We start from the raw sequence: 57,671 nt of genomic DNA, 5'->3' as shown, positions 1-57,671 counted from the left end.
TTAAGAAGACTGGTAAGGTCGTTTTGGTTAATGATGCCCACAAAACTAGCGGTTTCATTGGTGAAATTTCGGCGATTATTTCTGAGTCTGAAGCATTTGACTATCTAGATGCTCCAATCCGCCGTTGTGCAGGTGAAGATGTGCCAATGCCTTATGCGCAAAACTTGGAAAACGCGATGATTCCGACCGTTGAAAGCATCAAAGACGCTATTCGGAAGACATATCATAAAGAATAAGGTATAATAAAGAAAAGGCTTTCTTATGAATTAGATTACATAAATTATTTTATGTAATCTAATCTTGTGTAGAGGGTCAAAGTAGCTAAAATTTTACAAATTACAGACAATCGTTATTCGGACCGATTTGATCCGATGAGCGAATTATTAAGTCTACTAGGTTGGTCGCAGATAGCAACAACCGTAGTAACTTGAGATACGTTTCGTATCCAAGTTACTTGTAGAGTTGAACATGGGCTAAAAGTTCGGAAAAAAGATGAATCTTCTTGGCTTCATCGAAGCCTGCATTGATTTCCTATTTTTCAATCGCTTTTCACGCCCTTAGTATCATAATTAGAATTGGAGAGGTCATGGCTGATGACAAGCTAAGAGCGACTCCTGCGGCTAGAAAGTTAGCGGATGATTTGGGAATCAACCTCTATGATGTTTCTGGCTCAGGCGCAAACGGTCGTGTCCACAAAGAAGACGTGGAAACTTATAAAGATACAAATGTGGTGCGCATTTCACCACTGGCAAAACGAATTGCCCAAGAACATAATATTGCTTGGCAAGAGATTCAAGGAACTGGCCATCGTGGCAAGATTATGAAGAAGGATGTTCTTGCTTTCTTGCCTGAGAATGTTGAGAGCGATACAATCAAATCTCCTGCTCAAATTGAAAAAGTGGAAGAAGTGCCTGATAATGTCACTCCTTACGGTGAAATTGAGCATATCCCGATGACGCCGATGCGAAAGGTTATCGCTCAGCGGATGGTAGAATCTTACCTGACGGCGCCAACATTTACCCTCAACTATGATGTTGATATGACAGAAATGCTGGCCTTGCGTAAAAAAGTGCTGGATCCAATCATGGAAGCAACTGGCAAGAAAGTAACTGTCACAGACCTGCTTTCGCTGGCTGTTGTGAAGACACTGATGAAGCATCCGTATCTCAACTCAACTTTGACAGAGGATGGCAAGACCATTATCACACACAACTATGTCAACCTTTCAATGGCAGTCGGTATGGATAATGGCCTGATGACGCCAGTTGTCTACAATGCAGAAAAAATGAGTCTATCAGAGCTTGTAGTAGCCTTTAAAGATGTAATCGGACGTACCTTGGAAGGCAAGTTGGCTCCAAGCGAGCTGCAAAATTCAACCTTCACAATCAGTAACTTAGGTATGTTTGGCGTTCAGTCTTTTGGGCCAATCATCAACCAGCCAAACTCTGCTATCTTGGGTGTGAGCTCAACGGTAGAGAAACCTGTCGTTGTTAATGGCGAAATTGTTATCCGTCCAATTATGAGTCTGGGCTTGACCATTGACCATCGTGTAGTTGATGGAATGGCTGGAGCTAAGTTTATGAAGGATTTGAAGGCTTTGATTGAAGATCCAATTTCAATGTTGGTATAAGATTTTATTTTCTTTGCTATTCTAAAAAGCGAAGAAGCAATCAGCAAATGAAAAATTAAATTAGAAAAGGAAAGAAAAATGGCTTTAGAAGTAATTATGCCAAAAGCCGGCGTGGATATGACCGAAGGGCAAATTGTCCAATGGAATAAGAAAGTCGGCGAATTTGTCAAAGAAGGGGAAATCCTTCTGGAAATCATGACTGACAAGGTCAGCATGGAATTGGAAGCTGAAGAAGATGGCTACCTGATTGCCATTCTCAAAGGTGACGGTGAAACTGTTCCAGTTACGGAAGTCATCGGTTACTTGGGAGAAGAAGGAGAAAACATTCCAACTGCTGGTGGAACTGCACCTGCGGAAACTCCAGCTCCTGCTGCAGCGGCAAATACAGATGATGATAAGAGTGATGATGCTTACGATATCGTAGTTATCGGTGGCGGACCTGCTGGTTATGTAGCGGCTATCAAAGCAGCCCAGCTGGGTGGTAAGATTGCCTTAGTTGAGAAGTCTGAGCTAGGCGGAACCTGCTTGAACCGTGGCTGTATCCCTACTAAGACATACTTGCACAATGCTGAAATCATTGAAAACCTTGGTCACGCTGCTAACCGCGGTATCATCATTGAAAATCCAAACTTTACAGTTGATATGGACAAGGTCCTTGAAACTAAAAACAAGGTTGTTAATACGCTTGTTGGCGGTGTTGCTGGCCTTCTTCGCAGCTATGGCGTAGATGTTCATAAGGGAATTGGTACCATTACTAAAGACAAGAATGTTCTTGTAAACGGCAGCAATCTGCTAGAGACGAAGAAGATTATCTTGGCTGGTGGTTCAAAAGTCAGCAAGATCAATGTCCCAGGTATGGAATCATCTCTTGTTATGACTAGTGATGATATTCTGGAAATGAACGAAGTGCCTGAAAATCTTGTAATTATCGGCGGTGGTGTTGTCGGTATTGAGCTTGGACAAGCCTTCATGACATTTGGCTCAAAAGTTACCGTTATCGAAATGATGGACCGCATTGTACCAGCTATGGATGCGGAAGTTTCTAAAAACCTTCGCCTCATCTTGGAGCGTAAGGGTATGACAATTCTAACTGAAACTAAGTTGGAAGAAATCATCGAAGAAAATGGTAAACTACATATCAAGGTTGAAGGAAAAGAAGATATCCTCGCAGATAAGGCCCTGCTTTCTATCGGACGTGTGCCAGATCTAGAAGGAATCGGTGAGGTTGAATTCGAACTGGATCGTGGTCGTATCAAGGTCAATGAGTATATGGAAACTTCTGTTCCAGGTATTTACGCACCAGGTGATATCAATGGTACTAAGATGCTGGCCCATGCAGCCTTCCGTATGGGTGAAGTTGCTGCTGAAAATGCTCTGAAAGGTAACCACCATGTTGCTAAACTCAATCTGACACCTGCAGCTATCTACACCCTGCCAGAAGTAGCAGCAGTTGGTTTGACAGAAGAGCAAGCTCGTAAGAAATACGATGTAGCAATTGGTAAGTTTAACTTCGCTGCTAATGGCCGTGCTATTGCTTCAGACGCAGCTCAAGGATTCGTTAAAGTCATCGCTGACAAGAAGTATGGTGAAGTGCTTGGTGTCCATATCATCGGTCCTGCAGCTGCAGAATTGATCAACGAAGCATCAACCATCATCGAAATGGAAATCACCGTAGAAGAAATGCTTAAGACCATTCACGGTCACCCAACTTTCTCAGAAGTTATGTACGAAGCATTTGCGGACGTACTTGGATTGGCAGTTCACTCACCTAAGAAAAAATAATTTAAAAGATAGATTAGACTGGGCATAAAACATTGTTCCAGTCTCTATCGTATAAAGATAAAGAGGTAGCTTATGAAATACATTGTTAACTACTCAAATGATACAGCTTTTAATATTGCTCTGGAAGAATATGCTTTCAAACACCTCTTAGATGAGGATGAAATTTTCCTGCTCTGGATTAACAAACCTTCTATCATCGTAGGGCGTCACCAAAACACTATCGAAGAGATCAACCGTGATTATGTTCGTGAGCATGGCATTGAAGTCGTGCGTCGTATCAGCGGCGGTGGAGCTGTTTATCACGATTTAAACAACCTCAACTACACCATTATCTCCAAGGAAAGCGAAGATCGTGCCTTTGACTTCAAGAGTTTTTCTACGCCGGTTATCAACACCTTGGCAGAACTTGGGGTAAAGGCTGAATTCACCGGCCGTAATGACCTAGAGATTGATGGCAAGAAGTTCTGTGGCAATGCGCAGGCCTATATCAATGGCCGTATCATGCACCATGGCTGCCTACTCTTTGATGTTGATCTGTCTGTCTTGGCCAATGCACTTAAGGTTTCTAAAGACAAGTTCGAATCAAAAGGGGTTAAATCTGTCCGTGCACGCGTGACAAATATTGTCAATGAATTGCCGGAAAAGATTACTGTCGAAGAATTCCGCGATCTTCTTCTAGATTACATGAAGAAAGAATATCCAGAAATGACAGAATATGTCTTTTCCGAGAAAGAACTGGAAGAAATCAAGCAAATCAGAGATAGCAAGTTTGGAACTTGGGACTGGAACTACGGTAAATCGCCTGAATACAATGTGCGCCGTGGTACCAAGTTTACCAGCGGTAAGGTAGAAATCTTTGCCAATGTTGTTGAATCCAAGATTCAGGATATTAAAATCTATGGGGACTTCTTTGGTATTGAGGACGTAGCAGCAGTAGAAGATGTGCTGCGCGGCGTTAAATACGAGCGCGAAGATGTCCTTAAAGCTCTTGAAACGATTGATATTAGCCGCTACTTTGCTGGAATCAGCAGAGAAGAGATTGCCGAAGCTATCGTCGGTTAAAATATGACATAAAGAAAACCAAGCTCTCGAAGAGTTTGGTTTTTTATGTAAACAGTATATTTCAAATCAACAACATTCTTACGTTTCCTTAACCAGCTAGTTTTCTCTAGGTTTTATCTACCAGATATGATAAAATGATAGGGAACCAGAGAAAGGGGTGCCTTGATGCAAAAAGTCCCAGTAGAAAGCCTTGATCTGTTTGAGCAGTTGGATCGCACAGTTGTAGCTTTTCTGAAGAAAAAACCATCTCCTAATCCAGACAACTTTTATGTTAGCATATCTCCAGAAGATTATGAGAAAAAGAAAGAAGAATTTGAAAAATCAGGCTATCAAGCCGTGAAATTACCGCTTGGCATGGCGTTAGATAATGTTATTCAGCAACCTTCTTTCCAAAACCTAGTCATTGGCGGGCTCTACATGGTAGATGTCTTCGTTCCCAAGGAAGATCTGATGCCCTTGAAGGACCTTGTCGACAGCTTTTGCATCATGTTTGCAGCAGCTAATAACCGGATAGAGAATATCAAGGCTTACGATTTGATGAAGAGTAAGACAGTTTACTTTATAGGAAAACTCTTTACGGATAATCCTCAGCCGGGTGATGAAATTAGCTTTGAAGGGCTGAATAGAGAGACAGCAGAAGGCTCCTACGAAGCGGTCAAATGCTTCCTAACTAGAGAAAGCGCTGAAAAGTACAACTCTAAAAATCGACCTGTCACAGCAGCAAATCTAGAACATCTCAAGCACTTCTGGGGCAAACCGCTGATTGTTGAACCTCATCGTAATTATTGGATTGAGTTTTTATAAGAAAAAGAGCGAAGCATCTAAACTAGATTTTCGCTCTTTTGTTATTATTGTTTTATTTACATATTTTAAATTATGTAATTTATAGTTTGTCCAAAGCGTTCTTTTGTTCATCATTGACAATGTGGGTGTAGAGGTCCGTTACCTGAGTGCTAGCATGCCCTAGCTGATGACTGACGAGAACTTGAGATTTGGTTGCATCGTATAAACGTGTAGCAAGTGTGTGGCGGAGTTTGTGAGGCGTCACTCGCACCTTGAAGCTCTCAGAATACTTGGCCACCATTTTTTCAACACTGGAAGCATCGATTCGATTCGGAGTGCCTCGGTATTCAGTCAAAAAGAAGGCTGTATCCGTCTTTTCGGCCTTGTATCGTTTGCTTCGAATACTCAGGTACTCCTCTAAATAGGACTTGGCAAAAGCAGCAACATTGACAGAGTCCCTTTTTCCGCCTTTTCTTGTCACTTCAATGACCATCATTTTGAGATTAATGTCTTTCAGATCCAGATTAACAGCTTCAGACAGACGAACGCCAGAGGCTAGTAGCAAGGCAATAATGGCTAGATCACGTTCCTTGTTCTTGTTGAAGGAGGACAGAGCTCGATTAGAGAGTTTCTTGGGGTACTCCGTATCAATATACTGGAGAAATTCTTCTGTCTCATCCCCTAAAAAGAGCTTCTGCTTAATATTCTCTGCACGGGCTGCCAGAGTTTCCTTTTTCTTCTTAGTAGCAACTTTTTTCATCACATTTCGATAGAAGTAAGGCTCGCCCTGTTCGTTTTCGACTTCCTCAGTCAAATATTTGTAGAGGCTAGATAAAGCCGAAAGAGTCCGGTTAATGGTTGTCTGGGAAACACCATTTTGAGTTGTATTGGCATTGAGAAGCGGCCGCTCGCGCAGATAAAGAATGAAGGCTTCCATGTCTTTTTTGGTCATATTTTCCAAGATTGAGAGAGGAATCTCAGCAATATGCGAAGCATCCGTGATACCAGATTCTAGCATCCAGTTAAAAAAGCGATCATATTCTTTGAGATATTCGTATAAAGTTGTAAAACTATAAGGCACCGCCAGCTTAGACTGGTAATATTCCAGAATGTACCAGGGCATAGTGGCTTTGAGTCTATCAATTCTTTCTAATAACAGTTCACGTCTCATCACATTTCTCCGTTTTTTCTATAATGGTAGTATAGCATATCTAGATATATTTTTCAAGAAAATTATAGTTTTTCGGAAAGATAATAGAGGGAGATAAGCAATCAAACTTTACTACAAAACAGATAACAAATAATAAAAGCAAGACAGAATTGAGAAACTAAACTCTGTCTTGTTTTACCTGAAACTTATTCTTCTAATTCAATTTTTTGAAAATAATCCAGTTGCCATTTTTGTGTTGCCTGAGCTGTTTTATTTAAATTTGTGCACCAGGACGGATAAAACCGCATAGCCATCTTTCCTTTACAATCCTTTGTAGAAAGAATTTTTTTACTGATAGCCTCCTCTTTGGGAATGATAAATATACCGCAATGACGGTCGTCGATAACGACAATTACCAGTTCATCACCTAAGTCTTTATCAGTATATGGAATGTTCTTATTGTCTTGGTCTTTTTTCCAAAAGACTGTAAAGTAGCCTTCTTTTTTAGGTGTCTTCTTTGCCAAACGGCATCTTTTATATTCTTGATCATCCTTTGGCTTAATCAAAATGCTTTCATAGTCTTCATTCCATTTTTCATTTATCAGATCAAAGTCACCATAATACCTATGAAGAATGTCTGTCATTTTCATTGTTTTATCGCCTTTCTAATTTTTTACCAAATTAAATTATGTAAAATAATTACTAGAATAAAAATCCTTTAATCAAATCAACTACCTGTTCATTTTGCGGCAAGGAAGAATGGTGAGCATCCTTGCCTACGACGACTACTTCTCTGTGTGAAGCAATCTTTCCTTTGTAAATCAAGCTCCCAGCCTCTACACTGCTTTTATGAACAATTCCGTCACCATCTCGGAAAAAGATTCCCAAAATCGACAAATGCTGAAGCTTCTTAGGAAGTTTTTCTTGGTTGGCTACAAAGTCATCTAACATATCAACTCGATGATTGAGATTCTTCTTGTTCAGATTATAAGGACTGCCAATAGTCAGGAGTTTTTCCATCTCAAGTCCGGAATGATTTGCTAGGTATTGCTGCAGAAATACTGTATAAACTAGACCACCATTAGAATGTCCCAGCGCCTTAAAACTGTTAAAAGAGTACTTGTTTCGCAAAACAGTCAAGGCAGCGTCAAACATTGCCGCCTGCTGCTTGATGTTTTCATATCCATCACGATTATTCTGAAAACCAACCACAAAAATGGGGTTTCTGTCCTTACGCTTCAAATGCCCCCGATAAGTCATGTGTCCGTCATTCCAGATTTTAATACGGACTAGGTTATGATGTGGATGCTGATTGCGGTTTAGCATTTTAACCATTCGATTAAAGCGATTTTCCGTGGCAGAACTACCAGGAATCATGATAATAGGACTCATTTTGACCTTGCTGGCAGGTAGATGAGAAATAGGGTGGGAAGGCAGCTTATTCAATAATTTTTGAAAGGTTTTAGCAAGTCGATGAATCAATTGAGTCAAAAAAGGCCTCATTCTAGTCTCCGTATCTGAATCTGATGTTTCCAAAAACAAGCCACATAACGGATTTATGTAGCTTGTTGATTATCATTTATATTCTTTATCTACAACCTTGATATCTCTATACCAAATTTCAATTCTTTTTGTATATCTTTTTGCAATTTTTTCATCGTAAATCGATTTCAACCAATCTACAAAATTTTTATCAAATTTTTCTCTATTAATAATTTGATTTGGTGTTCCTTTATTATTAGAATTACTAGATGTTTGATCATCAAGTTGAGAAGATAGTGAGGGAATTTCTATTTTAATTTTTTTATAAGGCTTACTTTCAAAATAATTTGTTTCTTCAGTAGATATTTCTACACCTTTTACATTAATAAAAATACCATCTAGATTTAAGTCTTGCTTCAACAATTGTCTTTCTGAATATTTATTATAACCCAGAAAAATTGAAATAAATAAAGCAGTAACAATCAGAGGAAAGCAAAATTTCTTAACTAATATCATTTTACTTCCTCCACTTTCAAACTTTTATCTACTAAAACAGGTGTATCATCGTCTTTCAAATCATACTCAACATATAATTTATATTTTTTCTTACCAACGCCAAAGAACCAACCACCTTCATCCAGAAATTTTCCTATAATCTTAACTCGGTTGGAAGAAGGTTTGAAATCAAAATCAACATTATCTTGATCCCCAATTTTTTCCCATTCATTAAATTTTACGTTTGATTTATTCCAAATTTTCTTTTGTAAATCGGCTAGTATCTCTTTCTTTTGAACCTTGGATAAATCTTTGAAACTGCTAATCTTTTCCCCATCTTTCCAGCCAACAACTAATTCTCCGTCATAGAATATTTTATAAGTGCCAGCAGATTGGAAACTTGTATCTTTGTTAAACGATGATTCAAAAGCAGTTTTTAACTGACTTCTATTTGAATCATCATCAAACAGAGGAGAATAATTAATTAGCTTTGGTATCGAAATATCAATTTCTTTCGCTTCTTTGCTACTAAACCAACTAATAAAACCATTTTGAGAGATAACACCTACGTTACTCCCTATAATTGAAGAATAGGCATCTCTCACATTATTTTTTGCACTTATTTCTTGTTTTTGTTGATTCCAAGGAGATAATGAATTAAATAAACTTCCCAAAGATGGAATCCCTATATAAATAACAGCAAAAATTAAAACTATAACAAATATAAATAGAGAAATAAAATTTGTAATTGCAGTTTTAATTTGGTTTATTCCTAATTCAGCGAATTGAGATATAGTCTTTGCAATGACATTTTTTGAATTAGTTTGATTCCTATTTTTTCTTTCCATAATAATTCCTTTAGACTTTCCCTAATATTTTACTAAGAATAAAGCTGTTTAATGAAGTTCTCCTCCTACTTCCGCTTCTTCTTGTTTTTCTTCATTTGCTTGGCCATCTTGTTCATACTGCGGCGCATTAGAAATTCTCCAGCCTTCCCTTTGAGGCCGCCACCAAACATTTGGCTCATATCCGGCATGCCGGCTCCTCCTAAGCCTGACATATCTGGTATACCGCCTTGGCCCATCATGCCTTCAAGAGCTGACATGTCGGGCATTCCTCCGCCACCAGGCATGTTCTTAGGCATATTGTTTGGATTAAGACCCATTTGCTTCATCATCTTGCTCATATCGCCTGACAGAACACCCTGCATCATCTGCTTAGCTTGATTGAAGTCTTTGATAAATTTATTAACATCGACGAAACTGTTACCTGAACCATTGGCAATCCGACGGCGACGGCTAGGACTCAGCAAGTCAGGATTTTCCCGCTCAGCCGGTGTCATAGAGGATACAATGGCACGCTTGCGAGCAATTTCTTTCTCATCAACTTTGATATTCTTGAGGGCAGGATTATTGGCCATGCCTGGAATCAGCTTGAGCAAATCCTCCATAGGTCCCATGCCTTGGACTTGATCCAGCTGATCGATAAAATCATTGAAATCAAAGGTGTTTTCCCGCATCTTTTCAGCCATTTCAAGCGATTTTTTCTCATCGTATTCCTGAGAGGCTTTTTCGATCAGAGTCAGCATGTCCCCCATGCCCAAAATCCGGCTGGACATACGGTCTGGGTGGAAGGTTTCGATATCAGTGATTTTTTCACCAGTACCAGTAAATTTAATAGGCTTGCCAGTAATCTGACGGACAGACAAGGCTGCACCGCCACGGGTATCACCATCAATCTTAGTCAGGATAACCCCGGTCACTTCCAGTTGACTGTTAAATTCTCGAGCGACATTAGCCGCTTCCTGACCAATCATGGCATCGACAACCAAGAGGATTTCATTCGGATTAGCCAGCGCTTTGACATCTGACAGCTCCTGCATTAGCTTTTCATCAATCTGAAGGCGCCCAGCCGTATCAATCAGGACATAGTCATTGTGGTTGGCTTTTGCTTGCTCCAAACCTTGACGGACAATCTCAACAGCTGGAACTTCAGTGCCTAAAGCAAAGACAGGTACATCAATTTGCTGTCCAAGTGTTTTTAGCTGATCAATAGCCGCCGGACGGTAAATATCCGCCGCAATCATGAGCGGACGAGCATTGTCTTCTTTCTTGAGCTTATTAGCAAGCTTACCAGCAAAGGTGGTCTTACCAGCCCCTTGCAGACCGACCATCATGATAATAGTCGGAATCTTTGGTGACTTGATAATCTCAGCAGTATCAGAGCCCAGGATAGTTGTCAGTTCTTCGTCAACAATTTTGATAATCTGTTGCGCTGGATTGAGGGTGTCAATAACCTCATGTCCAACAGCGCGCTCACGGACTTTCTTGATAAAGTCTTTGACAACTGGCAAGGCAACGTCGGCTTCTAAGAGAGCCAGACGAATCTCTTTGGTTGCTTCCTGAACATCACTCTCTGAGATTTTTCCTTTTCTGCGCAGATTTTTAAAGACGTTCTGCAAACGTTCCGTTAAACTTTCAAATGCCATTTTTTATTTCTCCTAGTTTCTATTGTTTCTATTTCAATCAATTCAGTGGAAATTTCCCAAAACGAGTTAAACAAGCGTATTCCTCAGCAGAGACTTCTTTCATAATCTCATTTGGGTAGCCCCAGCAGCTGAAGCCTTCTTGCATTGCCTTAGAAAGATCGTCAGGGGAGATGAGTTGTACCCTGGCAGGAAAAGATTCTTCCGACTCCAACAACCAGCAAGACATTCCCTTGTAGATAACTTTTTTAGCCATAGTCACTCTCGATTGTCAATACCAGATAGAATCCCGATCTGCTCCTGCAGATAGCTGTCGTCAGGGTATTTCTCTGTAATCTGGTCAAATATCTGACTTCTGACAATGTAGTCCGAGTACATGTGCAGCTTTTTCTCATAGTCTTCCAGAATCTTCTCCGTCCGCTTAATATTATCATAAACAGCCTGACGGCTAACACCAAACTCCTCAGCTATCTCAGCCAGGCTGTAGTCATCCGCATAATAGAGCTCGATATAGTTCATCTGCTTGTCAGTCAAAAGCGCCGCATAAAACTCAAAGAGAGCATTCATTCGGTTTGTTTTTTCAATTTCCATAAGAAACATTATACCAGAAAAGCATGATAAACTCTAGTCTGACAAGGGAAATAAACACTCGAAATATGAGATTGCAAAACGTCAATCAGCTTTTTCTGCCGAGTAAAAGACAAGTTAAAAACTCTTAGTCATAACCAAGAGTTTTGCAATAATTAATTGTTTTCCAAATAAAATTCAAAACGATCGCCGACATACTGACTTTTTACGTATTCAAAAGCTGTGCCGTCATCAAAGTAAGAAATCTGAGTCAGTCCTAAGATGGCATGACCGCGGGGAATATCAAGGTAATTGGCGATTTTCTCTTTAGCCAGCCGAGCATAGATAGTCTGCTGGGACTTGCCGATCTTATAGCCATGTTCCTGCAAGGTCTGGAAGAAATGACTGGTCACCTCTTCTTTTTTAAAATTCTTAATGAACTTCTCTGGAATTGAAGCCACCTCGTAGACCACCGGCAAATCGTCAGCGTAGCGAACTCGCTCCATCCGAATGACATTTTCTGTCTTATGGATGCCTAGCTTTTCCACTTCCTGCTCACTCGGCAGAGTGCGTCGATAAGAAATGAGCTGACTGGACGGCGTTTTGCCTTGTGCTTTCATGATTTCCGTGAAGCTGGTGGTGCCGCGCATTTTCTCCTGAACGCGTGTGCTGGCTACGAAGGTTCCGCTACCGACTCGACGCTCCAGCACTCCCTCCTCAACCAAGAGTGTAATAGCCTGACGCAGGGTCATACGACTAACTTTAAAAGTTTCGGCTAGATCTCGCTCACTGGGCAGGCGCTCTCCAATCTCCCAAATAGCATCGTCAATATCTTTCTTAATCTGATCATGAATTTTGATATATGCGGGCAACATGTTGACTCTTCTTTCTTATTTGGTACCTTCCTTTATTTTAGTACCAAATACTTCAAATGTCAAACTAAATATTGAAGAATAGCTCCTTTTCTCACGAATTCAGTTGTTTTTTCAAAAAAGATCAACATTTTAAGAGCTTGTTTATTTGATTTTAGTCAGAGATAGCACTGGCGTCCATGGCAAGTCGGTCTAAACAAACGATAATAGCAAACTAAAGTCTCATATTCGTTTTTTCATCACACTTACTCCTTATTACCTTGGAAAAATTCCTTTTTTGTGATAAAATGAGGGGAAAAGATTACTTCTTTTAAGAAAGGGAACAGATGACAACTAGAACTGAATTGCAAGATGTCGAAAAGATCATCGTGCTTGATTACGGAAGCCAGTACAACCAGCTGATTTCACGCCGCATTCGTGAAATCGGTGTTTTTTCTGAGCTCAAGAGCCACAAGATTACTGCTGACGAAGTCCGTGCTATCCAGCCTGTCGGGATTATCCTTTCCGGCGGTCCAAATTCTGTATATGAAGACGGCTCCTTTGATATTGACCCAGAAATTTTCGAGTTGGGCATCCCGATTTTGGGGATCTGCTATGGTATGCAGCTTTTAACTCACAAGCTGGGCGGCAAGGTTGTCCCTGCTGATCATGCTGGAAATCGAGAATATGGGCAGTCAACTCTGTCACATACTGCTAACTCCAGTCTTTTTAACGGAACACCTGAAAGCCAGCTAGTTCTTATGAGCCATGGAGATGCAGTAACAGAAATTCCTGCAGACTTTGTTCGTACTGGTACTTCTGCTGACTGTCCTTTTGCAGCTATTGAAAATCCAGCTAAGAAAATCTACGGCATTCAGTTCCACCCTGAGGTTCGTCATTCAGAGTTTGGTTATGATATCCTGCGCAACTTTGCTCTTGATATTTGTGGAGCTAAAGGCGACTGGTCTATGGATAACTTCATTGACATGGAAATTCAAAAAATCCGCCAAACCGTTGGTGACAAGAAGGTGCTGTTGGGACTTTCTGGTGGTGTAGACTCTTCTGTCGTCGGTGTTCTCTTGCAGAAAGCAATCGGAGATCAACTAATCTGTATCTTTGTGGATCATGGCCTTTTGCGTAAAGGCGAAGCAGATCAGGTCATGGATATGCTGGGCGGTAAATTTGGTTTGAATATCGTCAAGGCTGACGCGGCTAAACGTTTCCTTGATAAACTAGCCGGCGTCTCAGATCCAGAGCAAAAACGTAAAATCATCGGAAACGAGTTTGTCTATGTCTTTGACGACGAAGCCAGCAAACTGAAAGATGTGAAATTCTTGGCTCAAGGGACTCTCTATACAGACGTTATCGAGTCCGGAACTGACACCGCTCAGACTATCAAGTCTCACCATAACGTTGGTGGTCTGCCGGAAGACATGCAGTTTGAGCTGATTGAGCCGTTGAACACACTTTATAAGGACGAAGTTCGTGCTTTGGGTACAGAGCTTGGTATGCCTGATGAAATTGTCTGGCGCCAGCCATTCCCAGGCCCAGGGCTTGCTATTCGCGTTATGGGAGAAATCACTGAGGAAAAATTGGAAACTGTCCGCGAATCTGATGCTATTCTCCGCGAAGAAATTGCAAAAGCTGGTCTTGACCGCGACATCTGGCAATACTTTACTGTTAATACTGGCGTCCGATCTGTTGGGGTCATGGGAGACGGCCGGACTTACGACTACACAATTGCGATTCGCGCTATCACTTCTATCGATGGTATGACAGCTGATTTTGCCAAGATTCCTTGGGATGTCCTGCAAAAAATCTCTGTTCGTATCGTCAACGAAGTAGACCATGTCAACCGCATTGTCTACGATATCACCAGCAAACCACCTGCAACTGTAGAGTGGGAGTAACAAACAAATCTTATTTTAAATGATAACTGTAGAAACAAACAAGGCTAGAACTAAAATGTTCTAGCCTTGTTTTAATACAGTCTTGGAATTAACCGCCAAACAATCCTTTAAAGAAGTTGACAATGGCATTCCAGATATTAGAAAAGAAATTACCACCTTCTTGAAGGAGGCCGTTTGCATCAAAGTTGAGGTTAATATTGTTAAAGGTATCCCCTGCCTTTGAAACAATGCTGTCTTTCAAGTCACTAAGTGTCTTTGTAAAGTCAGAATCTGTAATGACTCCACTGTTTGAAAGATTAACAGCGAAATTCACGATGAGGTTGATTTGGTCACTGGTCACTGACTGAGTCAGACCATAGTTTTTCAAGGTTTCTTCAACAATCTTACGGACATCATCTGCTGTCAGATTGCTGTTGTTCTTCTTAGCATTGGCGATAGCCGCTTTGATATCAGCCAGAGCCACGTTGAGCTTGTCTGCGTCATAGCCTTCCTTACCTGTGTTTTCAGCATTGATACCAGAAAGGGCAGCTAGTTCTTCTTGAGCTAGGTTTTTATTCTCTTGAGGAATGGTCGCGCCATTATCTTCCAGAGAGTAGTAAATCCCTGCCAAGGCACTCTCACCTGTTACCGGAATTGGTGCCGCAACGGTAATCTGCGCGTGCTGAACACCTAGAGTAACAGCCGCGTTGCGATACATATCTTCAGTAACCTTGGTGATGTTTTGCGGAGTGACAATTTTGACCTCTAATGGCTTATTGCCGCCTAACTTCTGGATTTTTACAGAAGAATAAAGCTGCAGGCTAGGGTCGTTAGCAACATCCATGATTTTAGAGTAGACTTCTGGTGTCATGGTCTTAAGTGGCTTGCTGTCGCTGGATGAATTGTAGCCCAACATCTGCAAGGTCTGCTGTTTTTGGCTCTCATCTAAGGAGTAACCTAGAACATACTCAGGCTGCACGTAAGTCTCATCAATGACTTTCTGAACATTTGAATCGGCAGCTGCGGTCGATACAGTAAATAGAGTAGCCAGCAAGGCTCCTGCTGTCATTAAAGTTTTTTTGAATTTCATTTTTTTTCCTCTTTTCCTCCCGCCATAGTTTCCCAAATTCTATAGCTTAGCTGTTTTATACAGTAAACTTTCTATCTGACTGCCTCTAATTTCTGTTTCTTGAGCTTGTGATTTTCGCTCCTTTTGATGTTTAGAGTGCTTCAGTTAAGTTGCTGCAATGATGGAGTTATTATTATCTCATCCATTGAGGGCTTGAGATAATAGATACATTTTACAACATTTCTCAAAGAAGTTCAAAGAAAAAACAGTCACTGGATTTGCTTGCCAGTAACTGCTCTTTCCTACTTTTTCCAAAGGAAGTCAATCAGTAATTCGTCTACTTCTGGATTCTCATGCAATTGGCTGTGCTGAGCCAACTGACCTGTGATTTTCTTTTCCTGGTAAGATTTGGCATTTTCAACCATGAGATATTTGAGGCTGCGAGAAGAAATATTGAGGACAGAACCGTCGGATTCATTTTTAAAATCACCGTAAATGTTCAGAACATCTACTTGCTCTTGCGGATAGATTTCTCGTAATCCCAGTAGTTTTTGATAAGTCTGGCTCATAGCACTAGGCTGGCCAGTTTGGTCGTCTAGAATTGTCAAATCTTCAGGCAAGTCCCTTCCTTGCAGACCATTAACATGGTTGGCAATATTGACCTGCTTTTGCAGCTCGGGCAGCTTTTCATCCTGACCGTTCTCCAACATATAAAAGAGGATGGACATATTCCCCATCGAATGGCCTACTAGATTCATCTTATCAAAGCCATAAGTTTCTTTTAGCTTGCGAATCACGGCTGTTGCATATTTGCCATCTTGAGCGTAGTCGGCATTGCGGTTATCTTCATAGTTTACCTTAATAATGGGATTGATAGCATCTTTCGGTATCTCTCCTAATAAGCTTACTTGACCGTTTTTACTGACATTTGCTGTGATAATTGTCTGAGTGACTCCAGCTTTTTTGGCTGCCTCTGTCATATGATTTTCAGCATTAGAGCTGGATCCAAAACCGTGAAAAAATAAGGTCGGCGTTGTTGACTGTACATATTGTTTTGTATTGAGGCTAGTGGCTTCTTTATGGTTGTAAAAAGCTGTTAGACCGGCAATTGTCACCAAAACCAGAATGAGGAGCTTAAAACCAAGTTTCTTGTTCATTTTTCATTCCTTTTTATGATAGATGTACAAAATTATATCATGTATCCATGGTGGTTACAAATATCTGGATTATTACTTCACCATCAAAAAAAGAAAGAAGCTTGAAAACTTCTTTCTAAAACCATTTTAAGAGGCGCATGATGTGCATGTTCATCTTGACCTGACGGGAATAATAATAATTACCGCCGTTGATATAGAGTTCTGGACCGTGGAAAATTGAAATCAGGTTATAGTAGCCGTAGGTCTTGCCAGTTACATTTCCTAAGCTTGGCGCTACCACATCTTTGGAATATTTCTTGGCTAGCTCCAGCGTATTTTCGCCACCGTTTTTAGCGACGTAGTCGATATAGGCCTGACCGAAATTATAGGCTTGTACTGCTGTCCAAACATCGACCTTTTTCTCGCTGGCTAACTCTAGGTTATCAGATAAGGCCTGAACTCCTTGGCGAATACTTTCTTTGTTGTCCGTGATGGCATTAGTCTGACCAGTCGCGCTTTCACTGGACTGCATGACATCGGTGTCTTTTCCCTTGGTCTCTGTATAAATCATGGCCAGTACCAATTCTTCATTGGCCGCTGTATCCTGCTCGTCCAGCACTTCTCTGACCAAAGTCTGATACTTCATGACCTGCTTGACATCATGATGAACCTGATAAATCTTATAGCCGGCAAAGAGCACGAAAAGGACTAGAATCAGTCTTCTTAGAAATTTAAACATTATTTATTTTGGATATCCTCGATGTTCTTAATCAAAATAGAATAGGTCCCGTTGTCGTTCTGGATAAATTCTACCGACTCTGCGTCCTGATATATATTATTGGGAACGATGAGCTCAATTCCATTTGAAAGGGAGAGTTTCTGATTTTCGAACTTTTTCTTCTGGCGGCTGCTGTCAATCTCATCAAACTTGACTGGCTCAGGAATAGCTTCCTTGACTTGGTCAATAAAGGTAAGTCGGGCAGTCAGATTGTTGTCAAAAAGATCATCAGCCAGTTTTTCAGGCGACAGTTCATCATTTTCTTCCAAATTTTTGAAAATACTTGATTTGACCTTGGACTGGAACTGGAAATCGTCTTTATTAAAGCTTTCGGCAACTTTTTGAGCAGTCTTCTCAAGCGCTTTGATTGATTTCTTGGCTGAGATTGTCGGATTGACCTGCAAGAGATTGTCTGACATATAATTGAGAAAGGCGCCGTTATACTTGATGCGTTTTTCAATCAGATGGTACTTGCGAGACTTGAGATTGATGACCAAAGCCTCGTCTGCACCCGTACCAAAGCCAGGCAGATTGTTCTGCGTCAGCTTGATGGGATTGTCAACCTCACCACCTAAGTGAGTAAGTGTTTCCCGCAGAGCAATCCGCAGAAAAGCAAAGTGCTCCACACCTTCTTTGTCAAACTGGACAAAAATCAGATCGTTGGTTTTCTGGTTTTCACTGACAGAAAACTCCTCCTGCCAGAGCTTGGCAACTGTCACTGATGTTTCCAATAGGTCGTCTGAAAGCTGGGCTAAAAAGACGTTTTCAGGATCGAAAACACCTGTCTTAGCATCGTCAGAATAGACTCGCTCGATTTTCTTGCGCAGGTATTCTTCAATCTTGGGAGTAATGTTGAGAAACTTATCCGCCAGCAGCAGTTCGGTATCAGCTGGGCTGAATTGATGAATAATCGCTTTTTTTACGTAAATATCCATCTTAGTTCAAGCCCTCATAGAGTGGAAAAGCGTCCGTTAGTTCACGAACTTCCGCCCGCACTTGATTCAACATCGCTTCGTTTTCAGCGTTTTCCAGAGCCTTGATAATAAGCTCGGCTACCTTGATACTTTCTGTTACGCCAAAGCCTCGAGCTGCAATAGCTGCTGTACCGATACGGATGCCGCTAGTCTTAAATGGTGATAAAGTCTCGTAAGGGATGGAGTTTTTATTAAGGGTAATATTAACCTCATCCAAGAGATTTTGAGCTACTTTCCCATTTTCTACAACCTTAGTGACATCAACCAAGAAAAGATGATTTTCAGTACCGTCAGAAATCACACGGAACTTATCATGCTGACGGAAGACTTGAGCCATAGCTTGGGCATTATCCAAAATCTGCTGTGCATAAACCTTGAAAGCTGGGTCAAGCACCTCTTTAAAGGCAACTGCTTTAGCTGCAATGACATGCTCCAATGGTCCGCCCTGAATGCCTGGGAAGATAGCTGAGTTGATTTTCTTAGCCAATTCTTCATCATTTGTCAAAATCAAGCCACCGCGAGGTCCGCGCAAGGTCTTGTGTGTCGTTGTTGTTGTGATGTCTGCATAAGGTACAGGGCTTGGGTGGAGACCTGCAGCAACCAAGCCAGCGATGTGAGCCATATCTACCATAAGCTTGGCACCAACTGTATCAGCGATTTCACGGAATTTTGAAAAGTCGATGATATGAGAATAGGCTGAAGCCCCCGCTACAATCAGCTTAGGCTGTACTTCCTTGGCTTGCTGGAGGACGGCATCAAAGTCCAGCAATTCAGTTTCTGGATCAACGCTATAAGATACAAAATTATAGGTTTGACCAGAGAAGCTGACTGATGCACCATGAGTCAAGTGGCCGCCGGCAGACAAATCCATGCCCATAACTGTATCGCCTGGCTCAATCAAAGCCATATAAGCAGCGCAATTAGCCTGGCTGCCTGAGTGAGGCTGAACATTAGCAAACTTGGCACCAAAGATTTCCTTGGCTCGTTCAATTGCCAGACTCTCAATCACATCCACTACATCTGTCCCACCATAGTAACGGCGACCTGGGTAGCCTTCAGCGTACTTATTGGTCAAAATAGAACCTTGAGCAGCCATGACTGCTTTAGAAACAACATTTTCTGAAGCAATCAGCTCAATATTATGCTGCTGACGTTCTTCTTCTTTAGCAACTGCTTCCCAAATCTCTGGGTCAAATGCTTTGTAGTCTTCTTGGTCAAAAATCATAAGGTGTCTCCCTTCTTTTGCGAAAATAGGACCTTAGGTCCTAAAAGTTAAAATTTTATATCCTTTACTTGTGCGAGAATGTCCTCGCGGGTAATGGCTCCCTGGCGTAAAATAAGAGCCTTTTCTCCAGACAAATCCAGAATAGTTGAATCCTGACCGGTCAAAAAGTTATCATCTTCTACTCCCGAGACCTCCTCTTGAAAATCCATCATAATCTGCTGGAAAGAAGTTCCACTAGCTTTTCCAGAAAGATTGGCGGATGGACCAATCAAGGGACCGTACTTCCGAATCAAGTCCAGGGTAACTGAATGTTTAGGAATCCGAAAGCCCACAGTTTCCATACCTGAGTTTATCCAAGCAGGCACTCGGTCATTGGCTTGGAGGATAATAGTCAGCGGCCCAGGCAGAAAGGTTTGATAGAGTTGCTTTAGATAACTGGGCTGGTTCTTAGAAAAAGCATAAATCTCTTCCAAGCTAGCCACATTGAGATTAAGAGCCTTTGCACGAGGTCTTCGTTTTAATTCGTAGACTCGTTCAACCGCCTCTTGATTCAAAGCCTGGGCAAAGAGGCCATAAACTGTTTCTGTCGGCAGGACAACTGCTCCGCCTGCTGCCAGAGTCTTCTCTATCTTATTCATTGTCCATCGCCACCATTCTATCTTTGCCAAATTGATCCTTCAGAACTCGGATTCGTTTTTGGGGAAAAGATTTTTTCAATAACTCCCTGACACCGTCTCCTTGCTTGTAACCAATTTCCAGATAGATTTTTCCTTTTTTTGTCAGATAGTCTCCTGCCTGCTCGGCTATTTTCCGATAGACGGCATAGCCATCCTCCTCCGCGAAGAGGGCCATGTGAGGTTCTGAGGTCAAAACGTTAAGTCCAACTTCGTCTTTATCTGCTTCTGAAATATAGGGCGGGTTGGAGACGATGATGTCAAATTTTCCTTGAATTGTATCCAAGCAATCAGATTGGACAAAAGCAAGGTTAAGGCCGCAAGACTGAGCGTTTTCTGCTGCCAAGGCAAGAGCATGGCCCGAGAGATCAGAAGCAGTAATCTGCCAGTTTGAACGGCTGTTTGCCAGTGCCAGAGCAATGGCTCCGCTACCCGTACCGATATCCAAGACAGACACAGAACTTTCGGGATTTTCTGACAAAATCAGCTCCACTAGCTCCTCCGTCTCAGGCCTAGGAATTAGAACCCGCTCATCAACTTTGAGATTCAGACCGTGAAAATCACTGCTGCCAATGAGATACTGAGCTGGCTTGTGAGCAAGCAGCTGCTCTTGAATTGCTTTTAGCTGTTTATAGTCTTCCTGGCTGACTTCTGTCCGAAGTTTGAGAACAAAGTCGGTAAAGGAGAGCTTATTGAGAGCCCGATAAACGAAAGACAGGCTTTCTGCTTCTTCTCCCGCTGCTACCAGCTCCTGCTCTAGCTCCGCCAAATATTGAGCTAGCATCATTATTTATTCAGCTCTTCTAGTTTTTGCGTTTGGTCATAGAGAACCAGAGCGTCAACGACTTCATCCAGTTTGCCAGCTAAAATCGTGTCTAGCTTTTGCAAGGTCAATCCAATACGATGGTCTGTCACTCGATTTTGCGGGAAATTATAGGTACGAATCCGCTCTGAGCGATCGCCTGTACCAATCGTGGACTTGCGCTCTGCATCTTGCTCATCTTGAGCAATTTGAGCAAAGTGGTCTGCTACACGAGCCCGGATGATTTTCATAGCCTTATCCCGGTTCTTCTGCTGGGTCCGCTCTTCCTGCATTTCGACCTTGATATTGGTTGGCAGATGGACGATACGAACTGCTGTCGCAACCTTATTGACGTTCTGTCCACCAGCACCTGAGGCGTGGTAGATGTCTACCCGCAGGTCTTTAGGATCAATGTCGTATTCTACTTCTTCGATTTCTGGCATGACTAGAACTGTCGCCGTCGAGGTGTGAACGCGGCCTTGGCTTTCAGTTACAGGAACCCGCTGTACGCGATGAGCGCCAGATTCATACTTAAGTTTTGAATAGACGGACTGACCAGAGACCATAGCAACCACTTCCTTGATTCCACCTACACCATTGTAAGAAGCTTCCATAACTTCGAAGCGCCAGCCTTGGCTTTCAGCATATTTTTGATACATCTGCAAGAGTTCTCCTGCAAACAACTGCGCTTCGTCTCCTCCTGCAGCACCACGGATTTCAAGGATAATATTCTTATCATCATTTGGATCTTTCGGTAAAAGGAGGATTTTTAGTTTTTCCTCGTATTCTTCTTTTTCAGCCTTGGCATCCTTGAGCTCCTGCTTGGCCATTTCCTCCAAGTCGGCATCACCAGAGGCGTCTTTTATCATTTCTTCAGCGTCTGTGATGTTTTGCAGGACTTTCTTATACTCTCGATAAGCCGTCACTGTATCGCGGGTGCTGGCTTCTTCCTTAGAAAGCTCCATAAATCGCTTGGTATCGCTGACTACATCAGGGTCACTTAGGAGTTCACCAAGCTCTTCGTAGCGATCTTCAACTGCTTGTAACTGTTCGTAGATGTTCATAGATTTTTCATCATCTCCTTTGATTCTGTCATTGAATTATTTAATATCGGGGTTAAAATAGTGCCTGCGGCAGACTGAGATATAGGTCTCATGACCACCAATTTTAATCTGCTCTCCGTCGTAAACCGGCTTTCCGTTATCAGTCCGTAAAACCATGGTGGCTTTACGAGAACAATATTGGCAAATGGTTTTAATCTCCTCAATCTTGTCAGCCAAGAGTAAGAGGTGCTTGGAGCCTTCAAAAAGTTCATTGCGAAAGTCATTTTTCAGACCAAAAGCCATCACCGGAACATCCAGCTCATCCACCACTCTAGCTAAATCATAGACATGATGGCGTTTCAAGAACTGAGCTTCATCGATTAAAACACAATAAGGTTTTTCAGGCAGCTGCTGGATATAGCCAAAAATATCTGTCTGGTCTTCAATAGCTATTGCATTCCGCTTCATGCCGATGCGACTGGAAACAACCCCAAAGCCGTCTCTTGTATCGATAGCCGAGGTCATGATGACGACGCTCTTGCCTTGTTCTTCATAATTGTGGGCCACTTTTAAAATTTCAATGGTCTTGCCCGAATTCATCGTGCCATATTTGTAGTATAACTGAGCCATAATTTAAATCTTTGCTAATTCACTATCTCCATTTTTACTTCACATTATTTTACCATAATTCACTACTCTTTAAAACCTCATTTGTGATAAAATAATGATAAAGAAATAAAGGAGGCAAAAAATATGCCATTTGTTAGAATTGATTTATTTGAAGGTCGTACTCTGGAGCAGAAAAAAGCTCTTGCCAAGGAAGTAACTGAAGCCGTTGTCAGAAATACAGGCGCACCTCAGTCTGCTGTCCATGTCATTATTAACGACATGCCAGAAGGAACCTACTTCCCACAAGGAGAAATGAGGGAAAAATAAAAAAGAAAAGCCGGCAGTGTATAGGGATACAAACTGCTGGCTTTTTTCTATGAATGGCTTCTACTGTTTTCTCTTTTGCTCTCAAATTCTTTAATTAATTTTTGATACCAGTAAAAACTATCTTTTCGAATCCGCTCTAGACTACCACCTTCTTCCTCATCACGGTCTACATAAACAAATCCATAACGCTTGCCATAGCCGTTGAGCCATGAAAGTAAATCTGTGAAAGACCATGTACAATAGCCGATGACTTGGCAACCATCTTCTATGGCGTCTTGTACAGCTGTAATATGCTTGTCAAGATATTCAATCCGATATGGGTCTTGGATCTTTCTATCTTCCGTTAAGGTATCATACTCTCCTAGCCCATTTTCAGTTATCATAATCGGGATGTCATATCTACTGGTAATCCGCCGTAAAGCAATTCGCAAACCAATTGGATCTATTTCCCACTCCCAGCTAGTACGCTCTAAGTGTTCATTTGGCACATGCTTAAACTGGTCCGGCTCTCCAGCCTCAGCATTCGGTACATTAGCAGCAAAAGTATGGGATTGGTAATAGTTGACGCCTATGAAATCTGGACGGCCTGCTTTTAAAATATCTAAATCTCCTTCTCGGATATCTAATTCTATACTGAATTGATTTTTCAAATAAGCTAGAGCTGTCTTTGGATAACGTCCCAATAGATAAGCATCCATCCAGTACCAAACATTAACATCCAAAGATTTCTCCATAGCTAGAACGTTTTCTGGCCGATTATCCAGAGCATAGAGGACAGGAAAAGCAAAGCTTGGACCGATTTGACCTTTTATTTTTAAATCATGGAATCGTTTGATAATCGTCGCATTAGCTAAGTTAACAATGTGATTGACTTGATGCATTCGCTTGATGTCTTTAATCCCTGGTGGGAAATAGCCATCTCTGTAGCCGAGTCCAACAAAGACATTTTGCTCGTTAAGTCCTATCCAATACTTTACTCGATCTCCAAAGTTTTCAAAGAGAACCTCTACATAATACAGGAAATCATTGATTATCTTTCTGGATTCCCAGCCTCCATACTCATCTTGCAGTACTTGAGGCAAATCCCAGTGATAGATTGTGATAATGGGTTCGATATTATATTTGAGAAGTTCATCAATCAGATTTGAATAAAACTCAATCCCTTTCTGGTTAACCTCTCCTCGTCCCTCAGGTAAAATACGGGTCCAGGCAATAGAAAAACGATAAGCTTTCAGACCCATTTCTGCCATTAGTTTAACATCTTCTTTATAGTGATGATAATGATCCACTGCCACGTCGCCAGTCGTGTTTTTAAAAGTCCTATTAGGCTGGCGAACAAAGACGTCCCAGATAGACAGACTCTTACCATCTTCATCCCAAGCTCCTTCAACTTGATAGGCAGCTGAAGCCGATCCCCAGAGAAAGTCTCTGGAAAATTTTGTCACATCAATCAAGCTGCTGCACCTCCTTTGGCTTCTATTGCTTCCGCTTCAGCTTCTTGCTTAACCAATTGCTCTTCGTATTTCTTGAAGAATGGATAGTAGATTAACATAGCTGGTAAAATCAAGATATAGTCCCAAACGAAGTTTTGCCAACGAAGGGTTGTCAAGTAGTTGCTGAATCCCATTGGCAACTGTGCACTAACCACTATCCAAGCAGGAATAATAAAGCCTGTTTGGTAAGCAAAATAAGTCAAGATCATCATAATTGGCACATTGAGTACATAAGGGATGCAAAGAATTGGATTGAACATAATTGGCATACCAAATGTTACCGGCTCATTGATACCAAACCACCCAGGAATGAGCGAAATCTTAGAAACGGCACTAATTTGTTTGGATTTTGAGCGCAAGCCCATCAGGACCAGGGCCCAGGTATTTCCTGTACCACCAACTAAAGCCATGGAAGTGTAGAGTAAGACTGGGAAGAATTGCATTGGCTGACCGTTCGCATGAAGAGCAGCATTGGTCGTTGCCGCTTGAATCCCAAGTGGAGAAATGATTGGAATAATGATGAGGGTACCATGAATACCGAAGCACCAAAGAACCAGCGCTAACATACAAAGCATCACAATACCTGGAACAGATGATACAGCGCCAAGCGGTGCCCGTAAGAGAGCCATAAAACCAGACGGAACGTTGTAAGCTCCTGCTGTCAAAGCACCAATACCAACATTTAGTAAGAGGAAGAGAGTGATGGAGAAAAATACTGGCAAAATAGAACCAAAACTATCTTGAAGAAATTGCGGCACTACATCTGGCATCTTAATTTTAATATCTTTTTCATAGCAGAATTTTTCAATCTGTACGACTACAAAGACGATAAAGAAGCTGATGAACATACCTTGTGACCCAAGATAGTCTAATTGTAGTCCGGAGAATTTTTCAGTATCAACAAAAGCTCCTGCTACCAGCATGAAAGTAACTGCTGTATCAACCGCAGCCATAATAGGAGATTTCAATTTCAAATTCTTAGCATAATGATAAGCAAAGAAGATAGCAACCCAGATAGAAATAAAATCCATCGAATAGCGGAAAGGCAAGGTCAATGTATTATACACTGCATCCCCAGTTTTGAACCAGCCTAAAGCTGTTTCATTTCCAATTGCAGCCAAGACTTGAAATAAGGAACCCACGGTAATCAATCCCAAGAGAGATCCTAATCCAGCTTGTAAAGACTGTATAAACACGTTGTTGGCCAGTTTATAACCAATTTCCTGAAGTTTGGTCATGAATTTACTGTTAAAGAATTTTTCCATCAGAAAAACCTCCTTAAGATATTACTTTAATTAATTGAAAGATATTCTTACAATCTCCCATTGCATAATCCATAGCTGGGATGGTGGCAACAGGTTTTGAAACTGTCTCTTTGACAGAATCAAGTTTATAAGAAACCTGAGGACCTAATAAAATTACGTCATAGTCCTGAGCATAATCTTGATAGTCCATCAATCCGACCGCTTTGATATCGAGGTCAATACCTTGGTCATTTGCATATTGCTCCATTTTTTTCATCAGGATGCTCGTGGACATTCCGGCTGCACATATTAATAAGATTTTCATTGTCTTTCTCCTTCTCGATTGGAATACAGCTCAATCATCTCAGTGATAAGGTCAATGGCCAAGAGACTCGTCATAAAATGATCTTGTGCATGAACAAGCAGTATACTCAACTGATGACCGTTTCCTTGTGCTTCTTCCTGCAATAAATCTGTTTGGGAATGATGGGCCTTTAAAATTACACTATTTGCCTCATCCATTAATTCCTTAGCTGCATCAAATTCTGCTAGTTTTGCTTTTTTAAGTGCTTCAAAAGCTAAGGATCGGGCTGCACCAGAATTGGCAATTAAGGACATGGCAATAATCTCCGCTGAACTATTCCATTCTTCCATACAAACTCCTCCTTTCAATTTGACTTCTTACCCAAAGTTTACTATAGCTCTATTCTACTGTCAAAAGCGTTTATATTGTCTTAATATACAGTTTTCTAGCTTAGTGTATCCATTTTCAAATGCCATTCATACTCAATTTATTATAAAAAATTTAAAGCAACAGTTTCTTGCGTGCTTTACCTCTGCTACTCTGCTATTTTTAAATAGTTCCCTTAATATATTTTAGAACCTATCGTAAAATTAGTGTATAAAAATTAATCGTTTTTTATGATAATGTATAACACAAAGCTAAAGAGTATAAAAATTCATTAAAATCCGTCTCTTTTTCCTCAGGGGGTTACTTTCCGCAAGGGCTTATTATATACTTAATTTATGAAGATTATTAGAGAACTCCAAGTCACTTCAGATGAATTTTATGACTTCTTGGAAAGCGAGTTTCTGAATCAAATCAATCAAACTGACAATCAAACAAAAAAGATAGATAGGTTAAAGAAAGGACTTCGTTACTCAAAATTGTCAGACAATGTCTATACCAAGACTGATTATGAGATTCTGGACTATCGTCGCCATGAAACCTACGTCATTCAAATCTCGTCCCACAGTGAAAAAACGATTACTTCCTACAAGACCAAGCCTTGCTCAAAAGGGCTTGAGGTTACACTAAAACAAGAACAAAATAAATTGACAAAAAATTCAAAAAGCAAGCTCATCAAGTGGATGGGAGAGCTTCTCTACTTTGGCCGCCTTTCGGAAAATCTTTATAAGATTCAAGGAGAAATTGAGAAGGCTAGAAAAGTAAAAACTCAGTAAAAAGCAAATCCGATCCATACCTTCTTTTCTGCGCCCAGATTTTTTATGACTCGCAGATATCCAGATAGTTCAAGGAGTAGATTATGAAACAAGGCATCACACCTCAATATTGGAAACAAGAAAACAACGGTCGCTATTTCACTAAAGAAACTCAAATATTCAGCCCTCTGCCTATTTTGACCGACACCTTACTGGCTCATCCAAGAGAAAGAAATCATAAACAGCTGGCTTTCCCTGCCATTCATTTCATAGAAGGGATTTCTCGAGAAGTCGGGCAAGAGGTCATGCAGTCCTTTTCACTTCCCTATCCATCCAATACTGAAGCGCACATCGTAAAGATTACTGAAGACGGTATTTTCGTTTATGCCTTGTCCCAACGCGGCTTATTTTATGGGGCAATTTCGATTATCCAAATGTTGCAGGATGGCTACTTGCCTTATGGCTTAGCCTACGATGAACCCGTCTGTTCCGAGCGTGGCCTCAAGGTCTTTTTACCGTCTCGTAAGAATATGGATTTCTTCAAGCAATTTGTAGATATGCTTGCTTTTTTCAAGTACAATACGATTATGATTGAAATCGGCGGTGCTATGGAATATAAAAAACACTCTGAAATTAATCAGGAGTGGATTAAATATTGTGCTGATATGGCTGAATACTCTGGCAAGACCAAAGAAATCCAAGACTATACTTTCCCTTGGTACAAGAATGCCATTCACATGGAGAATGGTGACGGGGAGTTTCTAAGTCAAAATGATGTGAAAGATCTGGTCCTCTACTGCAAGGAACGATTTTTTGAGGTGATTCCTGAGGTTCCCTCTCTTGGCCACTGTGACTACCTGATGCTTGGCCACCCTGAAATCGCAGAAATCCCTGAGGATCCTTATCCGGACACTTACTGCCCATCAAATCCTGCCTCTTATGAACTCCTCTTTGATGTTCTGGATGAAATCATTGAGGTCTTTGAACCTGAAGTCATCAATATCGGGCATGATGAATACTATTCAATTGCCATGTGTGAGCGTTGCAAAGGGAAGGCTGGAGCTGATATCTTTGCAGAGGACATTATCAAGATTTATGACTACCTTAAGCAGAAAAATGTCCGAACCATGATTTGGGGAGACAAGTTACTGAAGAACGCTATCGTTCCTGATGCAGGGCCTTTTGGTGGAGCAGAAATCATCATGTACACTCCCCAGTTCAAAAAAGATACAGGCACAAAAGTTGGCATTATGCCGGCAACCTGGCAGGCCATTCATCAGATTCCCAAAGATGTCGAGATTCTCCATTGGCTCTGGAGTTTGGATGAAACATTGGAAGATGAAGTTTTGGAAGAAGGCTTTAGCATCCGTTATGGTAATTTTGAAGGCTATCTCTTTCCGCATTGGGCTGAGCATTTGAAGAAGGGCAGCAAGGGAGCTATCATCTCCAACTGGAGCACATTAAATGAGATAATCCTGCAGAGAAATGTCATTTTCTTCGGCTTGGCCTATGCTTACGAGATGTTTTGGAATCATGACTATCGTGATGAAGACTATGCGACTATCCGTGATAAAACCTTATCTTATCTCTTCCATTACCACTATCCCGACCTGCAGAACCACTCGCGCAGCCTTGAAAAACTAGCGCATCCCAGCTGGATTGAAATCGGCTATGCTACTGACTATTTTGTTGAATACCAATGGTTTGTGGACGGTGTCTTCCCTGAAATGGAAACCTATCAAATCGGAAATATCCTACTAACCTATGCTGATCAAACCGAGTTCACTGTTCCTATTATCTTTGGAGAAAACATTGGCAAAACAAGTGTTGAATGGGATCGGTCTACCAATACCAAACCTTTACCTGGTGAACCCATCTATAAGGTAGATGAGCAATTATTTGAAGTCTCGCTTAGCACCAAACCTTATCAAAAAGAGCAACAAACTTTCTTCGCATTTCCTATTCAAAACCCTTATCCTGAAAAGGAATTGAAGAATGTAGAGGTTCAAACAGAAGCTGACAAAGATTGTCAAATTTTTGTTGATCAAATTGCCTATTATCACTAAACTTGAGGCTTATTTCAAGCTATCAGATAGAAATAGCGAAATTTATGAGGAATCAGAATCATCCAATTCAAAAAAAGCAGAAACTTTCTAGATATCATGTTACTAGACATACTGATTGCTTATCCTATTTGAAACGAAAGGAGGTGGGAGAGTGAGTGAAAAGAAAACATTTCTGAAACAATTCTTACGTCTCAGTCTACCGTTTTCTCTTCAATTTCTACTAGCCAGCGCTGTCAATCTAGCTGATGTTGTCATGATTGGACAGCTAGGGGAAAAACAAATCGCAGCTGCTGGTGCTGCCAACCAGATTTTCTTTCTCTTGACTATTGTACAGTTTGGTATCGGTAGCGGAGCTTCTGTCTTCATGGCCCAATACTGGGGAGCCCAGCGAATTGCTGATATGAGAAAAACCTTGGGATTAGTCTATATGCTGAGCGGGCTCATCTCCGCTTCCTTTACTTTAGTCGCTTTACTTTTTCCCAAGCAACTGATTGGTTTTTATATTCATGATACCGAAGCTATTCAGTTGGGCGCCCAGTATTTATCTATCGTCTCCTGGACCTACCTGATGACAGCTATTACAACTTCTCTGGCTACTATGTGTCGGTGCAGTAATGAAGTTTTCTTACCAACTCTTGCTAGTCTCCTATCCATGGCGACCAATATCATTGGCAATGCCGTCCTTATTTTTGGACTTATTGGATTTCCTAAACTTGGACTGGTTGGTGCTGCTATTGCTACCTTTATAGCTCGATTGCTGGAGCTTTGCTTGTTAGTATTTGGTGTCTATCGAACAAGGATGGCTGGAGCAGCTAGCATAACTGAACTCTTTGCCTTTCACAAAGACTTTGTTTATCAATTTTTGAAAAAAACCTTACCAGTCGTCTTCAATGAAGGTGCCTGGTCGCTCGGAACATCAATTGGCTTGGCCATTATCGGACTATTAGGTACTGAAGTAGTGGCCTCTACCCAGATTGCTAGCGCCATTGCCCAAATTGGATTTGTCTTTGTACGCGGTGCGGGAAATGCCGTAGCTGTTATGCTAGGCAATACTATCGGAGAGAATCAAATAGAAAAAGCCTTACAAGATGCCAAGCGCTTCTTACTTCTATTACCTCTCATCGGACTCATCGTCAGCGTCCTACTCATCTGGGCCATGCCTTTAGCCCTGAAACTCTACAACTTAAGCAATCAGACAGAGCAGCTAACCATCTTGATGATTCAGTTAAATGCCCTGTTGTTTATCCCAAAAGCTTTTAGTGTTGTTTTAATCGTTGGGATTTTACGTAGCGGAGGCGATACCAACTATGCCTGTCTGCTAGATATTTTACCTGTTTGGCTCTTCAGCATTCCACTTGGCTATGTCCTAGTTAGCCTGCAGGCTCCCATTTGGCTAATCTTTCTTGTGATAAATGGCGAAGATATTCTCAAACCAATCTGGGGCATCCCTCGTGTCTTCTCAGGGAAATGGCTGCATAATCTTGTGCAAGAGCACATGTAAAAAAGCATCTAAATCACAACATTACCACAGAAATCGGAAATGTAAATCCCGACTAAAAAGGTAATGAGAGTTAGGTGCTTTTTTATTGGTTTGCGACTCCAACTTACAATTTTATAATTTGCGCAGCATCTGAATTAAAACACTGACCTCTGCGTCATCTATAAGAATCTTAAAGTTTCGCTCCACTGTTCGGATGATTTTCCTAATGTGCTTATAGTCATCAGGGAATTTCTCGATAACACCAGCAATTTCTTTACTGCTCTTCTTCAAGCATTCTCCTGAAAGGGTTCGCTCCACTAGACACGAAATATGAACAAACAAACCTATTGTTTGCTCCTCTGTCAGCTGATAATAAAAATCAAATTCATCTAAAATAGCAGGAAGAATCTTTTTAATCTTAGCTAAGGAAGTATAGACAAATTGCTCTTCTAAAAATTGGTAAACTTTCTCATAATCGTAGCTATTGACAGAGGTCGGTACAAACATCAATAATTTATCTAGGTGCTCCTTGGGCTGCTCAAAAACATCTTTAATAGAAATGAAAGGGATGCCCATAATTTGAGGGTCGAAAGTTCCAACAAAAGCATGAACTTGATAGGTCTTCCTTAAGGCCATCACTTCCTCAATCAACATCTCCTTATTAGCAACTGACAACGCAATGACACGGTAACCCAGCTTTGAATACTGATCAAGATAGTGCTTAAGCTGAAGAGAACCGCCTTCGCTGGTATAACAGAGTGTAATGATGATTTTTTCTTGGTCCCGATTTTTATAAAGCTGATTCATTTCCATATGAAAAGCGTGAAAGACACTGTCAATATCATTTTCTATCAAACAGCGCCGTGCAATCCCCATGCCAATCATAGTAATGGGAATTTCAAATTCTCTGATTTTAATCAGAGTTTCTTCTCGAATTTTATCCAGCATTTCCTTAATTGATCCCATATCATAGAGGACGATGACCCCTAAACCTTGGTCTAGCTCCTCAATTTGCTCTTTTAATTTACAATAGCTTTCCTCTAGAGATTCTTCTAATAGAATATCAAAGCCATACACTTGGCTATTTTTAGTCAGCATCTTGGTTGACTCAGCCAAGGACTTGGCAACCCCTTTACCATGCAGAACGTAGAGCAAGATAGGTCGTAGACTATCTTGTTTCTTTTCGGATTCAATAATAAACATGGTTAGGATGACGATTTCATCTATTGGAACAGCTAGTTGAAATCTTGTTTCTAGCTGCCTAGCAAATTTAGAACATTGTGCATACTCTATTGGATAATCCCGAATCACTTTCACAATAGCATCATTATCCAACTGCCGATTTAAAGACCCTTTCTGCTTAAGCATCGCATTGACATGAAGGCTGATGCCGTAATATGCCGTCGAATTAAGCTCTATATTGAGTTCTTTTTGAACAGATAGAACAAAGGCTTGTACCAACTGGATTACTTCAGCAGAAACAATCGTCTCAAGCTGATTAAGATTTTCCAACTCATCTTCTTTCTTAACAAAAGGTTTGTATTCAATATAGCTTTGAATATAGTTTCTCACTGCCTCAAAAACATCATCCTGCTCAATGCCTCTTTCTGATAACTGAGAATATTCTGATTTAATTTTGTTATATAAATCATCCGACTCTTGCTCTGGAAAATCCAGCAATCCCAACTCCTTATCATAAATCAGCACCTTACGTTTGCCAATCAATTCATCGATTTTAACTACATTATGACCACCTAAATGCCGAATTCCTTGATAAGGAATGGGCAAATCGTCATTACTAAGTGTTAAATCTTTTAGCTCCGACCTCAGACTTCTTACAAAAGCATTGGCACAAGCAGTTCGAACTGCATATTCTAATTCTTTTATATTGCTAATATTCGCTGATAGGATGAAGGAATGAATGACATCACGCGGTACTTGAATATCATGCGCAGAATTCTTTGATTCGATAGCTAAAAAGTAATTTAGTAACTCTAGCTTTTCACTAATCGGTCGATTCGGATAAGAAGGCAGCTGGATTACAACAGGAAGTTTATTGGATAAATGTTCAGATAGCTTAGCGCTACTTCCGATAATTACCAAACCTTTCTTCTGACGTCTCTTTTGTTCTCCTTCTCTGTGATTCAGCCAGGAAATCAATCTATTTTGATCCGCCGAAGATAGAACCTGTATGTTATCTATAAATAAAATTCCTTCTGCTACTTTCTCAAATACAGACTTCGTCCCCTCTGAGCCAAATAACAACTTCAGCAAATCATCCAGAACATCAATATAGTCTAAGCAGTTAATTTTTTCAAACAACTGAGGTTTACTAATCGCTTGATTTTTAATAGCAAACTCCATCATTTTATTAACGAAGTGAGTTCTACCAGCACCGACCTCGGATAAAATGAGAACTGGAAGGGCATAATTTGGGTATAGAATAGCTGCTTGTGCTAACTGGATGGCTGTTCGCAAACTGCCATTTTCACCTATAATGCTTGGAAAATCCAAGGGATTTTCCACAAATATCTCTTTTAATTGGTATTGAACTGGCCGTGTATTTCCTTTAACGAGTATCCCTTCTTTTACCAATTGATTCAAAATAGTGCTCACATTTGAGCGTTGCATTCCTAAAGCAGCAGCAATTACTTTCGTTTCAAGGCCTTGCTTATTATTCTTTAGTAATTCTTGCTCTAGATATTCTAAGACTAATGTTTTGGCAACCTTCATATTCTACCTCACTGATATTTTTCTCCCATTATCGTCATTCAATTTATCTTATACTGCAGCTTGATTCACCTACTTAGAGCCTTAGAACTTACTCCCTATCATTCTGTCATTTCCTTATCTAAACATTATAAATTTGAAGCAAGAGAATGATAGAATACATAAAGGCCAACTGTTAATGAGTGATATAAACAGCTGGCCTTTTTCTTTATCATTCAGGAATGAAATTCATTATTCATTCTTTTATCAGAAAACCAAGTCGTAAGGAGACTCCAACTTGTCCGCTAGACTAGCTAGAAACTCCGCTGCGGGCTGACCATCTACGACTTGATGGTCGAAAGTCAAGCTGAGCGGCAGGTATTTCTGCTCGTAGACCTGTCCTTGGCTGTCAAGAGCCAGCGCCGTTTGCAGGGCACCAACTCCTAAAATCGCCACTTCTGGTGTATTTAGAATAGGAGTGAAATACTCAATCCCTGCTGCCCCGAGATTGGTAATACTGAAGGTTGAACCTGAGTAAAGAGCTGGATCTAAAGTGCCTTTACGAGCTTGATTGGCCTCTGTTTTAATAGCTAAGCCCAAGTCAGCCAGCGTTAGCTTATCCACGTGACGAATGGCTGGCACCACCAGACCATCACTAAGCGCAGTCGCAATACCGATATGAATATCTTCTACTTCCTGATACTGACCATTGAAATACCAAGCGTTGAGCTGAGGGTGATCTTTCAATGCCTTGGCAACTGCCTTTGTCAGCAGAGTCGTGATGCTGATTTCTCCGTTTTCTAGTGGAGAAGCCACCTTATCCTTCATATCCTGTCTAAAGGTCATCAGCTTGCTGATATCCACCTTACGGTGCAAGGTCACCTGAGCCGATGTCTGGAGACTGGTCATCATCCGCTCTGCAATAGTCTTACGCATACCTGTCAATCCTGCGCCATAGTCAGCCTGACTAGCCGGCTGAAGGACTGCTGAGCTACTTTCAGGTGCTTGGGTTGGGAGTGCCTCTGGTTTATAATTTTCCACATCTCGTCGGGTAATACGGCCATTGCCTCCCGTTCCTGAAATCATGGAAATATCATATCCTTTTTCCTTAGCAATCTTGCGGGCAAGAGGAGTGATGAAAATACGTCCATGTTCACTGTTTCCGGCTGAGTTGGAACTTGCTGCGGCAGTTTTTTCTGCTAGTCCAACCCCTGCATCAACTACCCCCTTTTCACTTTCTGATTTATTCGCAGAGACTTCTTCCGTCTCCATACCTGGAATAGATTCTCCCGCTTCACCAATCCATGCAATTACTTTCTTGCACGGGACAGTATCGCCCGCCTGACTGATAATTTTTAAAATCACTCCTGCGCTTGGCGCCTCTACATCGCTGGTCAATTTTTCAGAACTGATTTCCAAGACAGGCTGACCAGCAGCTACGGTGTCGCCTTCCTTGACCAGCCAGTTATTTATCAGACCTTCGGTCATTGTTAAGCCTAGCTTAGGCATTACAATTTCTGTAGCCATACTTGCCTCCCTTCTATCTCTTCAGATCGTCAATCAATTCTGCAGCAACAGTCAAAACCTTATCAGCATTAGGGATATAGAGCTGTTCCAGATTCACCGCAAATGGTACCGGCACATTTGGCGCGCAGACGCATTTCACTGGGCCGTCCAGATAATCAAAGCATTTATCAGTCACTACAGCTGCAATATCCGTCGCTGTGTTATTGTGAGGGTTTGATTCATCAACGATAATCAGCCGTCCAGTTTTCTTGACTGATTCAAAGACAGTCTCCTCATCCCAAGGGGCTACCGTTCTCAAGTCAATCACTTCAACCGAAACACCATCTTTTTCCAAGCGATCCGCTACCTCATAAGCAACATAAAGCATTTTACCGATAGTAACGATAGTGAGGTCTGTTCCTTCACGGCGGACAGCAGCCTTTCCAATTGGAACTGTATAATATTCTTCTGGTACCTCTCCCTTGATACCATAGAGAGTCTTATCTTCTGAATAAATCACGATATTGTCGTCTTCAATGGAAGCCAGCAGTAACCCTTTAGCATCATACGGAGTTGCTGGAACAACTACCTTTATGCCAGGTATAGATCCAAAGAGACCGTAATATGAACCCGAGTGTTGAGCTGCAGCCGAAGCTCCTGCCCCATGCATGGTCCGCATTGTCATCGGAACCTTGGCCTTGCCACCAAACATATAGCGCATTTTTGAGCCTTGCCCCAGAATGGCGTCAAAGCAGAAACCGATAAAGTCATTGAACATCAGCTCCGGTACTGGACGCAAGCCAGTCAGAGCCATTCCAACAGAAGCTGACACGTATCCGTGCTCTGAAATCGGAGTATCAATCACCCGCTCTCGGCCATATTTTGGCATCAGTCCCTTGGTCACACCCATTACACCGCCCCAAGCATCTTCGTTTTCTTCTTCCAAGTGCTTGATTGTTACACCGCCAGCAATATCTTCTCCCAGAAGGATTACGGTGTCATCTTTTGCCATTGCCTGATCCAGCGCTTCATTGATTGCTTTCATAAATAACAGTTGTCTAGCCATTTGATCAACCTCCTTCTATCAATCAGCAAATACATCTTCCAGCAGAGAGTCGGGACGAGGAATAGGACTGTCTTGAGCAAATTTGATAGCTTCTTCCACATCCTTTCGAGACTCTTCTAAGATGGCATCAAGTTCATCTTCAGTCAAGAGGCCATGCTCGATAGCGTAGTCACGGAAGACGTCCAGAGCATCCACATCAGCCCAGTCTTTTTCTTCACCTTCCAAAGCCTTATACTTCTGCTCATCCCCTTCAAAGTGACCATGATCGCGATATGTTACAGCTTCAATTAAGGTAGGTCCTTCACCTCTACGAGCCCGCTCTACAGCTTCCTTGGCTACTTGGTAGACAGCGAATAAATCCTTACCATTAACCCGAACGCCGGGCATATTATAAGCAGCCGCTCTCTCAGCAATGGTGCCAGACGCTGAAGAATACCATTGCGGTGTCGATTCTGCAAAGAAGTTGTTTTCATTGACAAAGATAACCGGCAGTTTCCAAATTGCTGCCATGTTGAGACATTCGTGGAAATTTCCTTCATTGGCTGCACCATCACCGAAGAAGCAGACAGCTACACTGTCTGTTTTCAAGTACTTGTTACGCATAGCAGCACCAGTTGCTAGACCAAAGCCTCCACCAACCATACCATTGGCACCGAGAATCCCCTTATCCAAATCGGCGATGTGCATAGATCCGCCTTTTCCTTTTCCAAGTCCAGTCTCCTTGCCAAAAATTTCTGCCATCATTCCCTTTAAATCACCGCCCTTAGCAACACAGTGACCATGTCCCCGGTGAGTACTGGTAATATAGTCCTTGTCTGTCAGATTGGCACAGACGCCGGTAGCAATCGCTTCCTCTCCAGCATAAAGGTGAACAAAGCCAGGAATCTGTCCTGCAGCAAAGAAACGCCGGGTATTTTCCTCAAAATTACGGATATCCCACATGGTTTTATACATGGTCTTGGCTTTTTCTTTTGAAATCTGCTCCACCTCAACTTCGGTAGCATCATGGACTTTTAAATCGACTAGCTCTGATACAGCACTTTGGTTTCTTGTTTTGGTCAATCGTTGTGGTAAATCTTTATAATTTGACATATTTTTACCTCCTCATTAATCGTCCTGAACGAGTCTTTTTGCGACTTCTTGTATTAGTTCTGATGTGGTCGGATGAGCAAAAACCGTTTCAAGAACTTGATCCAGCGTTGCTTCAGCCTGCCTCAGCAAAATCAAATTCTGCAGAAGATCTGTACCGTTCGGACCGACGATGACTGCACCTAGCAGAAGATGGTATTGCTTTTCTGAGATTAGCTTGACATAGCCCTCCGTCTCACCTATAGCGATAGCCCGCCCATTATAAGAGAAAGGCAGCTGCTCGACCAGAACATCATAGCCCGCCTTCTCAGCCTCTTCCTTGCTGAGACCAAAAGAAGCTACTTCAGGATTGGTGTAGAGTGAACGGGGAACACCCAGCGGATCAACTGCTTCTTCAGCTCTCCGGCAGATAGCTCTTACAGCCTTTATTCCTTCTGCACTAGCTACGTGAGCCAGCATATAAGATTCCAAGAGATCACCGATAGCATAAACATGCTCTTTGGATGTTTCGTAGTATTGATCTACCTTGACAAAATTCCGTTCTGTCAAGGCTAATCCCATATCCTTTGCTAGCTCTAGATTTGGTTTGCGGCCAGTAGCGACCAAAAGATGGTCGAAAGCAACCTGCTCGTTCTCAAGTAAGACAGAATTAGCAGTTACTTCCTTTATCTGCGCTCCCTGATAAATCATCACCCCCATTTTCTTTAATTTCTTTTGAATCACATGTCGCGCTTCTGCTTCTTCAGTCAAAAGGATTTCCGGCGCAACCTCAATAACAGTGACAGCAACACCCAGAGGAGCCATAGCAAAAGCTAGCTCAATTGCGATAACGCCACCTCCGATAATGACTAACTTCTCAGGAAGCTCCTTCAAGTCAAAAAACGTATCCGTCGTTAGATAGTCAACCTGTTCCAATCCCTTGATAGGAGGCACAAAAGGATAACTGCCAGTAGCCAAAATCACATCTTTGCCACTGATTTCTTTACCATTGACGGAGAAAGTTCGGTCTTTGACAAACTTGGCCTGACCTTCTATGTACTCAATACCTAAAGACTTAAAGCTAGCATGAATTCCAGATTGCAAACTGGCAATAACCTGATTCTTTCGGTCTACCAATTTCTCAAAATCAATCCTTTCAAGCTTGCTCTCAATGCCATAACGCCTAGCTTCCTCCATTGTCAGCAACCAATGACCGTGCTGGAGATAGGCCTTAGACGGTATACATCCCACATTCAGGCAGGTTCCGCCGATAGACTTCTTTTCTACTACGGCCACCTTCTTGCCCAAACGAGCTGCTTCTTCAGCAGCCACATAACCACCCGGTCCAGCACCGATAATCAAAACATCATAAACAGACAAAACTCTCCTCCTTTCATAAAATGCAAAGGGTGCTCCAACAATCAAAATGATTGCTGTCGGCTATAGATACAAAAAGCATCTCATTATTTTACGTATACCTAAGACTCATTTCAAAATCTCAGGATAGAGTCTGCTCAGAAACCATGAACCCCCTTTCTTTGTTTTTCTTCGTATATACATAGTAAGCGCTTACTTTTAGAAGAAACTTATAGCAAATAATTAAAATCCAGTTGCCCATCCTTCAAACCGACTTGAACTGTCATTTCAGTTGTTTCCTTATTTTCGACCAAATAACGAGCCAAAGGCGTTTCTAGATAGCGCATAATGCTTCTTTGAATAGGACGGGCACCAAATTCTGGTTGGTAACCTTTCTGGGCTAAAAAAGCATAGACTTCTTCGCTCAGATGAAGCTGAATCTTCTGATGTTCCAACCTTTCCTGAAGTTGCTGGACCATAATTTTTACGATATTGATCATATCTTCTGCCCTTAGAGGGTTGAAAATAAACGTATCGTCAATCCGATTTAAAAACTCTGGCCTAAAGCTATGTTGCAGCAAGGACAGAACTTCTTCCTGCGTTTCAGCAGTCAGTCCCTGTTCACTTTTGAGACTTTCCAAAATCTGCTGGGAGCCAATATTGCTTGTCATAATCAAAATAGTATTTTTAAAGTCAATAGTACGCCCTTTAGAGTCTGTCAAGCGTCCTTCGTCCAATACTTGCAGCAGAGTGTTGAATACATCCGGATGGGCTTTCTCAATCTCATCCAGCAAGACAATCGAATAAAGTCTCCTACGGACAGCTTCTGTCAGCTGTCCTCCCTCTTCAAATCCTACGTAGCCTGGTGGCGGACCAACTAAACGAGCCACGGCATGTTTTTCCATGTATTCAGACATATCCAGCCGAACCATTTCTAGCTCATTGCCAAACAGCCGCTCAGCAAGGGCTTTTGCCAGAGCAGTCTTCCCGACTCCAGTCGGCCCCAGAAAGAGAAACGAACCAATAGGACGCTTTGGATTTTGAATTCCAGCTCTCGAGCGTAAAATGGCCTCCGAAACCTTTTGAACAGCTTGGTCTTGCCCTACAATTCTCTGGCGCAGAAGCTTGTCTAGATTTAACAGGTGTTCGCGCTCATTGTCCATGATTCCCTGCACTTTGATTCCCGTTATACGTTCTACGATACTGGCTATATCTTCACGACTGACGTATGGTCGTTCAGTTTCCGCTTGAGCTAGCTGGATTTTCTTGACAGCACAAGCCTCATCAATCAAGTCCAGTGCCTTATCAGGCAAATAACGATCTGACAGATAACGAATTGAAAGACTAATCGCTGCCTGCAGAGCTTCATCCGTCAGGAAAACTCCGTGAAAGTCCTGGTAATTCTGCCGCAGTCCTTGCAGAATTGTCAATGCCTTATCTTGATCAGGCTCCTCAATGCGAATGCGCTGGAAGCGCCCCTCCAAAGCTTGATCTAGCTCGAAGCTTTCTCGATAGGCAGCAAAAGTTGTGGTTCCGATGATAGTAATCTGTCCCTGAGCCAAGAGCGGCTTTAAAAGATTGCCTGCATCAAGAGAACCCTCTGTCCGACCTGCTGTCACGATTTGATGGATATCCTCAATATAAAGAATAATCTTCCCTTTAGCAGCCAGCACCTCATCCAAAACAGCCTTGAAGCGCTCTTCAAACTCTCCTCTATATTTAGTCCCGGCAATCAGTCCGCCCAGATTTAACTTGAAAACTTCTTTGCCCTGCAATTTTTCTGGAACATCATCTGCAAGTAATCTTTTAACAAACCCCTCTATCACTTTGGATTTTCCAACACCTGGAAAGCCTAGGAGAATGGCATTGCTTTTCTCTTTCCTACACAGCACACGGATAATATCGTCAATTTCGTCTTTTCGACCAATTACCTGTCTATCGGTCTGGTCAGCCAGCCACTGATTAAAGTTAGTCGCATATTTGTTCAGGGCCTGATAGTGACTTTCCTGGTTTGAAGAGATTGCTCGTTTGCCTTGGCGAGCCTTATTCAACTTTGCTGCAACTAGCTCCTTATCAATTCCTGCCTGTTTCAAAAAGACAGTTATCGGATTTCTCTGCTGATGAAATAGACTGAGAATCAGGTGCTCTACTGTTACCACCTCGTCCCTCAGTTCCGCCCTTTCAGCCTCTGCATCATCCAAAAGATTCTTGAGGCGTTGACTATACTGACGTCCGTAGCGGTTCGTATCCGTATGTAAAAATACAGGAATCTTGGCTAGTTCCTGATTGATGACGCTGATAAATTCATTAATATCAAGGTCCAGACCGGTATAGAATTCCAAGGCAAAGGCCTGAGGCTGGGTCAGCACTGTCCAAACATGCGGAATGTCCACTTGATAATTGTGTTTTTGAATAGCTAATTCCTTTGCAGCATTTAGTACTTCTTGCAAAAGATGGGTATAGTGTTCGGTCATATAGTTTCCTCGCTTTTCTACTGAAAACCAAAGTCAACTGCAAACAATATTTTAAAAATTAACCTATTTTAACAAAAACTTAACTTGATAATCTTATGTTTATTATATCATTTTCACAATCAATATACTAGAAAAAATGTAAGCGTTTTTCATGTTTTAATATAATTTTAACAAAAGATTGTGAAAAAAAGAGCACTGACTTATCCTAAAGGGACAAACCAACACTCTTTAATTTGTAATATTTTTAGCCAAACGATTAAGCCGCCACTGAAAGAGAATGCCACTCGTCACCAAGCTGGCAATGAGACCAATCCAGTATCCATAAGGGCCTAAACTAGTATAGTGATCTAAGAAGAGCCCCAGAGGCAGCGAAACTCCCCAATAAGCAATCAAACCTAAGTAAAATGGCACCTGAGTATCCTTGTAGCCCCGAAGAATACCCTGCAAAGGAGCCGCAAAAGTATCTGCTAATTGGAAAAAGAGGCTGTAGGTCAGAAAAACAGATGTCATACGGATAAACTCGGTATCCGACCCATAGAGAGCAGCCACACGGTCGCGTAAGATATAGAGAAAGAGGAAAGTAAATCCAGCAATTCCCAAGGCCGTCAGCCGCCCAAGTTTACAGAATTTCTTAACATCGTCAGGACGATTGGCTCCAATTTCATAAGAAACGATGATGGACATAGAGGTTGAAATACTCATTGGAAAGGCATACATTAAGTTTGAAAAATTCATGGCCGCCTGATGACTGGCAATGATTAATGACGAAAACTTAGCCATGACCAGGCCAACAACAGAGAAAATCACGACTTCAGCAAAAAAGGTTCCGCCGATAGGCAGTCCAAGTCGAATGCCTTCAATTAAGCCCTTTTTATCTAGCAGTCGAATCTTCCATAGTTCATAGACTCGGACTTTTGGATGCTTGACTGCTACTAACAAGGATATGAGAAGCAAAACCCAATAAGCCAAAGAAGTCCCAAGTCCGGCTCCAGCTCCGCCCATTTCTGGAAAACCAAATGCTCCGTAGATTAGGGCATAATTAAAAGTGCCATTCAAAGGTAAAAGTAAGAGCATGAGATACATGGAAAGCTTGGTCAACCCCAGAGCATCAAACAGAGAACGAATGGTGCTAAAGAGCAAAAGAGGGATAATGCCGAGCGCTAGATACCAAAGATAGTTCTTTGCCACTTCTTCTACCAAAGGCTCTAAGCCAAGGTGGGCCAAAACTAGAGGAGCACCTACAAATACCAAGACAAATAAAATTAGCGATAGCCCCAAAGAAAGATAAATAAACTGATAAAAATCAGAAGCAATCTTTTCTTTTTTCCCCTGCCCTAAATGGTGCCCGATTATGGGTACCAAGGCAGACACAATCCCTATCAACAGGTCGAAAAATGGAATCCAAAGACTAGTTGCCATAGAAACACCAGCCAGATGCAGGGTGTCATACTGACCAGTCATAGTCGTATCAACAAATGAAGCTGAAAAATTGGCTAGTTGGTAGATCAAAATTGGCAAAAAAATAGAAATAAAGAGCCGCATCCGCTGCTGTAAATTATGAGTTTGGTGCATAGAAATCCCTCAAGAACTTTTTCTACCCAAGTAAAATCAATGAGCTTAGATTTTTGGAATATCAACTATCTTTACTATACTATAAGCCAGACAGATAGTCAAAAGGAAAAGGAAATCACATATCTGCTTCAGCAAATACAGCTTGCCCCTTCTCAAACCCTGCTATTCGCGCCAAAGAAAGGACACGATAACCAGCTGTTTCCAAAAGTTGACGGCCATCCTGAAACGATTTTTCAATGACAATGCCAACCGCTTCAACCTGTGCTCCTGCTTGCTCAATAATGGTAATTAAGCCCTTGGCTGCCTGACCATTAGCCAAAAAATCGTCAATAATCAGCACCTTATCGTCAGAGTTGAGAAATTTCCCAGCAATCGAAACGGTCGAAGTCACTTGCTTGGTAAAAGAATAAACTTCAGCCGTCAAAATCCCTTCTGTCATCGTGATGTTTTTGGCCTTCTTAGCGAAAATCATCGGTAGTTCCAGAGCCTCTGCTACGTAGACAGCCGGAGCAATACCAGAAGCTTCAATAGTTACTACCTTGGTAATTCCTGCATCCTTTACTGCCTCCGCAAAGACCTGGCCAATCTCTTTCATCAATGAAAAATCAACCTGATGAGTCAGAAAAGAGTCAACTTTCAGGATATTTTCACCTAAGACTTGTCCATCCCTGAGAATCCGTTCTTCTAATTTTTTCATTTACCCTCCTTTTCACAAACCATCCTGACTCTAGCAGAAAAACACGGCTATCCGTGCTTTTCCTTTACTCTTTTTCATTTTTATTCTCGGTCTTGTCTTCTTCTCCAGCATGATTGACTGCTTTTTTGAATTCCGAAAACATTTTACCGATAGACTGCCCCAGTTCGGGCAGGCGTTTTGGTCCGAAAATGAGCAGGGCTCCCAGAACAATAATGATTACCCCAGGTACTCCGATGTCTTTTAAAAGTCCCATTAATTTCTCCTCGTTGATTTTCTTTGATAAATGATGCGACTGAGCAAGATGCTGACTTCATAGAGCAAAATCAAAGGCACTGTCATAGACAGATCGCTGATAAAGTCAGCCGGTGTCAGGACAACAGCTAAAACCAGCAAAATGAAGTAAGCGTATCGTCTATATTTTACCAAAAATTTCGGATTGAGCAAACCAATAGAAGTCAGAAAGGACACAAGAACCGGCAGCTCAAAAAGGCATGCAATCGGAATAGTGGTATGAAAGACGAAACTAAGATAATTCTGTGCTGTCAGTCGTGTCTCAAAGAGGCCCTCACCCAGCGACAGCAAGACCTGCAAAATAGCTGGAGTCACAAAGTAAAAGCCGAAAGCCAGCCCCAGAACAAAACAGATAAAGGTAGCCGGGATATAGGCGAAAACAGCTCGTGCTTCATTGGCTCGCAAAGCTGGTCGGACAAACTCCCAGACCTGATAAACCAAAAAAGGCAAGGTCAGAGAAAAAGCGACCAGACTAGCCAGACTGATATAAATCCAAAGGATATCATCCGGCCCCAGCACTAGAAGCTTCTGTTCAAAATTACTGGTCAGCCATCGGTAAATATCGGCCGAAAAAAGCAAGCTAACCAGAAATACCACGAAGAAGCAAGCCAATACCGCTAGAAAACGCCGTCTAAACTCTGTCAAATGCTCAATAATAGTCTGCTCTTTTTTATCCATGCCGCTGCTCACTTTTCTGATTTTTCCAGCTAACATAGACCACCAGCAGGATAAAGAGCGCCTGACTAACTACCACTTCTAGGCTTGGATAAATCCCCATCCAGTCTACAGTCACAAAGCCATTGATTAAGTGAGTCGATAGAATATTGGTTAGCTGAAGAGCATGGATGCTGACGCCCAGCATTTTAAAGGCCAGAGCATAGATGAGCCAAGTCAGCCAGAAGAAAATGCTGTGTGGCTTGAGAAGACCAGACGCCTTGCTCATGATAAAGGCCAGCAAGACCAAGACCAGAACAGCCAAGCCGATTCCCAAAAGGAAATCAGTCATAGTGATGCGCGGCAGAATTCCCGCATAAAAAAGGATGGTTTCAGCCCCTTCACGGAAAACTGCCAGAAAGCTAAGAGCAAACATGGAAAGAAAACTGCCTGTGGCTGTTACAGCCTTCATTTGGCTTTCCATGAAGTCATTCCATTTCTCAATAGATGCCTTGCTGTGCAGCCAGATACCAACCAATATCATCATGGCGACAGCGAAAATACCCACTGCACCCTCGATAATCTCACGATTGGATCCAGAAGCAACTGCTGGGAAAAGAAACTGCAACAAAGCCGCAATCACAGCACTGGCTAGAACCCCGCTCGCTGCGCCGGCATAAACCCATTTGAGCCCTTTTTTCATCTTGGAGGCTTTCAGAGTCGTTATCAAAGCCATGACAATTAAGAGCGCTTCTACACCCTCACGCAGCAAAATCAGCATAGCATCAAAGAAATGATAGGAAGCTGTTGTGTCAATCTGTGACAACTCACTAATCAAGGATTCTAGCTGCTTTTGATACTTCTCTTCGCTCCCCTTGACCATAATAACAGGTGTCTGACTCTCAACCTTGGTATAAAGCGAAGGATTATTGACACTGACATCTCCTTCTATCGTTGGCCAAATGGTGATGAACTCTTTCATCTTGGCAGCAGCCTTTTTATGATCTCCGCTTCGAAAGAGACTCAAGGCTTCCTCTAGGAGCTTAATTCCATCTTTCAGCGTCAGATTGCCAGCAGTTTCTTGGACTTTCTCTCCTTTGACAAAATTATCAATGGCGGTTTTCAAATCATCAAAAGAAGTCTGAATCATGTCAAAGTCAGTAGGCTCCGTCTCAATGGCACTGCGCAGGAATGAAATAGCTGTTTCTACCTTGCCGTAATGGGCTGTGCTGTTGTCTCGCACCACGCTTTCATTGGTAGTCCAGGTGCTATTCATTTTTTTGTATGCTTCTCTTGTCGCTTCTAAATCCTTAGCACTAATAGCCTTTTGTAGATTTTCAAATTTTGGCTCTAGCTTACTGAGAAGCTTCTTTTTCTCGGCCTCTAAGTCGACTGGATTCTGCTCTTTCTCAAATTTCAAGAGGGCTGAAGAAATCTTTGTCAGCTTCTCCTCAGTCACCTGACCCGATAAGTCTAGTGCCTTGCTTACCTCTTGTCCCGCTGCTGAGTCGTGATTAGCCACTCTATCAAACTCAGTCTTGATTTCTCCGACTAGCTGCTTGGCTTTTTCCTGCTCCTTCTGCTTGACCGCAGTGCTGGCATCAGTGATTTTGACAAATAAACTGCTGTAGCTCTCATCCGCTAAAACTGGCTTAGCCAAAAAGACCAGCAAGAGTCCTAAGAAAAATAGGCTTTTATTCAAATAATTTTTGACCAAGGTACTCTCCTTTTTTCACTCCACCAAAGCAAGCAAACAAGCCACTGCCGACATGTGTGATGTACTCATTCATCTTATCTTGAGCGCCTAGATTGGTCTGAACCTTGACAAAGCTGTCTGGATCCTTTTGGAAGGATAGGAAGAGCAAGCCTGTGTCGAACTGACCAGTAGTTTCATCAATCCCATCCGAGTACGAGTAAGACCGGCGATATATAGGCTTATCAACCTCCTTGGCCAGACGGACATGTGAATCCTCTGGCAGCAAGTCCAAGTCAACTTCGTCAAACTCGTCTTTCTTGCCAAAAGGCGCTCCGCTTTCCTTATAGCGGCCAAAAGTATTTTCCTGCTCCTGGAGATTGGTCCGGTCCCAGGTCTCAAGGAACATCTGGATCCGGCGGACAGCCATGTAAGAGCCTCCCTGCATCCAGTCCTTGCTGTCGCACCAAATGACCTTGTCAAAATCTTTTTCCTTGGTCACATTGGCCGTGCCATCCTTAAATCCAAAGAGATTACGAGGCGTTGACATCCGGTCTCCGATAGCAGCAAAGCCTGACTGACTCCACTTCATGGTGATGGCATTTCTGCCCTTGCGGATCAGATTGCGGACCGCATGAAATGCTACCTGTTCGTCATCTGAGCAGGCCTGGATGACAATATCGCCACCCGTATATTTTTCTTTGAGCTGCTCCTTTGGAAAAGGAGGTAAATCCCGAAAAGCCTTAGGTCGTTTGTCTGATAAGCCCATTTTTTTCAGAAAAGAGGCTGAGACACCAAAGGTCAAGGTCAGTCGGTAAGGGTTGAGACCGACAGTTTCTCCAGTGTCTGTTGGCGGCAAAAGGGCATTTGAATTATCTTTTTTAACCAATTCTCCATCTACCAGCTTCTCGCTATAGGCCGTCCAGTCCTTGAAGAGCTGGATAATGGTCTCCTTATCTGTCGTATGCAAATCCAACACAACAAAGTAGATATTCTTCTGCATCGGAGTTGTGATACCCGCCTGATGCTCCCCATAGAAGCTGATTTCTTCCTCACCGTCAGCGAATTTCTTCTCTTCCTTCGCCTGATTAGCGAAAAAAGCAGATGCACCAGAGACACCCAGTGCAAGACCAGCGCCTCCAATCCCTGCTTTTTTAAGAAATTCACGACGATCCATCTTTTTATTAAACCATTTTTCGTCGTTTGTCATATGATTACTTCCTGTCTAGAATGACTCCCATTTGTGAAAGAGGCTCACCCAATTTGGTAACTGCTTCTGCCAGCTCCTTGGTATCTTCTTTTGTCAATTCTGTATAGAGTTTGTAGTTTTCCGAGTCAGTCATGTGCTTGTCTAAGAGACCGTTGACGTTTTTAAACTCAAGTTCCAAGGTCTTGACGAGTTTCTCGTCCTTATCCTTAATCAATGGCTTAAAGAGCTCAAAAATCTTTTCTGCTCCTTCAATATTCGCACGGAAATCATAGAGATCTGTATGAGAGAATACTTCTTCCTCACCTGTAATCTTACTGGTCGCCACTTCATTGAGCAAGTCAACAGCACCTGTCAGCATCATATCTGGCGTCACTTCAACCGTTGCGATTTTTGCTTTTAGTTCCTTGATATCGTTGACTAGCTGATCAGCATAGCTTTCGGTGCCCTTGGTTGTGTTTTGCTCCCACATGATTTTTTCGATGCGGTGGAAACCAGACCAGCCTTCTTCGGTCTTGTTTTCGTCTACATAGTCGACCAGGCGGAAGTCAATTTTAACATCTGATTCACCAAAGCTCTCAGCAATCGGCTCCGAGCGCTCGTAGGCCATACGGATAAGCGGATATTGCTTTTTAGCCTCATCAAGCTTGCCTTCTTTAAGGGTGTCACGAAACTTCTCCGTATCTGTCAAGAGTTGATCGATTTGTCCTTGGACAAACGTTTTGTAATCTGCTGTCGCCTTGTCCAATTCTTTCTGATTGACAGCCGTTTGACTGCTAGATGCTTGACTGCTTGAGCCAGTCTTGTTTGTAGAATTGTTGGCTGCACAGCCAGTCAGTAAAATTGCCGTTGAAAATAGGACGATGCCAAGTTTTTTCATGGTGACTCCTTTGTTTTCTCTCCTAGATAGAGATTATTTCCTGTAAATTATACCAGTTTTTTTCTCATATTTCAAGAAATTGTCTGACAATTTAATCAAAAACTATATATTAAGACCGCTAAAGCAATTCTTCTTTGATTTTTCCGATTTCCGTCTTTTTCAGCACCAAGTAAATCGTATCTCCTAGATAGAGGCGCGTGCTACCATTGACCGTTTGAGTCTTTCCCTTGTGGACATTCATGGTAATCAAGACCCCATCAGGCAAGTTTAGCTCATGCACCTGCCGACCAGCAATCTTTTCAGAAACAGGGATTTCAATTAAAGTAGTATCTCCTTGGTCCTCGATACTATCTGGCAACATTTTTTCCAGCATGGCTTCATAGACTGGCGCTCCTTTTAGCAGATCCATGATAATGTAAGCAGTCAGAGTGACCAGTCCCAACGGCATGAGATTACGGATGTCGCCGACCATCTCTGTGACCAGAATCATAGCTGTCAGTGGAGCCTTGGAAATAGCTCCAAAGTAGCCACTCATGCCCAGAATAATGAAAATCGGAAATTGCTCCTGAGAAATCAAACCTAACTGCAGACAGACTGCCCCCATTGCTCCGCCCAGAAGTGAACCCAGAGCCAGGATGGGCAGAAAAATACCACCTGGCAGCCCGCTTCCGTAACTCAGCATGCTCCAGACAAAACGCAGAACAAAAAATAAGAGCAAGGTTCCCACTGTGTAATGACTAGCGGTCAAAGATAAAATCAACTGATTGCCCCCGCCCAGCAAGTGAGGGAGGAAATAACCAATCGGAAGAATCAAGGCAAAGGCCAGAATGGGATAATAGGCTTCTGAAATTCTAAACAAGCGACCCAAAAACTGGTAAACCTGCTGAATATTCAAAATGACTTTTTCATAAATATAGCCTGACAAGCCCAGCAGCAAGCCCATGACTAGGTAGATCCAGTACTGCTCCAGCTTCATGACCGGGATATTATCCGGCATGTCCAGCACTGGCGTCAGTCCAAACATGGAGAGTGAGACAAAGTTCGCAACTAGACTGGCCGCCAGCGTAGAAACCCAAAAAAAGCGTGAAAAATGACGGTAAACTTCTTCTACTACGAATAGCAAACCTGCGATTGGTGCATTAAAAGCTGCTGCTAAGCCTGCTGCTGCACCGCTAGCAATGAGCGCTCTCTCCTCAGCGGCACTCAAATTCAGAAATTTAGAGACGCCTTTGCCGCTCATAGCGCCTAGCTGAATACTTGGCCCTTCTCGACCCAACATCAGACCGCTGGCAATAGCTAAAATCCCCAATACAAACTTCTTCCAGAGAACACTCCACCAAGAAAGCGACATCAGGCCCTTCAGCTCTGCTTCGACCTGCGGAATCCCTGACCCCTTGATATTTTTCTCCGACTTTACCCAGCGAGCGTTGAGCAAGACGATGAAACAATAAAACAATACCAAGGCCAGTAACCAAAGCATAGACTGCTGACTCCAATGGTAGACATCCTGCACTAGATGAAAGATTTTTTCAATCAGAAAGCGAAAAATCCCAACTATCAGTCCAGCAAAAATCCCAACTAAAACACCTCGCAAAACCTGGGAAATAATCGAATGAGTTGCGAAATTAAATTCTCTCTTGATGTCGTCCTCACGTGAGCTAGACTCTTTTGTCATTCCCAATCTCCTCTAAATTGTTACTTTACCAATATTCTAGCACAAAGCAAGCCTGATAAACAGATGAAATATAAATTTCTTATTTCAGTTTTCTTTTTAAAGACTCTACACAAAAAAGTCCGGGAATCGCCCCAGACTTAATTATTTTCTTATTTAGCGCGCAAAGCTGCTTGAGTAATGTAGTTGTATGGTTTGTTGAAGTGTGGCAGGAAGAAGAGATCCAACAAGGCCAATTTATCAATTGTAACCTTTTCCTGAATGGCCAATGAGAACATGTGAATACCCATAGACATATCTTCTCTAGAAACCATCTGAGCTCCAAGAACTACACGCGTGTCCTTGTCATAGACAATCTTAATTGTAACATCATGATGCTCAACCTTTTCAAGGAAGGTTGGTTTTTGAGTATCTTTAAACTCAACAACAGCTGGGCTGTAACCAAAGCGTTTAGCTTTTTCTTCTGTCAGACCAGTTGAAACCATCTTCAGACCAAAGATTTCGATACCGTTAGAACCTTGAACACCGTTAGACTCCAATTCATGACCGCAAGCATTATGAGCTGCTACGATACCAGAGCGCAGGGCGTTAGAAGCCAAGGCAATGTAGTTTGTATCGTTGATAGAGTTATCATAGACAGTCGCACAGTCACCGATTGCATAAACATCTTTGATGCTAGTTTCTTGCTTCTTGTCTACCAAGAAAGCACCATTGCGGAATGTTTCCAGCTTGCCAGCACCAAGACCAGTGTTTGGACGGAAGCCAACTGCCAAGACAACCATATCTACATCATAGCTAGCCTTATCTGTTACAATGCGTTCTACTTTGCTTTCACCCTCAATAGCCTGAACAGTTTGACCGAAGGCTAATTGAACACCATTGTCTTCAAGGTTTTTACGCATCATATCAGACAAGTCGTGGTCATAGTAACCTGCCAAGCAAGTATCCACAACATCAATCAGAATCACTTCTTTACCAAGACGTTTGAAGGCTTCTGCCAACTCAACCCCAATATAACCAGCACCTACTACTGCCACACGTTCGATATGTTTGCTCTTGTCTTGCAATTTTTCGATAACATCTGCAGCATTTTGATACAATTTTACGAACTGCAGATTTTCTAAAGTTGACTTAAATTCGCGGCTGTTAGGATCCAGCTCAGCACCTTTAATCGGAGGCAGAATTGGCTGAGAACCTGTTGCCAAAATCAATTTATCATATGACTCTACATGCTCTTTACCGTCTACAATAGCTGTAACTTTTTTCGCATCATAATCAATTGACTCAACTGGTGAATTCATATAAACTTTTGCGCCTTTTGCTTCAAAAGTTTCTTTATCTGCATAAAAAAGTCCATCTGGCTTGCTGATTTGCTGTCCAATCCAAAGGGCCATTCCGCATGCCAAGAATGAAATGTTTGAGTTTTGGTCAAAAATAACTACTTCATTTTCTGCACCATAATTATCCAACATTGTATTAATACACGCTGTACCTGCGTGGTTTGCACCAACTACAACGATTTTACTCATAAGAATAGTCCTACCTTAATTTATAATTTACTAGACAAGTATATCATCTCCTGTGAGCGTTTACAAGAAATTTGCTCGAGATTTTCAAAAATTCTTATACTGCCTAAAAAGCTGTACTACCACTATCTAATCGCTTCGAAAATACAGCTTTGTGCGAAAGTTAATTTTCTGAAAATATAACATTTTTAAGATTGTGAAACCGGTATCTTTTTGATATAATAAGGTCAGAGAGGTTAATTTTAGAAAGGTTGTGATAATGTGGACTTTGCTTCTCGCTCGCTTCATTTGATGGGGAGTACAATTTGTCTCTCTCTCTATCATGAGCGAGCGGAAATACTCTTAGATGAGGCGGTCCAACTGCTTCATGTCTATAAAAATCGCTTTAGTGCCAATGATGAAGACTCTGAACTTATGACTATCAACCATCTGGCAGGAATTAAAAGTGTCTCAGTTCATCCAGAGCTTTTTGAGCTGCTTGAGCTGGGAAAATATCACAGCCTAGCAGAAGGCAGCCACTTAAATATCACGATCGGCCCTCTAGTCCAGACCTGGCGGATAGGATTTTCAGACGCCCGCCTCCCAAGTACAGAGGAGATTCAGCAAGCTCTGAGCTTAACCGACCCAAACTTGCTTGAGCTGAATCCAGAAAACCGTAGTGTCTTTTTGACAAAGAAAGGCATGAAGCTGGATCTAGGCGCCTTGGCTAAAGGCTATATCGCTGATAGGATTAAGGACTATTTTCTGAGTCAGGGAGTAACTTCTGCTCTTATCAATCTCGGTGGCAATGTTCTGACGATTGGGAAAAATGCAGTCAGCCAGCGCGCCTGGCGAATTGGCATCCAAAATCCCAAGCAGCCTCGCGGCAATCACTCGGCTATACTAGCTGTCACCAATCAGTCAGTGGTCACATCAGGAATCTACGAGCGAACTCTTAGGGTGGAAGGACAGAACTACCATCACATTCTGGATCGCAAAACAGGTTATCCTATCGAAAATCAATTAGCTAGTCTGACCATTGTTTCAGACAAGTCCGTAGATGGCGAAATCTGGACAACTCGCCTATTTGGTGAAAGTCCGACATCAATTCTGTCCCAGATTGAACAGCAAGCAGGGATTGAAGCCTTGATAATCACCCAAGACAGTCAGCTCTTCTGTAGCTCAGGTCTTTTAGAACAGATAATTCCTGCTTCTTAATTCTCAAAAGTGATGAATTCGCTACAGCACTAAGCGGTAACTCTATCGCTCTAGCTTTTATAAACAATGCCCATTTAAAACGCCCTCTTTTTCTTCAGGTTTTTACTTGCCTTAAGAAAAATAAATGCACCTACGAGGGATTTGTATCTTCATTTCAGAAAGGAAATTTTATGTTAAAACTTATTGCAATTGTTGGAACAAATTCTAAACGTTCTACAAACCGGCAACTTCTTCAATATATGTCTAAGCACTTTGCTGACAAGGCTGAAATCGAGCTGGTAGAGATTAAAGATATCCCAATGTTTAATAAACCTGCAGACAGAAATGTGCCTGAATTGGTATCAGAAATCGCAGAAAAAATCGATGCAGCGGATGGCGTACTTATCGGTACACCTGAGTACGACCACTCTATTCCAGCTGTGCTCATGAATGCTCTGGCTTGGCTTTCTTATGGTATCTATCCACTGCTGAACAAGCCAGTCATGATCACTGGTGCTTCTTATGGTACACTTGGCTCCTCTCGTGCCCAATTGCAGCTCCGTCAAATTTTGAACGCTCCAGAAATCAAGGCAACTGTTCTTCCAGATGAGTTCTTGCTTTCACATTCTCTTCAAGCCTTTGACCAAAGCGGAGACTTGGTAGATCTTGATGTTGTCAAAAAATTGGATGCCATCTTCGATGACTTCCGTATCTTTGTCAAAATCACTGAAAAATTGCGCAACGCTCAAGAATTGCTTCGCAAAGATGCTGAAGAATTTAACTGGGAAAAATTGTAAGATAGGAGACCGAAAGAATGAAATTTGTTGGAATTGTAGGATCAAACTACGAACAATCGTATAACCGAAAATTATTGGAATTCATCCGCCGTCAGTTCAAAATTAAATTTGAATTGGAAGTCTTAGAAATCGATGAAGTCCCAATGTTTAACCAGGATGAAAAATGGGATGAAAGCTTCCAGTTGCGTTATTTGTATAACAAAATCACACGTGCAGACGGTGTTATTATCGCAACCCCTGAGCACAATCATACTATCAGTGCTCCTTTGAAGAGTGTCTTGGAATGGCTCTCTTTCGAGGTTCATCCTTTCGAAAACAAGCCTGTCATGATTGTCGGTGCTTCTTACTATGACCAAGGAACTTCTCGTGCTCAAGTTCACCTGCGTAAAATCCTAGATGCTCCTGGAGTCAATGCTTATACCCTTCCAGGAAATGAGTTCCTGCTGGGCAAAGCCAAGGAAGCTTTTGACAATGATGGCAATATCACCAACGAAGGAACTGTGAATTTCCTTGAAACATGCTTAGATAACTTTATCAAATATGTAGAGGTGGTTTCAAAATTGAAAAAACCAAAACCAATCGAACCTGAAGACTTAGACTGCGGAAAACCAATCGCTACGACAATTACAGAAGTTGATCCAGATGATCCAGAATGGGTAGAAAAAGTCGCTGAAATCACTGGTGCTGTTTCTGGTGATACTTATGTCAAACTCGACCATGGTATCTTGACCGTTAATCAAATTGATATGTTCTTAAAAGCTATGCCATTTGAATTGACATACGCTGACGATAACAATCAATTCCTCTACTACAACAACGCTCACCAAGATCCAGACACCATGTTTGCCAAACGTGTGCCACCTCAATCAGGTAGCCGCATGTCAACTGTTCATGGTTCTCTTCCACCAGCTCGGATGAAGAATGTAGAGTGGGTTATTGGAACACTTCGCAACGGAAACCAAGAATATGTACGTACAATCGTCCCAGGTTCACCAGCAGGCGTTATCAATACCCACAACTACCAAGCTATGTACTATCCTGACGGATCATACGCAGGTATCAATGAAATCGTCTTTAATTTCCAACCATGGCTCGACTGGTACTTAAAAGAAACTGGTCAACGTTTGGTTGGAGGCAGCGGACCATTTGCTCCTGCCGGAGGTCATGGAGACGCAGACGCTACTTCTGGTGCTTCTGATGCTGGAGGCGATGGAGGTCATGGAGACGGAGGAGCCGATGCGACATCAGGTGCTAGCGCTTAATTACTTTACAAACTAAAAAAGAATGGATCATAAGTCCATTCTTTTTTAGCTTTATTTCATTTCCTTGAAAGCTGCTTCTGCATCAGCATTACTGATAGCACCAAACTGGATTTTTCCGATTTTCCCTTGACTGTCAATGAGGATTTCAGTTGGGATGCTACGAATTTGATAGGCTTGGAAAATTTCTCCTGAAGTATCAAATAGAACTGGTACATCTTTATAACCTTGTTCTTGAAACCATTTTGGGAATTCCTCGGCAGATTTCTCTCCTTGGAGACCTGGTGCTACAACTGTCAAGATTTCGAAATCACGGTCCGTTTTACCAGCTAACTCGACCAATTCTGGCATACTCTTCTTACAAGGTCCACACCAAGAAGCCCAGAATTTTAGATAAACCTTCTTGCCTTTATAGTCAGAAAGCTTGACTGTTTTTCCATCCATAGATTGCAGAGTAAAGTCGGGTGCCTCTTGACCGACAGCTGCTTGGGTGACTGTACTTGTCTGAGTGGTCTCACTAGACGAGCTGCTGGCTGTGGGCATAGTCATAGGCTTCTCTTCCTGTTCCGAGCAGGCTGCCAAAAAAGCTACTGCTGAAACAGTTGCTAATAATGAAACGATTTTTTTCATATTTCTTTCTCCTTTTATCCAAAAAGTCCAGACAGGGCGTTGAGTTGTCCTAGCATCAGTAGAATTCCCATCAGAATAATCAGGGCTCCGCCGATTTTCTTCATCAGGCCCATATAAGGCTTGATTTTATTAAAATACTGCATAACAAAGCTAGACGCCAAAGCTAAGATTAGGAAAGGTAGGGCCATTCCTAAGGTGTAAATCAAGGTCAAAATTGCTCCCTGAAATGCACCATTCCCACCTGAAGCTGCTAAGGCTAAAACTGAGCTGAGGATTGGTCCAATGCAAGGAGTCCAACCAAAGCTAAAGGTAATCCCTAGTAAGAAAGCAGACCAAAAATGATGTTTCTGACCGTTCTTTTTGAAAGTCAAGCTCTTTTGAATCTGTAACTGGCGAATATTAATAAGCTCCATCTGGTGCAGACCTAGCAGAATAATGAGACCGCCCATCACATAACGAAAGGTCAGACTGTAAATAATAGTTCCTAAAAATCCAGCCCCAAAACCTAGCAAAAAGAAGACTGTTGAGATACCAGCAATGAAAAAGAGCGTTCTAACCATTCCCTGCCAAGCAAGCTCTCGGCCGAATACTTTCAGGGTCTTGACCTCCTTGTCATCCAATAAAATGCCAATATAAACCGGCAATAAAGGAAAAATACAAGGGGAAAAGAAGGACAAAATACCCGCTAAAAAAACTGAAACAAAAAATAAAGGTGACTCCATTTACTCTCCTCTAACTCCTTACCTAGGATATTCATTCACTTATCATTATAAATGAATCTTATAGATTTTTCACAAATCCGCTACGGTAATTTTCTGGTAAATATAATGTGGCTCGGAAAAGAGAAAAATTCGCTTGATGAACAGCAAATCTAGTGCATTTTTTTCAAACAGAAAAAGCCGGAGAAAATTCTACCGGCTTGAATATTTTAAAACTTAATAGACCTAATCATCTGTAACTAGCGGTAAATAAAGACTAATCCGAGTGAATTTATCTGGTTCGGACTGGATTTCCATATGGTAGTCGTCTCCGAACTGCAATCTTAAGCGTTGATCAACATTTTTCAGACCGACACCACCTAAGCGAAGGAGAGTCATGTCCGTAGAGTCGCGGAGTTCAAAACCACGGCCGTTATCATAGATAGACAGTATCAGCTGCCCCTCTTCTGCTGCTGACGTCACCCGAATCATGCCTTGTCGGTCAATTTCCTTGATACCATGGTAGATGGCATTTTCAACCAAGGGCTGGAGTACCAGCTTGGGCAATTTATAATCAGCTAGAGATTCATCCTCTTCAATCTCATATTGGAGCTTGTCACCATAGCGCTGCTTCTGGATAAAGAGATACTGACGAACGTGGTCAATCTCATCTTTGAGAGCAATCTGTTCATGTCCTTGATTGAGCGCCAAGCGGAAATATTGAGCGAGTGATTTCGTTACCTCAACAACACGCTTGCTGTCATTAAACTCAGCCATCCAGACAATCGTATCCAAGGTATTATAAAGGAAATGGGGATTGATTTGAGCTGAGAGAGCTCGGAGCTCATAGCGGCGGACATTTTGTTCTTCAGCCTTGACAGCTTCCATTAGTTGTTCAATTTGGTCCAGCATTTTATTGAACTGCTGAGCCAAGTCAACCAACTCTGGAGAACCTTTTTCTTCTGCACGCAGATTTGAGTCGCCTGCCCCAATCTTCAGAATAACAGCTTGTAGATTCTGCAGAGGCTTAATCCACAAACGCAGGACAAACCAAATACCAGTCAAGCACAGCAGGAGTGCTAAAACGCCCATTCCCACAAAAGAATAAAGCATTTGTGACTGAAGCATCTGTAATTGCTCTAATGAGGCAACGCCAATTAAAGTCCAGTCGCTGTCTGCGATATCAATTTGATAGACAAAAGCTTGTTTCTGGTCTGCGTAACCGTCCTTGACCGAGATATAGGGCTGCATAGCTTTCATTTCCTGACTGGAGGAATAAACACTTTTCTTTGGATGATAGACAAATTCATGCTGGCTATTGACAATAAAGCTAAAGCCCTTCTTTCCTAGCTGAAGCCGATCCAAATAGGCTTTGAGACTATTGTAGCCGATATCCAGACGCAAAACACCGAGATTCTGCCCCGCTTCATCCACTACTTCCTGAGTGACGGAAACAACCCACTTCTCCTTCTCTGATGATAGAGACTCCTTGCGAGCAGGAGTCAAGACAGGCATGGCTTTGGTATGGACAGCTTCCTGATACCAATTTTCATTCATCATATCAGAGGATGTCTGCATGCTGATTTGAGAATCTGTCGAGACCACGCGCCCGTCCTTGGTAACCAATACTGCCGACACCAAATCCGGATCTGTCTCAATAATGGTTTTCATCAAAGCCTGAACTGACGTTTCGCTACTTTCTTGATTCTGAGCAAATTTACGAATCGTTTCTTCCTTGCTCAGTGTGGAGGTAGTTTGTTTTAATTTCTGCAAATAGGAAGCTATGAACTGCCCGCTTTGCTCCATACTATTACGCGTCGTCCGCTCTGTCAGCTGCCTAATAGTCCCCGAGCTAGTCTGATAGTAGAGACTTCCAACAAACCCCAAGAGTAAAAGAACCAGCAGAAAAATATAGACAATCAACTGGATAAGAAGCGGATATCGTTTCATTTCCCCTCTCCTTTTTTAAACTGTCGAGGTGTCAGCCCGACCACCTGCTTGAAACGCTGAGAAAAATAGTTCATATCTTCAAAACCTACTTGCTCTGCTATTTCATAAATCTTCAAATCTGTAGTCAGGAGTAAGAGTTTTGCTTTTTTCATCCGCTCTTGAATCAGATAATCTTGAAAGGGCAAGCCTAGTTCTTTTTTGATAAGAACGCTAAGATAGGACGGACTAAAACCCAATTGGAAAGCTAAACT

General features: G+C 42.0%; 54 protein-coding genes (2 of these 54 cut by a window edge). 13 read left to right on the top strand and 41 right to left on the bottom strand.

Features of this window, described 5'->3' with window-relative positions:
* From RP262_RS01415 to RP262_RS01395, 5 genes are all read left to right on the top strand, one after another.
* Positions 1 to 236: the final stretch of an alpha-ketoacid dehydrogenase subunit beta gene (locus tag RP262_RS01415; protein ID WP_002900354.1), read on the top strand. It extends 757 nt beyond the left edge of the window; only the last 236 of its 993 coding nucleotides appear in the window; the start codon falls outside the window, past its left edge; its stop codon occupies positions 234 to 236.
* Positions 237 to 586: 350 nt separating this feature from the next.
* Positions 587 to 1,630 (top strand): dihydrolipoamide acetyltransferase, encoded by a 1,044-nt coding sequence (locus tag RP262_RS01410; protein WP_311154055.1) that lies wholly within the window; start codon positions 587 to 589, stop codon positions 1,628 to 1,630.
* Positions 1,631 to 1,708: 78 nt separating this feature from the next.
* The gene (gene lpdA / locus RP262_RS01405; protein WP_311154054.1) at positions 1,709 to 3,412 is read left to right on the top strand and encodes a dihydrolipoyl dehydrogenase; all 1,704 of its coding nucleotides are present in this window, start codon (positions 1,709 to 1,711) and stop codon (positions 3,410 to 3,412) included.
* Positions 3,413 to 3,484: 72 nt separating this feature from the next.
* Entirely contained in the window at positions 3,485 to 4,474 is a 990-nt protein-coding gene (locus RP262_RS01400; protein ID WP_002895497.1) for a lipoate--protein ligase, read from the top strand.
* 165 nt (positions 4,475 to 4,639) lie between these two features.
* Positions 4,640 to 5,278 (top strand): hypothetical protein, encoded by a 639-nt coding sequence (locus RP262_RS01395; RefSeq protein ID WP_002909737.1) that lies wholly within the window; start codon positions 4,640 to 4,642, stop codon positions 5,276 to 5,278.
* A gap of 79 nt (positions 5,279 to 5,357) precedes the next feature.
* On the opposite strand, the gene xerS is transcribed toward RP262_RS01395, so the two are convergent.
* The 9 genes from xerS to RP262_RS01350 form a co-directional block, all read right to left on the bottom strand.
* Positions 5,358 to 6,428, bottom strand: a complete 1,071-nt coding sequence (xerS, locus tag RP262_RS01390) for a tyrosine recombinase XerS (RefSeq protein WP_002909738.1) — start codon at positions 6,426 to 6,428, stop codon at positions 5,358 to 5,360.
* Between the two features lie 185 nt (positions 6,429 to 6,613).
* Positions 6,614 to 7,057 (bottom strand): MepB family protein, encoded by a 444-nt coding sequence (locus RP262_RS01385; protein WP_227969399.1) that lies wholly within the window; start codon positions 7,055 to 7,057, stop codon positions 6,614 to 6,616.
* Positions 7,058 to 7,109: 52 nt separating this feature from the next.
* Entirely contained in the window at positions 7,110 to 7,910 is an 801-nt protein-coding gene (locus tag RP262_RS01380) for an alpha/beta hydrolase (RefSeq protein WP_311154053.1), read from the bottom strand.
* Between the two features lie 72 nt (positions 7,911 to 7,982).
* Positions 7,983 to 8,405 carry a hypothetical protein gene (locus RP262_RS01375; protein ID WP_002912449.1) on the bottom strand — a complete coding sequence of 141 codons (423 nt, stop codon included), beginning with the start codon at positions 8,403 to 8,405 and terminating at the stop codon, positions 7,983 to 7,985.
* Complete coding sequence (locus tag RP262_RS01370; protein ID WP_002912448.1) at positions 8,402 to 9,232, bottom strand: hypothetical protein; 831 nt, start codon at positions 9,230 to 9,232, stop codon at positions 8,402 to 8,404. Before RP262_RS01370 ends, RP262_RS01375 begins: the two co-directional genes overlap by 4 nt.
* Before the next feature lie 65 nt (positions 9,233 to 9,297).
* Positions 9,298 to 10,872: a signal recognition particle protein gene (gene ffh / locus RP262_RS01365; protein ID WP_002912447.1), complete on the bottom strand. Its 1,575-nt coding sequence runs from the start codon at positions 10,870 to 10,872 to the stop codon at positions 9,298 to 9,300.
* Between the two features lie 37 nt (positions 10,873 to 10,909).
* Positions 10,910 to 11,125, bottom strand: coding sequence for a hypothetical protein (locus tag RP262_RS01360; RefSeq protein ID WP_002912446.1), 216 nt, complete (start codon positions 11,123 to 11,125; stop codon positions 10,910 to 10,912).
* A 2-nt stretch (positions 11,126 to 11,127) separates the two neighbouring features.
* Complete coding sequence (locus RP262_RS01355) at positions 11,128 to 11,460, bottom strand: putative DNA-binding protein (protein ID WP_032907526.1); 333 nt, start codon at positions 11,458 to 11,460, stop codon at positions 11,128 to 11,130.
* A gap of 152 nt (positions 11,461 to 11,612) precedes the next feature.
* Positions 11,613 to 12,311, bottom strand: coding sequence for a GntR family transcriptional regulator (locus RP262_RS01350; RefSeq protein ID WP_002912444.1), 699 nt, complete (start codon positions 12,309 to 12,311; stop codon positions 11,613 to 11,615).
* A gap of 323 nt (positions 12,312 to 12,634) precedes the next feature.
* Here RP262_RS01350 and guaA point away from each other — a divergent pair, with 323 nt between their 5' ends.
* The gene (gene guaA / locus RP262_RS01345) at positions 12,635 to 14,197 is read left to right on the top strand and encodes a glutamine-hydrolyzing GMP synthase (protein ID WP_311154052.1); all 1,563 of its coding nucleotides are present in this window, start codon (positions 12,635 to 12,637) and stop codon (positions 14,195 to 14,197) included.
* A gap of 88 nt (positions 14,198 to 14,285) precedes the next feature.
* Here the strand turns inward: guaA and RP262_RS01340 are convergent, their stop codons facing one another.
* The 9 genes from RP262_RS01340 to RP262_RS01300 all read right to left on the bottom strand — a co-directional run bounded on the left by RP262_RS01340 (position 14,286) and on the right by RP262_RS01300 (position 22,507).
* Positions 14,286 to 15,266 (bottom strand): DUF1002 domain-containing protein, encoded by a 981-nt coding sequence (locus RP262_RS01340; protein ID WP_311154051.1) that lies wholly within the window; start codon positions 15,264 to 15,266, stop codon positions 14,286 to 14,288.
* 281 nt (positions 15,267 to 15,547) lie between these two features.
* Positions 15,548 to 16,402: an alpha/beta hydrolase gene (locus tag RP262_RS01335; RefSeq protein ID WP_311154050.1), complete on the bottom strand. Its 855-nt coding sequence runs from the start codon at positions 16,400 to 16,402 to the stop codon at positions 15,548 to 15,550.
* Between the two features lie 115 nt (positions 16,403 to 16,517).
* Positions 16,518 to 17,120, bottom strand: a complete 603-nt coding sequence (locus tag RP262_RS01330) for a lysozyme family protein (protein WP_125341686.1) — start codon at positions 17,118 to 17,120, stop codon at positions 16,518 to 16,520.
* Positions 17,120 to 18,094: a nucleoid-associated protein gene (locus RP262_RS01325; RefSeq protein ID WP_125434573.1), complete on the bottom strand. Its 975-nt coding sequence runs from the start codon at positions 18,092 to 18,094 to the stop codon at positions 17,120 to 17,122. Before RP262_RS01325 ends, RP262_RS01330 begins: the two co-directional genes overlap by 1 nt.
* A 1-nt stretch (position 18,095) precedes the next feature.
* Positions 18,096 to 19,358 carry a serine hydroxymethyltransferase gene (glyA, locus tag RP262_RS01320; protein ID WP_311154049.1) on the bottom strand — a complete coding sequence of 421 codons (1,263 nt, stop codon included), beginning with the start codon at positions 19,356 to 19,358 and terminating at the stop codon, positions 18,096 to 18,098.
* A 47-nt stretch (positions 19,359 to 19,405) separates the two neighbouring features.
* Positions 19,406 to 19,996: an L-threonylcarbamoyladenylate synthase gene (locus RP262_RS01315; RefSeq protein WP_311154048.1), complete on the bottom strand. Its 591-nt coding sequence runs from the start codon at positions 19,994 to 19,996 to the stop codon at positions 19,406 to 19,408.
* Positions 19,989 to 20,819: a peptide chain release factor N(5)-glutamine methyltransferase gene (prmC, locus tag RP262_RS01310; RefSeq protein WP_311154047.1), complete on the bottom strand. Its 831-nt coding sequence runs from the start codon at positions 20,817 to 20,819 to the stop codon at positions 19,989 to 19,991. Before prmC ends, RP262_RS01315 begins: the two co-directional genes overlap by 8 nt.
* Positions 20,819 to 21,898: a peptide chain release factor 1 gene (gene prfA, locus RP262_RS01305; protein ID WP_311154046.1), complete on the bottom strand. Its 1,080-nt coding sequence runs from the start codon at positions 21,896 to 21,898 to the stop codon at positions 20,819 to 20,821. Before prfA ends, prmC begins: the two co-directional genes overlap by 1 nt.
* 36 nt (positions 21,899 to 21,934) lie before the next feature.
* Positions 21,935 to 22,507 carry a thymidine kinase gene (locus RP262_RS01300; RefSeq protein WP_311154045.1) on the bottom strand — a complete coding sequence of 191 codons (573 nt, stop codon included), beginning with the start codon at positions 22,505 to 22,507 and terminating at the stop codon, positions 21,935 to 21,937.
* A 105-nt stretch (positions 22,508 to 22,612) separates the two neighbouring features.
* Between RP262_RS01300 and RP262_RS01295 the strand changes: the two genes are divergently transcribed.
* Entirely contained in the window at positions 22,613 to 22,813 is a 201-nt protein-coding gene (locus RP262_RS01295) for a 4-oxalocrotonate tautomerase (protein WP_223322810.1), read from the top strand.
* A gap of 47 nt (positions 22,814 to 22,860) precedes the next feature.
* Here the strand turns inward: RP262_RS01295 and RP262_RS01290 are convergent, their stop codons facing one another.
* From RP262_RS01290 to RP262_RS01275, 4 genes are read right to left on the bottom strand one after another with little or no spacing between them, the layout of a single operon-like run.
* Complete coding sequence (locus RP262_RS01290) at positions 22,861 to 24,267, bottom strand: glycoside hydrolase family 1 protein (RefSeq protein ID WP_311154044.1); 1,407 nt, start codon at positions 24,265 to 24,267, stop codon at positions 22,861 to 22,863.
* Positions 24,264 to 25,571, bottom strand: coding sequence for a PTS sugar transporter subunit IIC (locus tag RP262_RS01285; protein WP_002924728.1), 1,308 nt, complete (start codon positions 25,569 to 25,571; stop codon positions 24,264 to 24,266). Before RP262_RS01285 ends, RP262_RS01290 begins: the two co-directional genes overlap by 4 nt.
* A gap of 13 nt (positions 25,572 to 25,584) precedes the next feature.
* Complete coding sequence (locus RP262_RS01280) at positions 25,585 to 25,875, bottom strand: PTS sugar transporter subunit IIB (RefSeq protein WP_311154043.1); 291 nt, start codon at positions 25,873 to 25,875, stop codon at positions 25,585 to 25,587.
* The gene (locus tag RP262_RS01275; RefSeq protein WP_002895529.1) at positions 25,872 to 26,204 is read right to left on the bottom strand and encodes a PTS lactose/cellobiose transporter subunit IIA; all 333 of its coding nucleotides are present in this window, start codon (positions 26,202 to 26,204) and stop codon (positions 25,872 to 25,874) included. The genes RP262_RS01280 and RP262_RS01275 overlap by 4 nt, the downstream gene beginning before the upstream one ends.
* Positions 26,205 to 26,576: 372 nt before the next feature.
* Between RP262_RS01275 and RP262_RS01270 the strand changes: the two genes are divergently transcribed.
* The 3 genes from RP262_RS01270 (at position 26,577) to RP262_RS01260 (ending at position 30,560) form a co-directional block, all read left to right on the top strand.
* Positions 26,577 to 27,014: a DUF3284 domain-containing protein gene (locus tag RP262_RS01270; protein ID WP_311154042.1), complete on the top strand. Its 438-nt coding sequence runs from the start codon at positions 26,577 to 26,579 to the stop codon at positions 27,012 to 27,014.
* Positions 27,015 to 27,097: 83 nt separating this feature from the next.
* Complete coding sequence (locus RP262_RS01265) at positions 27,098 to 29,059, top strand: family 20 glycosylhydrolase (protein WP_311154041.1); 1,962 nt, start codon at positions 27,098 to 27,100, stop codon at positions 29,057 to 29,059.
* Between the two features lie 115 nt (positions 29,060 to 29,174).
* A complete protein-coding gene (locus RP262_RS01260; protein ID WP_311154040.1) occupies positions 29,175 to 30,560 on the top strand; it encodes an MATE family efflux transporter in 1,386 nt (461 codons plus the stop codon).
* A 111-nt stretch (positions 30,561 to 30,671) separates the two neighbouring features.
* On the opposite strand, the gene RP262_RS01255 is transcribed toward RP262_RS01260, so the two are convergent.
* The 15 genes from RP262_RS01255 to nox all read right to left on the bottom strand — a co-directional run bounded on the left by RP262_RS01255 (position 30,672) and on the right by nox (position 50,913).
* Positions 30,672 to 33,272, bottom strand: a complete 2,601-nt coding sequence (locus RP262_RS01255) for a PRD domain-containing protein (protein ID WP_311154039.1) — start codon at positions 33,270 to 33,272, stop codon at positions 30,672 to 30,674.
* 243 nt (positions 33,273 to 33,515) lie between these two features.
* Positions 33,516 to 34,775 carry a dihydrolipoamide acetyltransferase family protein gene (locus tag RP262_RS01250; protein WP_311154038.1) on the bottom strand — a complete coding sequence of 420 codons (1,260 nt, stop codon included), beginning with the start codon at positions 34,773 to 34,775 and terminating at the stop codon, positions 33,516 to 33,518.
* 13 nt (positions 34,776 to 34,788) lie between these two features.
* A complete protein-coding gene (locus RP262_RS01245) occupies positions 34,789 to 35,820 on the bottom strand; it encodes an alpha-ketoacid dehydrogenase subunit beta (protein WP_002915247.1) in 1,032 nt (343 codons plus the stop codon).
* 18 nt (positions 35,821 to 35,838) lie between these two features.
* Positions 35,839 to 36,912, bottom strand: a complete 1,074-nt coding sequence (locus RP262_RS01240) for a thiamine pyrophosphate-dependent dehydrogenase E1 component subunit alpha (RefSeq protein WP_311154037.1) — start codon at positions 36,910 to 36,912, stop codon at positions 35,839 to 35,841.
* 15 nt (positions 36,913 to 36,927) lie between these two features.
* Positions 36,928 to 38,268 carry a dihydrolipoyl dehydrogenase gene (gene lpdA / locus RP262_RS01235; RefSeq protein ID WP_311154036.1) on the bottom strand — a complete coding sequence of 447 codons (1,341 nt, stop codon included), beginning with the start codon at positions 38,266 to 38,268 and terminating at the stop codon, positions 36,928 to 36,930.
* A 206-nt stretch (positions 38,269 to 38,474) separates the two neighbouring features.
* Positions 38,475 to 40,718, bottom strand: a complete 2,244-nt coding sequence (locus RP262_RS01230; RefSeq protein WP_311154035.1) for an ATP-dependent Clp protease ATP-binding subunit — start codon at positions 40,716 to 40,718, stop codon at positions 38,475 to 38,477.
* 228 nt (positions 40,719 to 40,946) lie between these two features.
* Positions 40,947 to 42,290 (bottom strand): MATE family efflux transporter, encoded by a 1,344-nt coding sequence (locus RP262_RS01225; RefSeq protein ID WP_311154034.1) that lies wholly within the window; start codon positions 42,288 to 42,290, stop codon positions 40,947 to 40,949.
* Positions 42,291 to 42,405: 115 nt separating this feature from the next.
* Positions 42,406 to 42,987, bottom strand: a complete 582-nt coding sequence (locus RP262_RS01220) for a xanthine phosphoribosyltransferase (protein ID WP_311154033.1) — start codon at positions 42,985 to 42,987, stop codon at positions 42,406 to 42,408.
* A 64-nt stretch (positions 42,988 to 43,051) separates the two neighbouring features.
* The gene (locus RP262_RS01215) at positions 43,052 to 43,240 is read right to left on the bottom strand and encodes a twin-arginine translocase TatA/TatE family subunit (protein ID WP_002897604.1); all 189 of its coding nucleotides are present in this window, start codon (positions 43,238 to 43,240) and stop codon (positions 43,052 to 43,054) included.
* Complete coding sequence (gene tatC, locus RP262_RS01210; RefSeq protein ID WP_161543651.1) at positions 43,240 to 43,956, bottom strand: twin-arginine translocase subunit TatC; 717 nt, start codon at positions 43,954 to 43,956, stop codon at positions 43,240 to 43,242. Before tatC ends, RP262_RS01215 begins: the two co-directional genes overlap by 1 nt.
* The gene (locus RP262_RS01205) at positions 43,949 to 45,649 is read right to left on the bottom strand and encodes an FTR1 family protein (RefSeq protein ID WP_311154032.1); all 1,701 of its coding nucleotides are present in this window, start codon (positions 45,647 to 45,649) and stop codon (positions 43,949 to 43,951) included. Before RP262_RS01205 ends, tatC begins: the two co-directional genes overlap by 8 nt.
* Positions 45,627 to 46,835 carry an iron uptake transporter deferrochelatase/peroxidase subunit gene (efeB, locus tag RP262_RS01200; protein WP_311154031.1) on the bottom strand — a complete coding sequence of 403 codons (1,209 nt, stop codon included), beginning with the start codon at positions 46,833 to 46,835 and terminating at the stop codon, positions 45,627 to 45,629. The genes RP262_RS01205 and efeB overlap by 23 nt, the downstream gene beginning before the upstream one ends.
* 4 nt (positions 46,836 to 46,839) lie before the next feature.
* The gene (gene efeO, locus RP262_RS01195; RefSeq protein WP_311154030.1) at positions 46,840 to 47,712 is read right to left on the bottom strand and encodes an iron uptake system protein EfeO; all 873 of its coding nucleotides are present in this window, start codon (positions 47,710 to 47,712) and stop codon (positions 46,840 to 46,842) included.
* A 118-nt stretch (positions 47,713 to 47,830) separates the two neighbouring features.
* A complete protein-coding gene (locus tag RP262_RS01190) occupies positions 47,831 to 49,387 on the bottom strand; it encodes a chloride channel protein (RefSeq protein WP_311154029.1) in 1,557 nt (518 codons plus the stop codon).
* A gap of 149 nt (positions 49,388 to 49,536) precedes the next feature.
* Positions 49,537 to 50,913, bottom strand: coding sequence for a H2O-forming NADH oxidase (gene nox / locus RP262_RS01185; protein WP_311154028.1), 1,377 nt, complete (start codon positions 50,911 to 50,913; stop codon positions 49,537 to 49,539).
* Positions 50,914 to 51,171: 258 nt separating this feature from the next.
* Here nox and RP262_RS01180 point away from each other — a divergent pair, with 258 nt between their 5' ends.
* The 3 genes from RP262_RS01180 (at position 51,172) to RP262_RS01170 (ending at position 54,145) form a co-directional block, all read left to right on the top strand.
* Positions 51,172 to 52,107: an FAD:protein FMN transferase gene (locus RP262_RS01180; protein ID WP_311154027.1), complete on the top strand. Its 936-nt coding sequence runs from the start codon at positions 51,172 to 51,174 to the stop codon at positions 52,105 to 52,107.
* A gap of 170 nt (positions 52,108 to 52,277) precedes the next feature.
* Positions 52,278 to 52,883: an NADPH-dependent FMN reductase gene (locus RP262_RS01175; RefSeq protein ID WP_002900396.1), complete on the top strand. Its 606-nt coding sequence runs from the start codon at positions 52,278 to 52,280 to the stop codon at positions 52,881 to 52,883.
* Positions 52,884 to 52,900: 17 nt separating this feature from the next.
* Complete coding sequence (locus RP262_RS01170; protein WP_011836934.1) at positions 52,901 to 54,145, top strand: NAD(P)H-dependent oxidoreductase; 1,245 nt, start codon at positions 52,901 to 52,903, stop codon at positions 54,143 to 54,145.
* A gap of 51 nt (positions 54,146 to 54,196) precedes the next feature.
* Here the strand turns inward: RP262_RS01170 and sdbB are convergent, their stop codons facing one another.
* The 4 genes from sdbB to RP262_RS01150 form a co-directional block, all read right to left on the bottom strand.
* Entirely contained in the window at positions 54,197 to 54,772 is a 576-nt protein-coding gene (sdbB, locus tag RP262_RS01165; RefSeq protein ID WP_311154026.1) for a thiol-disulfide oxidoreductase-associated lipoprotein SdbB, read from the bottom strand.
* A 14-nt stretch (positions 54,773 to 54,786) separates the two neighbouring features.
* Positions 54,787 to 55,494: a thiol-disulfide oxidoreductase-associated membrane protein CcdA2 gene (ccdA2, locus tag RP262_RS01160; RefSeq protein ID WP_101771330.1), complete on the bottom strand. Its 708-nt coding sequence runs from the start codon at positions 55,492 to 55,494 to the stop codon at positions 54,787 to 54,789.
* Positions 55,495 to 55,716: 222 nt separating this feature from the next.
* Complete coding sequence (locus tag RP262_RS01155; RefSeq protein WP_311154025.1) at positions 55,717 to 57,420, bottom strand: sensor histidine kinase; 1,704 nt, start codon at positions 57,418 to 57,420, stop codon at positions 55,717 to 55,719.
* Positions 57,417 to 57,671 carry the 3' end of a response regulator gene (locus RP262_RS01150; protein WP_311154024.1) on the bottom strand. Its footprint extends 480 nt past the window's final position, so the window shows 255 of its 735 coding nt (coding positions 481-735); its start codon lies off the right edge, out of view; its stop codon occupies positions 57,417 to 57,419. Before RP262_RS01150 ends, RP262_RS01155 begins: the two co-directional genes overlap by 4 nt.

The organism is uncultured Streptococcus sp. (assembly GCF_963456385.1).
Classification (GTDB): domain Bacteria; phylum Bacillota; class Bacilli; order Lactobacillales; family Streptococcaceae; genus Streptococcus.
This window is presented reverse-complemented; position numbering and strand designations above follow the sequence as displayed.

Bases quoted from the DNA above. Each gene is read 5' to 3' on its own strand.
- efeB (WP_311154031.1), bottom strand. From the start codon at position 46,835: ATGACAAACGACGAAAAATGGTTTAATAAAAAGATGGATCGTCGTGAA.
- RP262_RS01190 (WP_311154029.1), bottom strand. From the start codon at position 49,387: ATGACAAAAGAGTCTAGCTCACGTGAGGACGACATCAAGAGAGAATTT.
- xerS (WP_002909738.1), bottom strand. From the start codon at position 6,428: ATGAGACGTGAACTGTTATTAGAAAGAATTGATAGACTCAAAGCCACT.
- RP262_RS01175 (WP_002900396.1), top strand. From the start codon at position 52,278: ATGTTAAAACTTATTGCAATTGTTGGAACAAATTCTAAACGTTCTACA.
- RP262_RS01330 (WP_125341686.1), bottom strand. From the start codon at position 17,120: ATGTTTAAATTTCTAAGAAGACTGATTCTAGTCCTTTTCGTGCTCTTT.
- RP262_RS01315 (WP_311154048.1), bottom strand. From the start codon at position 19,996: ATGAATAAGATAGAGAAGACTCTGGCAGCAGGCGGAGCAGTTGTCCTG.
- glyA (WP_311154049.1), bottom strand. From the start codon at position 19,358: ATGATTTTTGACCAAGAAGACTACAAAGCATTTGACCCAGAGATTTGG.
- efeO (WP_311154030.1), bottom strand. From the start codon at position 47,712: ATGAAAAAACTTGGCATCGTCCTATTTTCAACGGCAATTTTACTGACT.
- RP262_RS01360 (WP_002912446.1), bottom strand. From the start codon at position 11,125: ATGGCTAAAAAAGTTATCTACAAGGGAATGTCTTGCTGGTTGTTGGAG.
- sdbB (WP_311154026.1), bottom strand. From the start codon at position 54,772: ATGAAAAAAATCGTTTCATTATTAGCAACTGTTTCAGCAGTAGCTTTT.
- RP262_RS01170 (WP_011836934.1), top strand. From the start codon at position 52,901: ATGAAATTTGTTGGAATTGTAGGATCAAACTACGAACAATCGTATAAC.
- RP262_RS01265 (WP_311154041.1), top strand. From the start codon at position 27,098: ATGAAACAAGGCATCACACCTCAATATTGGAAACAAGAAAACAACGGT.
- RP262_RS01335 (WP_311154050.1), bottom strand. From the start codon at position 16,402: ATGAACAAGAAACTTGGTTTTAAGCTCCTCATTCTGGTTTTGGTGACA.
- RP262_RS01155 (WP_311154025.1), bottom strand. From the start codon at position 57,420: ATGAAACGATATCCGCTTCTTATCCAGTTGATTGTCTATATTTTTCTG.
- prfA (WP_311154046.1), bottom strand. From the start codon at position 21,898: ATGAACATCTACGAACAGTTACAAGCAGTTGAAGATCGCTACGAAGAG.
- nox (WP_311154028.1), bottom strand. From the start codon at position 50,913: ATGAGTAAAATCGTTGTAGTTGGTGCAAACCACGCAGGTACAGCGTGT.
- RP262_RS01340 (WP_311154051.1), bottom strand. From the start codon at position 15,266: ATGAAATTCAAAAAAACTTTAATGACAGCAGGAGCCTTGCTGGCTACT.
- RP262_RS01240 (WP_311154037.1), bottom strand. From the start codon at position 36,912: ATGTCAAATTATAAAGATTTACCACAACGATTGACCAAAACAAGAAAC.
- RP262_RS01410 (WP_311154055.1), top strand. From the start codon at position 587: ATGGCTGATGACAAGCTAAGAGCGACTCCTGCGGCTAGAAAGTTAGCG.
- RP262_RS01380 (WP_311154053.1), bottom strand. From the start codon at position 7,910: ATGAGGCCTTTTTTGACTCAATTGATTCATCGACTTGCTAAAACCTTT.
- RP262_RS01255 (WP_311154039.1), bottom strand. From the start codon at position 33,272: ATGAAGGTTGCCAAAACATTAGTCTTAGAATATCTAGAGCAAGAATTA.
- RP262_RS01280 (WP_311154043.1), bottom strand. From the start codon at position 25,875: ATGAAAATCTTATTAATATGTGCAGCCGGAATGTCCACGAGCATCCTG.
- RP262_RS01385 (WP_227969399.1), bottom strand. From the start codon at position 7,057: ATGAAAATGACAGACATTCTTCATAGGTATTATGGTGACTTTGATCTG.
- RP262_RS01325 (WP_125434573.1), bottom strand. From the start codon at position 18,094: ATGGATATTTACGTAAAAAAAGCGATTATTCATCAATTCAGCCCAGCT.
- ffh (WP_002912447.1), bottom strand. From the start codon at position 10,872: ATGGCATTTGAAAGTTTAACGGAACGTTTGCAGAACGTCTTTAAAAAT.
- ccdA2 (WP_101771330.1), bottom strand. From the start codon at position 55,494: ATGGAGTCACCTTTATTTTTTGTTTCAGTTTTTTTAGCGGGTATTTTG.
- RP262_RS01230 (WP_311154035.1), bottom strand. From the start codon at position 40,718: ATGACCGAACACTATACCCATCTTTTGCAAGAAGTACTAAATGCTGCA.
- RP262_RS01395 (WP_002909737.1), top strand. From the start codon at position 4,640: ATGCAAAAAGTCCCAGTAGAAAGCCTTGATCTGTTTGAGCAGTTGGAT.
- RP262_RS01250 (WP_311154038.1), bottom strand. From the start codon at position 34,775: ATGGCTACAGAAATTGTAATGCCTAAGCTAGGCTTAACAATGACCGAA.
- RP262_RS01400 (WP_002895497.1), top strand. From the start codon at position 3,485: ATGAAATACATTGTTAACTACTCAAATGATACAGCTTTTAATATTGCT.
- guaA (WP_311154052.1), top strand. From the start codon at position 12,635: ATGACAACTAGAACTGAATTGCAAGATGTCGAAAAGATCATCGTGCTT.
- RP262_RS01215 (WP_002897604.1), bottom strand. From the start codon at position 43,240: ATGGGACTTTTAAAAGACATCGGAGTACCTGGGGTAATCATTATTGTT.
- RP262_RS01220 (WP_311154033.1), bottom strand. From the start codon at position 42,987: ATGAAAAAATTAGAAGAACGGATTCTCAGGGATGGACAAGTCTTAGGT.
- prmC (WP_311154047.1), bottom strand. From the start codon at position 20,819: ATGATGCTAGCTCAATATTTGGCGGAGCTAGAGCAGGAGCTGGTAGCA.
- RP262_RS01300 (WP_311154045.1), bottom strand. From the start codon at position 22,507: ATGGCTCAGTTATACTACAAATATGGCACGATGAATTCGGGCAAGACC.
- RP262_RS01285 (WP_002924728.1), bottom strand. From the start codon at position 25,571: ATGGAAAAATTCTTTAACAGTAAATTCATGACCAAACTTCAGGAAATT.
- RP262_RS01355 (WP_032907526.1), bottom strand. From the start codon at position 11,460: ATGGAAATTGAAAAAACAAACCGAATGAATGCTCTCTTTGAGTTTTAT.
- RP262_RS01225 (WP_311154034.1), bottom strand. From the start codon at position 42,290: ATGCACCAAACTCATAATTTACAGCAGCGGATGCGGCTCTTTATTTCT.
- RP262_RS01350 (WP_002912444.1), bottom strand. From the start codon at position 12,311: ATGTTGCCCGCATATATCAAAATTCATGATCAGATTAAGAAAGATATT.
- lpdA (WP_311154054.1), top strand. From the start codon at position 1,709: ATGGCTTTAGAAGTAATTATGCCAAAAGCCGGCGTGGATATGACCGAA.
- tatC (WP_161543651.1), bottom strand. From the start codon at position 43,956: ATGGATAAAAAAGAGCAGACTATTATTGAGCATTTGACAGAGTTTAGA.
- RP262_RS01375 (WP_002912449.1), bottom strand. From the start codon at position 8,405: ATGATATTAGTTAAGAAATTTTGCTTTCCTCTGATTGTTACTGCTTTA.
- RP262_RS01370 (WP_002912448.1), bottom strand. From the start codon at position 9,232: ATGGAAAGAAAAAATAGGAATCAAACTAATTCAAAAAATGTCATTGCA.
- RP262_RS01275 (WP_002895529.1), bottom strand. From the start codon at position 26,204: ATGGAAGAATGGAATAGTTCAGCGGAGATTATTGCCATGTCCTTAATT.
- RP262_RS01270 (WP_311154042.1), top strand. From the start codon at position 26,577: ATGAAGATTATTAGAGAACTCCAAGTCACTTCAGATGAATTTTATGAC.
- RP262_RS01245 (WP_002915247.1), bottom strand. From the start codon at position 35,820: ATGGCTAGACAACTGTTATTTATGAAAGCAATCAATGAAGCGCTGGAT.